Origin of the sequence: Streptomyces sp. OR43, from assembly GCF_008042275.1 — a bacterium.
Lineage (GTDB): Bacteria > Actinomycetota > Actinomycetes > Streptomycetales > Streptomycetaceae > Streptomyces.
The window spans coordinates 392,892-450,562 of record NZ_RDBK01000022.1 but is presented as its reverse complement, the minus strand read 5'-3'; the positions used below and the strand labels follow the sequence as shown (position 1 = coordinate 450,562).

Below are 57,671 nucleotides of genomic sequence, written 5' to 3'. Positions count from 1 at the left end.
CTCACGCCGCGCGCAGGCCACCGCGTCGGCGAAGCGCCCAAGGCCGTTGCAGAGAACTGCTTCGGAGAAGTTGGCAGCGCTCAGCGCGTATCCCTCACCGCGTGCCCGTCCGTCGGCGCGGATCCGCTCCGCCCAGCGCACCGCCTGGTCGGCCTGCCCCCGGTAGGAGGCGAGAAGGAGCCTTCCGTACCGGGGCAGCGGGTTCCCGGTGACCTCCTTGATGGCGTCGATCTCGTCGCAGGATGCCTCGGCCCCGTCCAGGTCGCCGTCGGTCAGCTGCACGAGCGTCAGCAGACTCAAGGCGATCGGCAGCACGGTCACGACCCCTTCGGCGCGGGCGAGCTCGACCTGCCGCTGGGCGAGCGTCCGCAGTCCGGCGGGATCCCAGAGGTCCTGGGCGGCACGGGAGGCGAACCACATCCAATGCAGTTCGAGGAAGTCCGGAGCCTGCTCGAGGAACGCCCGTTGCGCCCGTCGCAGGGTGGGCAGCGCGGCCTCCTGCCCCTCAGTGGCGAGTAGCGCCTGGCCACGCAGGATCAGGTCCCGCGCTTGCTCCGAATCCTCGGCGGCGGGCGTCGCCGCGAGGATCGCCTTCGCGACTGCGGTCACCTGCTCGGCGTCACCGAGCCTGCCGCCGTAGGTCGCCGCCGCCAGAGCTTCGATGTAGGTGTCCCGGGTCAGTACCGGGTCGAGGCCTTCGAGTCCGCGCGCCGCGTCGAGCAGGCTCTGTACCCCGCCGCGGTCGCGGCGTAGCGCGTATCCGGCGCGAGCACGCAGCCTTCCGGAGAGCGCCTCCTGCAATGCGGTGAGAGGGAGGGCTCGGGCCGATTCGAGCAGACGCAGGGCTTCGGCCGGCGCACCCACGTCGTGCTTGGCCTCGGCGGCCGCAATCAGCCGCCGGCCGCGGTGGATCGGCGAAGGTGTGAGCTCCGCCGCCCGTTCCAGAAAGGCGCTCGCGGCAGCCGCGCCGCCACGCGTGCGCGCCCGCACGGCAGACCGCTCCAGGTCGGCGGCCACGTTCTCGTCCGGCGCCGGCGTCGCGCCGGCGCGGTGCCAGGCCCGGCGGTCGGGGTCGTGCTCGACGCTGGTGACGTCCGCAAGAGCGGCGTGGACACGGCGTCGGTCCGCGGGTGACGCGGCGCGGTACACGGCCGACCGTACGAGCGGATGGCGGAATCCGACGCGGGTGCCGACGGCGAAGGCTTCGGCGTCCTTGGCCGCGTCGAAGACTTCGGGACCCAGCCCCAGCACCGCACTCGCGCGCCACAGCAGGCCGGGGTCACCGGTGGGCTCCGCGGCGGCCAACAGCAACAGGAGGCGCACCGGCGCGGGCAGGGGGGCGAGCTGCGCCACCAGGCTCTGCTCGATGCGGCTCTCCAGCGGCAGGGAGCCGGTCGGGGAGAAGCCGCCGGCGATCTGCGCGGGGTTGAGCGTTCGAGGCAGCTCCCGCAGGGCGAGCGGATTGCCGCGGCTCTCCGCGATCAACTGGTCGCGCACCTTGCGGTCAAGACCACCGGGTACCGCCAGCCGCAGCAGCTCGCACGCGTCCTCGTGCCCGAGCCCTTCGACGCGCATGTGCGTCAGCCCCGCGAACACCTCGTCGGCCTCTCTCATGGCCAGTACCAGGGCGATACCTTCCGCCTGCAGGCGCCGGGCGGCGAACGCGAGAGCACGCGCCGATGCCTGGTCCAGCCACTGTGCATCGTCCACAACGCACAGCAGTCCCCGCTCCTCCGCGGCCTCGGTGAGTATTCCCAGCAATGCCAGCCCCACGAGGAAGGGGCTCGGCGCCGGGGCGCTGCACAGCCCGAACGCCACCTCGATGGCCTCCTGTTGCGGGGCCGGCAGCCGGTCGGCGGACTGCACCATGTTCCCACAGAGCTGCTGAAGACCGCCGTAGGCGAGCTCCAGCTCGGACTGCGAGGCGACGATGTGCTCGATACGGACGTGGGGGGCGGCCTGTGCCGTGAGATGGTCCAGGAGCGCCGTCTTGCCGACACCGGCCTCACCGGAGACGAGCAGCGTCCCACTGCGGCCGTCGCGAGCCCGGTCCACCAGCGAACGCAGTTGTGCCAACTCGTCGCGTCGCCCCCGCAGCGGTGCGATATCAGGCATTTGTCCGCCTTCGCCGGAGCCTGACGCTCCGCAATATCTTCGTCCGCGCATTCTATCGGAGCATGGCCCTGCGTGGATCATCCCCGGGCTGTTCAACGAGCACGAGAGCAACATGTTCAGCACCGGCGAGTGCAGCTACAACAAGGTGGACGTTCGACGAGTCCTAAACACCGGTGACACATCGATGACGGCCCATCCAGAAGATGTCCGAGGCCGTGCGCTCCACGGAGTGCGGCTGATCATGAGCGATGAGGCAGGTGAGGTCGCCGGGCCACCTCCTTTCTCGCTGGGGAGTCGCTACACGGCCGTCGGCCGCAGGCGAACGGGAAGAGTCATATGTCCGTTGCTGATGAGGCTCGGCACAGGCTTCAGTTCCCCGATGGGTGAGGCGAGTCGGACATCGGGAAAGCGTGCGAACAGCTGACGCAGAGCGGCGGCGACTTCAAGTCGGGCAAGGGGGGCGCCAAGGCAGAAGTGGACGCCGTGACCGAAAGCCAGGTGGTCTTTCGAGATTCGGGTTGCATCGAAGAGGTCAGCGTCGCCACCATGCCAAGCCGGGTGGCGGTTGGCGGCTGCGTACGAGGCAAGAATTGCCTCACCTCTCCGAATGATTCGCCCACCGGGCACCGGGATGTCTTCGAGCGCGTACCGCAGTGGGAGGTGCTTGAGCGCCGGCTCGTGGCGCAGCGTCTCTTCCACGACGTCATTCCAGTCACACCGGCCGGCGCGGACGTGGGTCAGCTGTTCCGCGTCGGTCAGCAGGGATGTGATCGCCTGATCGATGACGTTGACAGTCGTCTCGTAGCCGGCACTCAGCATCAGCACGAGGCTCCCGCGCAATTCGGCGGCGCTGAGGGCGCTGCCGTCACCGTCCTCGTCACGGATGGTGATGAGGAGGGACGTCATGTCATCGCCCGGCGCGGCTCGCTTCAGGGCGATCAGTTCGTCAAGCAGTCGGTAGAGCGCGGCCGTATTCGCCGCGGCCTCGTCCGCAGTAAGGGTAGTGGCAAACACTCGGTCCACCACCGTGCGGAGCCCGTTCAGTTGATGGGAGGAGATACCAAGCAATCGCCCGATGACCGCAATCGGCAAGGGATAGGCCAAGCGTTCTCTCAGGTCGACAACTTCCCCGTCCGGGAGGCCTTCCAGGTCGTCGAGGAGGTCCGTGACGAGGTCTTCGACGACGGGCGCCATCGCAGCGATACGTCGGGCTGAGAACGCCGGGGCGATCAGGCGACGCAGACGGCGATGGTCACTCCCATAGGCAGTGAACATGTTGTCCACCGCCACCCACAGGGCTAGTGGCCAGGTGGAAACCGTATCGGCGAAGGCCGGCCAGTGGGCTCGAGCGTCCTTGGAGACGCAAGTGCGCGTGAGGAGCTGCTTGAGAAGACTGGGATCGGATACGGACCAGGCGGTTACTCCGAGGATGTCTACCAGCGTGATCGGCCCGCGGGCGCGCAGAGCTCGGTCCTCGGCGTGGTGGTCGGCGCCGGTGGGATCAAGGACGAGCGGCTGTTCTTCGGACATGCTCAGGGTTCCTTTCTGGGATGCGACGACGCATTGCTGACGGAGAACGCTCGGCGCGCATGCTGTGAATCGGCCTCCGGCCACTGCTCCGGGGCAAGGTGGTACGCAAGCGTCCGGATCCTGAGTCGCGCGTACCGGAGCGCCCATGCGCACTCGAGGTGCCTACGGAACAGTAACCAGTGGAGAATTCACGGCTGCCTCCCTCGCGTCCAATACATCGACCGGCACCCTCCCTGTTCTGTGACAGGCTCGTTGTGCCGCGTTGCTGTCGACGTTCAGTACTGCGACAGGTAACGACTCGAAGGCCCGGGCCGACGCCAGTTACCCTCCAAAGACATCAACCACGGCGCCCACCCCCGCATCGATGTGGAAGTCACCCGCCGCGACCTGGCCTGAAGAGCTCGAAGGTGATTCTGCGGCTCAGTCGTCGAGCGAGCCTTCGACTGGTTCATGCGCCACCGCCGCCAGGCCCGCGACTGCGGGACCCCCTGCTCCGAGTCCGTGATCAAGGTGGCGATGGTCGCCCTTGGGAAGCCGTAGGTTCACCCGGGAATCGGCCCCGAACTGGCGCGACGCGTGACTCTTCGCCGCGCCCCTGGCCGCTTGCCTCGGCGAGGTCGCCTCGCCGGGGTCGGAGGGGAACCGAATCTACGGGCTTGGGGCAACCAAGCGCCGTCGTTTCTGGTCAGTGCGGACGGGTAGCCCTTCGTCGGGGCGGCCGTCCCTCTACCCGGGGCCGTCGCAGCGTGCGGCGCACATACGAGTTGAGCCTGCTGGCCGTGCCGGCTCTTAGGAGGGCCGTCTGTGAGCGACGCACCTCACCTGCAGATCTCTGACGTCGCCCAGGTCCTGCTCCCGGCGAATGGCGCCGACCGGCGCGTCTTCCGCGAGGCGGAGGCGGCCCTCGCCCCTGAGCAGCTCACCGTCGTCGGGCATCTGGAAGCCGGCGAATCACTCGATCTCGCCGCGCGGCGCGAAACGGAAGAAGAGTCGGGGTGCGCCTCAGCTCCGAGCAGCCGGACTTCTGCTGGATCCTCCACCGCTGCGACCCCGACGGCGGGCTGGACCGGATCACCGCCGTGTTCGCAGCCCAGTCCTGGACGGGCGAGCCAGACAAGCATGAGGCGCTGCCCCGGGTATCGGTGGAGAAGCCGCCGTCAGCCTGTCCCCCACACGCCGTCGCCAGGCTCCACATGCTCGCCCACGGCCCCTCTCACCGGGCTTTGAACTGGCCCACACCAGGAGGCAGTGAATGAAGCGATTCTTCGGCAAGGTCCGCATGGCCGAGCCTCAGATTTCCGATGCGGAGCGAGAACTCTTCGGCGGGCCGCTGCGCTACGACATGGGTTGGTCACAACACGAGCATGCGGGACTCGACTTGACCATGCGTTCAGCGCTGCGTCAGATGCCCAGACTCGTCGGTGCCGCCCTGCGGATGGCCTGGAACGCGGACCGCCGTGCGCTCGTGGCGGTCGCGATCAGCGAACTCGGCCAAGGAATCGCCGCCGCGGTCGCCCTGCTCGCCGTCAATGCGGTCATGCACGCCCTGTTAGGAGCCGGGGACGCTGTCGAGCGACTGCACTCCATGCTGCCGGGCCTTCTCGCCGCCGCCGGCGTAGCGGTGGTGAACTCCGCCCTGGCCGGCTGGTCGACCTCTCGGGCAGGGCGCCTGGAGCCGAAGGTCGAGCGGATCGCCACCACGCAGTACCTGGCCGCGGCAACCGCCGTCGAACTCGAAGCCATCGACGACCCGGACTTCCGCCGCCTGATCGACATCGCCCAGTACGGGCCCGCCTCCGCCCGCCGCATGATCGGCGCCTGCGTCTCCGCACTGAACAGCAGCATCTCGCTGATCGCCACGGCCGGCGTGCTCACCGTCCTTCATCCGGCACTGCTGCCCATGCTGCTGGTCATCGCCGCGCCCCGCGGTTGGGGTGCGATGCGCGTGGCGCAGGAACGCTACGTGTCGATGATGAGCTGGATCGAGCACGTGCGGGCCAGCCGTCTCATCGGGAACCTTCTCACCGAACGAACCGCTGCCCAGGAAGTACGCATCCACGCCGTCGGCCCTTTCCTCCTCGACCGGTACCGGCACATGGCCGCGAGCGCGGAGTCGGAGCAGGAACGCCTGGCCGCGAGCAAGGCCGTCACCGAATGGGTCGCTTCCGCGCTGTCCGGAGTGGCCATGGCCGCCACCTACGGCACGATGATCTGGCTGATCATGGCCGGGCACATGAGCCTCGCCGTCGCCGGCACCGCCGTGATCGCGGTACGGACGGGGTCAGCGAGCCTGGGCGCCATGGTGATGAACATCAACCAGCTGCACGAAGAGTCCCTCTACGTGCGGGACCACGGCCAGTTCCTGGTCGAAGCCGGCCGACGCACCATCCCCGAGACCGGCCGCCCCGTCCCCGAACAGGTCAAACGGGTGTCTCTGGAACACGTCACCTACCGGTATCCCGACCGCGACGCACCGGCCCTGGACGATGTGACGCTCACGTTCGCCATGGGGTCGGTCACCGCCGTCGTGGGCGAGAACGGCTCCGGAAAAAGCACCTTGATGAAGATCCTCTCCGGTCTTCTGCTGCCTCACGACGGGTCGGTGAAGTGGGGTGAGGCCAACCTCTCCGGGCTGGAACGCGCCAAGGTCTTCGACCGCGTCTCCCTGCTCACCCAGGACTTCCAGCGCTGGCCCGTCACTGCCGCGATGAACATCCGCATCGGCCGCCCCGACCGTGACGCCTCGGTCCAGGACCTGCAGGCGTCCGTCGACTACGCCGGCGCCGGGTCCGTCACCGCCAAACTCCCCAACGGGCTAGAAAGCATGCTCGGCCGCATGTTCCGCGGAGCCATCGAACTCTCCGGCGGGGAATGGCAGAAAGTGGGTCTGGCCCGCACCCACTGGCGTAGCTCAACATCGCAATCGGACAGCATCCTCATCGTCGACGAACCCACCTCCGCCCTCGATCCGGAAGCGGAGATCGCCGCCTTCGACCGGATCCGGCGCCTGGCCGCCCCGAACCGGGCCGTCGTCCTGGTCACCCACCGCATGTCCGGCGTCCGCCACGCCGACCACATCTACGTCCTCAACCAGGGGCGCCTCGTCGAGGACGGCACCCACGACAGCCTCATGGCCGCAGCCGGGCGGTACGCCGCCATGTTCGACACGCAGGCCGCCCAGTACGCCCCGACCTCGACCATCCCGAAGCCCACCTCGCCCGACGTCCTCGACACGGCATGACCCGCCCAGCGAAAGGCAGAGCATGTCCGCTTCCCTCCCCTCTCCCGCATCAGCTGCCGCGCAGCCCATCCCGCCTGCAACGCAGTACGCCGCGACCCGGCACGCGGTGTGGCTCGGCGCCGCCGCGATCATCACCGACCAGATCGGCCGCGTCCTGCTGGTCCGCCCGACCTACCGCAAGGACGACCGGTGGCTGCTGCCCGGCGGAGTCGTCGAACCGGGCGAACATCCGCACGTCACCTGCCGGCGCGAGCTCACCGAAGAGCTGGGGCTGGCGGACCTGCCCCTGACAAGAGTGCTCGCCGTCCACTCCCTCTCCCAACACCACCACGACGTCCAGCTCGGCGCGCCCTGCCCCGGAGAGGTCCGGTTCGTTTTTGACGGGGGAAGCCTCACTCCCGACCAGATTGAGACGATCCGCCTGCCGCGCGAGGAGCTGTCCGAGTACGCCTTCCTGGAGACCCGGGACGCGGTACAGCGGCTGCGGCCCGTGGACGGGAAGATCATGCTCGCCGCCTACCGGGCTCGGCTCGGGGACACCGCCACCGCGCACCTCGCCGACGGTCGGCACATCATCGACATCCCGACGCTGGACCGCCTCGACGTCCACGTCCGCTACCGCCCTATGTGGGACAGCCCCCTCTACCGCGACCCCATCCCGGGGCATCTGCCCGTGCAGCAAGCCTGGGCTTGGTGCTTCATCCCCGATGGCCGGGTCGTTGTCGTGGCCGACCCCGGCCCGCGGGGAGCCCTGCCGATGCTGCCCGGCGGCACCGTGGAGAGCGCCGACACGACGCCCGAGGACACTCTGCACCGCGAAGCGGCCGAGGAGGGCCAGCTCACCCTGGCCGATCCGGTGCGACTGGGCTGGGTGCTGGACGAGACCGGCGAGGTCTACGGCGGAGTGGGCCCCAACGCCCGGCTCCGCCTGGCCGCCCGGGTCACCGGGATCGGGCCGGCGGCCGTCGACCCCGCCACCGGCCGCCCCTTCGCCCGGCTGCTAGCCACCCCCGCCCAGGCAGCTGCCCTGCTGGGCTGGGGGCCGCCCGGAGCGCGGCAAGCACAGCTCGCCGTGGAGACAGCACGGGAGCGGTGGGGCCTGCCCACCGCCCGCGCCGCCGCCATCGAGGAGATCCCTCCGGAGGGGGTGCGGCTGAGCTGACCGGAACGACCACCCCGTCTCGTCTCGTCCCTGCTCCACGCACCTCTGAGGTCGCTGCCCATGCCGTTGTCACACGACCAAATCCGCACCGCCGTCGAGACCTACCTCGCTCACCACCCTCACGAGCGCCCACAACTCGGAGGCTTCCTGGAAGCCCTCGACCGTGAGGCCGACATCGCCAGCCGCTCCACTTTCTCCGGACACGTCACCTGCGGCGCCATCGTGGTCGACCACCTCGGCCGCGTCCTGCACGTGCTGCACCTGGCGAGCGGGAAGGTCCTCGCTCCCGGCGGACACGCTGAGACCGGAGATGAGTCCCTGACAGGGGTAGCCCTGCGGGAGCTGCACGAGGAGACCGGGATTCCGCCCCACGCCGTGGCACCGTGGCCCGGCTACGAGGACATTCCGTTCGACGTCGACATCCACAACATCGACGCCCATCCAGGCAAAGGCGAACCAGGCCACCAGCACTTCGACGTCCGCTTCCTCTTCCGCCTACGCACCGCGGCAGAGGTGCCCGTGGTGCTCAAGGAGGATGAGGTCGGCGCCATCGAGTGGCGGCCCCTGGACCGGGTGACCTCCCCCTCCCTGCGCGAGAAGCTCCTGAAGCTGACGCCCCCTGTCGAGCCGGGGGCCTCCAGCGCCTCCGCCCTGATCTACAACGACCGCGGCGACTACCTGCTCCATCTGCGCGACTACTTCCCCGGCAAGATCTGGGAGCCGGGCATGTGGTCCCTGCTGGGCGGCGGCCGCGAGCCCCTGGACACCACCCTGGAACAGACCGTGCGGCGCGAACTGGCCGAGGAGGCCGGACTCGACATCCCCGACCTGACCCCGTTCGGCACCGAGTACGCCACCGACGCCGCCGGTACGACCGCGCTCATCGCCATCTACGCCGGACGCTGGAACGGCGACCCCCGCGAACTGCGACTGACGGAAGGAGTGATGCTGGCCTGGTTCGCCCCCGCCGATCTCCACCGCCTACGCATCGCACCCACCACCAGCGACCTCGTACGGCGTCACGCCGCCCGCGGTACGGCCGGCACCCCCAACCAGGGACCGACCGTGCCCGCCGAGGAGACCAACACCCAGACCTGGCAGATCTACGGCCGACGCCAACTGGCCCGCGCCTACACACCCCCCGTCCCCGACCAGCTCTCCTGGACGTCTTGGGAAGGGGTCGGACCGGGAGCAGAAGTCCTCGGTGACATCGCCGGCCGCCGGGTCCTGGACATCGGATCCGGCGCAGGCCACCACGCTGTCCATGTCGCCCGGGCTCACGGGGCCCGCGTCACTGGCATCGAGCTGTCCCCGACCCAGCACGAACGCGCCGTCTCCATCCACGCGGGCCTTGACGGCGTGGAGTTCGTCCAAGGGGACGTGGCCGAGTACCTGGCCGGAGCCGAGCCGTTCCACGCCGCGTACGCGATCGGGACGCTCGCCTTCATCGACCCACACCGCTCACTGCCGGCGCTGCGCGGCGGCCTGCGTCCGGGCGCCCCGCTGATCCTCTCGCTCCTACACACCGACCTCCACGGCCGCGGTCCGTCCACGGAAGTGGCGCCGCGCGAGCAGATGATCCTCCTGCGCGACGACCCACCCCTGCCGACACAGATGTGGGTTCTGGCGCCGCAGCTGTGGGAGGACCTGCTCACCGAGTACGGCTTCCGCGTCGAAGCCATCGACCTGCTAAAACACCCTGACGAGAACGCGTCAGTCGTCCAGCAGCTCATCCGGGCCCGCCGCGTGCCCGATCGACCAGAACGGGTTTCCAGCCGTCCCCGCAGCGCCCGGCCGCCGGTTGCGCACGCGGCAGTAGGCGTCGGAGCGATCCTCGTGAGCGAGCAGGGATTGCTGTTGGGCCGTCATCATCGCGGCACCATCGAGCTTCCCGGCGGAACTGTCGAGACCGGGGAGTCCTTCGAAACTGCGGTGGTCCGCGAACTCGGTGAGGAAACCGGTCTGATCGCGCGTTCCGAAGACGTGCAGCTCCTGGGCACGCTCGTAGACCATGTCGAAGGGGTCCTTCGGGTCACCGTCGGGGCGCTCGTGCACCACTGGCAGGGCCAACCGGCCACGCAGCCGAACGAAAGCGTCGGCGAATGGGCGTGGCACCCACTCGATCAACTCCCGGGCGGCCTGTTCGTGTGCAGCGCCCAGATCCTCACCGCCTGGCGCCCCGACCTGAACATCGACCACACACCCGCGCACTTCAGCTCCTTCGCTCACCGCTCACAGCCCTCGACGCTGGCAGACGGCCCGCTATGAAAACGAGTTGTCACAGTCATCAGGTGGCAGCGGTCCTCCGGTCGGCCCTCGTGGTCACCGAATCAGATCACGGCAGTGACCGTGCTCAGTTGGGCCTCGGCCGGGGACACACATTCGACCAGGCGCCGACTCGCCAGACCACCCAGTGCCTCGTCGACCGGAGACTTCTGTGAGGACGCATAGCCCTCTCAGGGAACGCATTCTGGTGGCCGTCGACGCCGGTCGAGACCCGATCTCCTACGCTGGCATCGTCGGGCAGCTGGCGCAGAGTACCTCGGTCAAGATCATCTCGTTCGACCGCGAACCGGGTGGGCCGTCCCTTCGAGTTGCCCTCGTCGTCGCAGAGACCGTCGACGAGGAGCGCTTGAGTGTCCTGCGCCGGATTCAGCGGACCACCAGCGCCCAGAGCATCCTCGTTATCGGTTCGATCACCGAGCAGGCTCTGCTGCCCTCCCTCGCAGCCGGAGCCGTCGGCGTCATCCTGCGTGAGCAGGCGACGCCGGACCACCTAGAGAGCGTGATCAATGTGGTCGCGAACCAGGGAGGGCACCTGCCCCCGACCCTTCTCGCCAACCTCCTGACCACAGTCGGCCGCGTACAGGACACCGTGCCAGCACAGCGAGGGCTCGCCTTCGCGGGACTCCAGGAGCGGGAGATAGATGTGCTGCGACTCGTTGCCGACGGGCTCGAAACTGCAGAAATCGCAACGAAGCTGGGTTGGTCCGAACGCACGATCAAGAACATCATCCAAGGAGTCACAACTCGCCTTCAGCTGCGCAACCGAGCCCACGCGGTGGCGTACGCCATGCGCAAAGGACATATCTGACCATCTTTGCTTGCAAGCCGGCCAGCCCAGACCGGCCACGCAGCCGGAGGAGAGCGTCGGCAACTGGGCATGGGATCCGCTCGATCCGCTCCCGGACGGCCTGTTCGGCTGCAGCACCCAGATCCGCGCGTCCTGGCGGCCCGGCCTGTCCATCGACCACTCACCGACGCACTTCACTGCCTTCGCCTCAGCCGAGTGGGCGGTGCATCAGCACAACCACGGACACCGATGATCTCCCGCTTCCTCCGACCGCCTCGTCGGCATCGATGCGCTCGACAGGCGCGACCACCTCGCCATTCAGCGACAGCTCGTCGCTCCGGAGCCGGAACGGGCTGGCCGGCTGGTTCAGCGGCACGATGAGCTGCCAGGCAACGTCGGGGCGGCGCACGAGGCGGAGGTTGACCCTGGCCCGGTGACGGTCATGGTCCGAAGTGATCCCGTACAGGTTGCAATAGCAGTCCCGCAGACGACCTCGCGCCGACGTTGTCCTACGAAGCGATCAAGTCGCGTATCCCAATTAGCGGTCGAGTCGTCGCGGAGCTCCGGGCGGCCAAGTTCTTTGAGCCATCCAACGGCGACAAGCTCACAGCCATACCCAGAACCCCCGGGCCCGTCGATCTTACGAATGACAGACTCAGACCCACGCTTGGAAGATAGGACAAGCTTAGAGGGTTGCACGCGGATCGCCCCGCAAAAGTCCCTCTGTCAGAGCTGAGAGTCCCTGAAAAGTCCCTGGCTCAGCACGCTTCCGACTGCCGCGAATCCTCGGGATCCGGAACCTCCCGCACAGCGGGCCCGCTCACCCTCTCGTATCTCCGGCGGTGGTCTCGATCCCGTGCCCCTGCGTCGATTACCTCAGCACGGACTGCTCGGCAACACCGAATAACTGGGTTCCGAACAGCCCGCGCAATCGGCGGGCACATGCGAGAGCGCGTGCCCGTCGACAGTGGAAAACGTGACGTCAGATGCCGACAGTGGTGAAGAACTGCCATCGGAACGGCTCGGTGTGTTCGGGGTCGAGCCGATTGCGGACCAGCTGGGCAACGCTGGGGTCGACGGCCCGGCCGAGGTGGCCGACGGAGTCCAGCCCGCACTTGTCCTGGAACACGATGCTGGCGGCATTGGGGCGTCAGCAGACCACTGACGTAAGGGGTCACCACGTTGTCGTAGCGCGTGACGATCGGAATCCAGCGGGTCGCCGGTTCCCGCCTGGCCCCAGCAGTGAACCCACCGTTCCTCGCGCCTGTCCGGCTTGGGACAACAGTGGGTTCGCGAGCGGAGGTCCTTCTGATCGGGTGGCCGCAGGAAGGGGGTGGCGGGCGTGAGGCAGCAGGTGGCTCTTCCATACCCGGAGTTCGCTGTCCAGACGGGCTGACGGAGCTGCTGGAGATACTCAGTTCACAGCCGTCGTGCAAGCACTGCCTCCCTCGGCTGCGATCGTAGAGAGTAGAGATGTCCGGTGCGCTGCGGCTGTTCGACATCGACCCGGTCGACCTCGCGCACCAGGTCCTGATCCAAGCCCCTGTACGGGCTGGATACCGCTGCGGGGATCGGCCCGTCCTGGTCGGTGGCAGCCATGGCGTCCACACATGCCGGAGCCAAGGGGCCGCTGCGGGTGAGGCCGTCGAGGGTCGACTCGTTCCTCGGTCCGCGGGGGGTGACGCTCTGTACGGAATTCGCCGTGCCCAGGTGATCCAGCTCCGGCAGCTGGGCGTCGACACCACCGGCCGGCTCGCCGCCCACCGCTAAGGTGCCGGAACCTGCTCACGCTCGCCGGTTCCAAGACGGCGTACAGGCCCTGACCAGTACGAGCGAACGCTGGCACGGAGGTCACTAGGCAGAACGGGTCCTCCCATGCCGTTGCAGGCCCGGTCTGGTCGGCGCTCGGCAGCGGTGTACCCCTGTACCTCATCGCCAGGTGGCATGTCCCACGTATGGGCTTTCTTGCTGCCATGCCCTGATCAGGAGGTAGTTTCAGGAGCAGCGCAGCATCAACTCCCCACGAGCCGACACGTCGAGGGGCAGCTGTTCGAGCCGTGAACAACGACCCGGCCACCTGCTACCTCACCGCTCACCGCGGCTGCCTCAGGGCGCGCTCGCATTACCCATGGGATAGCAGTACCTGAGCTTTACTGTCGGCGTAGACCTCAGTTCTGACCACACAAGTCGGTGGTCGAACTGAGTGGACGTCACCCATGTTCGGCCCTGGATCACGAGGGACTCGAACGGGTGGACTCCATCATTCTCTGGCTGCTGGCCGCCTCCGGCGTACTGAGCATCTTCCTATTCGTCGCCCGGGGACTGCTCAACCAGCTGCCAGAAATCATCATCGCCTGGCGCAAGGTCCAGCGGATGTACCAGAACGCTGACCGGAACGTCGACAATACGACGGACCCTGACGTATGAGGTGGTGCTGGTCGCGGGCGGCAGTCTGGGGTAGGCCGTTGCGCGGGGCGGGATTGTGGATTCCTGTCCGTCGCCGCAGGTGCCGCTCCGCACTCCGGCCCATGATGGAGCCCCCAGTGCTGCAGCGGATCGCCGCGCGGCGTACGAAGCTGGACGGGCTTGAAGATCAGTCGGCCCGGCCGCACCCACGGCATCACCGCCGCCCGCCGCGACCGCCTGCGGGCCCACCTGCGCGCTGTTGGCCTCGGCCGTCCTGGCGGACCTGTGCTTCCTCGGCCTGGACGACGATCCGGACCGCAACGCCGCCAATCGTCGACCGGCCCGCTCACCCGCGGGCGCCCCGGATCTCCGATCGCCCCAACCAGCAGCCGAACCGGTCTGACGCCTAGCCAGAAAGGTCAGCATCCGTCCTGGCACACAAGGTCAGACGCGGGCACAGATGGGAACGCCGGTCCGTCGAAAGGCCTTCCTCTGAGGCACTCTCAGCCGCTTCCAGACCTCTCCCGCCCACAGCAACGACGCAGGCATGATCGGGCTCACCTCGTAAGCCAGCAACCCGTAAGAACCCGCAGCTCACCGCACACGTCCACGCGGCTTCAGGGGCACAGCGGGCAAGGTCGGAGCCGGGAGCGGCGCTCCGTCATAGCCGCGTACGGTGCCGAACCGGTCCCCGTTCATCCAGTCCTCCCGGGCCTTCGTGATCTCCTCCTGGGTTCTGCCCACGAAGTTCCACCACATGACGATCTCCTCCTCGAACGGCTCTCCGCCCAGGAGCATCAGCCCCGCGTCGGACTTCGCACGCAGAGGAAGCTCGGAACGGCCGCAGCCGAGGTAGAGCATCGAGCCGGGCACGACGGGGACGCCGTCGACCTCCGCCTCGCCGGACATCGACAGCACGGCGTACTCGAAGTCGGGATCCAGCGGGAGGCGGGTCTCGGCTCCCCCGCTCAGGGCGAGGTCGGCGCCGACGATCGGGGTGTACGCGGTGCCGGGCGAGGTGGCGTCGTCGAGGGTGCCGAGGATCACCGTGGCCGTGAGGCCGGGGGCGGTGACGGTCGGCAGGTCCTTGTGGTGCTGGAAGTGCGGTTCGACCGTGCGGTGCGCATCGGGCAGGGCGACCCAGAGCTGGGCGCCGTGCAGCAGCGCGGCGTGCGGCCGGGGGCTCTCCTCGGAGTGGCTGATCGCGCGGCCCGACGTCATCAGGCCGAGCTCTCGCGGGCGGATCGTCTCCAGGCTGCCCAGGCTGTCGCGGTGCAGGACCTCGCCCTCGTGCAGCCAGCTGACCGTCTGCAGGCCCATGTGGGGGTGCGGCGGCACCTGCATCCCGGGCTCGTCCGCGATGTCATCGGGGCCGTAGTGGTCGACGAAGGCCCAGGCCCCGACCATGCGGCGGCCCAGGTTGGGCAGCAGTCTGCGGACCTCCGTGGACTCGCCGAGCCGGACATGGCGCGGGGTGAGGAGTTCACGTACGGGTTCGGCGACGACGAAACCCCGCCCTCCGCAGACGGAGAGTGCGGCCTGGCGATCGAGATTGCTCATGGCGGTCAACCTATTCCCGTGCGGCTCCGGGCGGGTGGCACCCACGCCGAATATTTAGTGGAATGTTAAACCATCAGTCGGTGTTGTGGCGGGTGGATACGTACGGGAGCGGCCCGGGCGGCGTCCTCGACCGAGGAGGTCACATGAGCGACACCTACTACGAGTTCGGTACCGCCGCCGAGCGCTGGGACCGCGCGCAGTTGTTCTTCGGGTCGAAGGAGTACGCGACGGCGGCCAGGATCCTGGGCGGACTCGTCGAGGAGGTGCCGGACCAGGTCGCGCCCCGGCTGCTGCTGGCGCGGGCCTACTACCACTCGGCTCGGCTCGTCCGGGCCGAGACGGAGCTGCGCGCCGTGCTGGAACGCGACCCGGTGGAGCAGTACGCACGGCTCATGCTCGGCCGCACGCTGGAGCGCCAGGGGCGGCAGTCCGAGGCGGACACTCAGCTGCGGATGGCCGCCGCCCTGGCCGGGGACTTCACCCCGGCCGGTGGCGCCTGACCGCCGCGCACCCCGGGCCGCACACGGATATCCGGGTGCGGCCCGGCAGCGCCGCGTGATACCTCACAGGGTATGACCCCACTCGGCACACCACGGCTGATCCTGTCCCCGATGACCCTCGCCGAGGCCGAGCAGGTGGCGGCGGACAAGCCGGCCGACGGTGCGCGCTGGGCTCCCGGCTTTCCCCTGCCGGGTGAGATGCGGGCGGCCCAGCGCTTCCTGGAGACCTGCGCCGGCACCGGCGACCCGACTCCCTACGGTTCGTACCACGTAACGCGCCGCGAGGACGGGCTGCTGATCGGCGGAGCCGGGTTCCACGGGGCGCCCGACGAGAACGGGCACGTCACGGTCGGCTACGGCCTCGTGCCGTCGGCACGCGGCAGGGGGTACGCCTCCGAGGCGCTCCGTGCGCTGCTTCAGTTCACCCGTGACCAGGGCATCGCAAGCGTGCACGGGGACACCGACGTCGACAACATCGCCTCCCAGCGCGTCATGGCCGCGGCGGGCATGCGCCTCGTGAAGGAGGACGCGCTGCTGAAGTACTACCGGATCGACTGGCACGGTTCCGGCGGGGAGGGGTGAGCCGGCTTCCCTGCAACGTCAGGGCCCGCCCGGGGAACTTGATTTCCCCGGGCGGGCCCTGACGCAACTTCAGCCCGCGGCTGTGGCCGGCTGATTCGTCCGGCCGTCCGCGGCCGCCTTCGGCCCCGGCACCAGCAGCCGTTCGGTGAGATAGCCGAAGACCAGCCCGAAGGTCGTCCAGAGAGTGACCTGCACCGCGAGGGTTGCCAGCCTGAACTCCCAGAGCAGCGACGCCGGGAAGTCCTTCCCGACCTCGTTGAAGGAGGGCAGGAAGGCATAGGCGAGGCCGATGACCAGCACATAGCCGGCAGCGGCGGCGATGGTGGCGTTCCAGTGGCCCAGGCGCGGAGCCAGCCGCCTGCCGAGGATCACGGCGGCCACCGCGAGCAGCACGCTGAGCGCGACCATCAGAAAGAACAGCGCGGTGCGTCTGCCGATGGTGTCGGGATCGCCGACGGCCGGCGGGTTCGCCGGGTACTTCAGGAACGGGACGATGTACACGGTCAGCAGAGCGGCTCCCGCGATCAGCGCGGCAGTCGCCCTGGGGCCGAACCGGCCCAGCCGGCCGAGTGCGTAGCAGAAGACGAGTGCGGCGATGCCGCCGACGGCGACGCCGAAGACGAGTACGCCGGTGGCGAGGCCGCCGGTCGCCTGCATGCCACGGCTGACGAGTTCCTCGCCGCCACCGTGGTCGTGACTGTGGCTGTGCGCCTCTTCGAGTGCGATGGCCGCGTCGACCCGTGACTCGCCGAGGAAGTACGCCACGGCGAGCGCGAGCGCGCCCGCGACGAGGCCGGCCAGCATGCCGCGGACCAGCAGAGCTCTGACAGATATGGAGTTCATGAGGGGTTCCCCTGGATCAGCCGGATGGATCAGTGGCAGGGGAAACCGAGGAGGTGACGGCCGTCGTGGACCCACTCGTGCACACCTTCGCCCGAGATGAGCGCCGTGGCACCCTGCTCGGCGCCGACGAAGTACAGCAGGATCAGCATGAGGACGCCGAAGAAGACCGCCCAAGGGGCAATGGCCTTCAGTGAGATGGGAGTGATGGCGGGTGTGACCGTGGTGGGGGCAGCAGTCTGTGCCATGGCAGAACCTCCTGAGGGAACACGCGTCCCGATCGTGGTGCCTGAGACGAAGGTGCTGGGTCTGACTTCCCGTACGGGTACGGGTTCACAGTGGCGCGACCGTGCCGGATTCTCACCGGACTTCCGTCACACCCTCGTCGTGTCGTCGCGACCATACCGCTTGGGCGTGACGGCCGCCATGGTGCCCGTGGGCGGGCCGGAGGGGGCCCGGACGCCGTGGTGTGCTTGACCACGGGGCCACAGTTCAGGAAGTTGAGGACGGGTATGACGGTACGGGTGATGTTGATCTCACCGGGGATGAACGCCGCGCTGCGCGAGGCCCGGTTCGCCGGTGACGCACCCCTGGACGACTCCGGACTCCGGCCGGCCCGGGCTGCCGCTGACGCCGGCTCGGTCCCGGTCGCCGACCAGTGGGTGCGGGGGCCGTCCCGCCGCTGCCATGGCACGGCGGAGGCGCTGGGGCTGCGGCCGGACACCGAACACGCGCTCCGGGACTGGGAGATGGGCCGCTGGTCCGGTGCGCGACTGTCCGAGGTGAGCGCGGACGACCCGGACGGGGTGGCGGCCTGGCTGACGGATCCGTCGGCCGCTCCGCACGGCGGCGAGTCGCTGCTGGAGCTCTGTACCCGGGTGGGCGCGTGGCTCGACTCACTCCACGGCGACGGCGCGGGCCGGGTCCTGGGCGTGGTCGAACCCGCCGTGGTCCGGGCCGCCGTCGTCCATGCTCTGGCCCTCCCGCCCCAGGCGTTCTGGCGGCTGGACGTGGCACCACTGACGGTGACGGAGCTCAGCGGCCGGCCGGAGCGGTGGAACCTGCGCTGCGGCCGGCCGCTCGTACCGGCGGATCGTGTACGGTGACCGCCGCCCGCGTGCGGCGGTCACCGTACGGACCGGGAGGTGCGACTCCGCGCGGGAGTCTCACGCCGCGCCCGCGCGTGCCGCGTTCAGCCTCGCGTCCAGCGTGATGGCTGCGTCGATCAGCGCCAGATGAGTGAACGCTTGGGGAAAGTTGCCCAGTTGACGCCCCGTCAGGGCGATCTCCTCCGAGTACAGGCCAAGATGGTTGGCATAGGTGAGCATCTTCTCCAGGACCAGCCGGGCCTGGTCGACGTGTCCGGCCCGCGCCAGGGCGTCGACGTACATGAACGTGCAGAGGGAGAAGGTCCCCTCCGAGCCGCTCAGCCCGTCGGGTGAGGCCTCGGGGTTGTAGCGGTAGACGAGGCTGTCGCTGACGAGCTCCCGCTCCATCGCGTCCAGCGTGGTCTTCCACATGGGATCGTCCGGCGTGATGAAGCCGACCGTCGGCATGCGCAGCAGGGACGAGTCGAGGACGTCGTCGCCGTAGTGCTGGACGAAGGCCTTCTTCGCCGGGTCCCAGCCCCGGTTGAGGACCTGCTGGTAGATCGTGTCCCGCGCGTCGACCCAGCGGCCGCGGGCCGCCGGACGGCCGTCGTCGGTGGCGATGCGGACGGCGCGGTCGAAGGCGACCCAGGACATCACGCGGCCGTAGGTGAAGTCCTTCCGGCCGCCTCGGGTCTCCCACAGCCCCTCACCGGGCTGGTCCCAGTGATCGACCAGCCAGTCGAGCAGGGTGTGCAGCGCGGCCCAGCCCCGTGTGTCCAGGTGCATGCCGTGCTGATGCGCGAAGTAGATGCTGTCGAGCGCCTCACCGTAGATGTCCAGTTGCAGCTGGCTCGCGGCTCCGTTGCCGATGCGGACCGGGGCGGAACCGCCGTAGCCCTCCCAGTGGTCCAGGGTCTCCTCGACGAGGTCCGAGGAGCCGTCGACGCGGTACATGATGTTCAGCGGCCCGGTGCCGCCTTCGTGACCGGCCTCTTCCTTCACGCGGTCGTGCAGCCAGCCGATGAACGCCCTGGCCTCCTCCCTGAACCCCAGGCCCAGCAGCGCGTACACCGAGAACGACGCGTCGCGGATCCAGGTGAACCGGTAGTCCCAGTTGCGCTCTCCGCCCAACTGCTCCGGCAGACCTGCCGTGGGCGCGGCCACCAGGGCGCCGGTGGGCGCGTACGTCATGAGCTTCAGCGTCACGGCAGACCGTTCCACCGCCTCCCGCCACCGGCCGGTATAGGTGGACTGCCCCAGCCAGGAGCGCCAGAACTGGACGGTCTCGTCGAAGAGTTGCTCGAACTCCGCCACCGAGACCTCGTGCGGCGGACCGTCGGGGGACGACTCCATGACCAGGCCGCGCTGCTGGCCCGCCCGCAGGGTCAGCGTGAACCGCACGTCGTTGTCGACCGAGAGGATGTTCAGCAGCCGCTGGTCCCCGGGCTCGCGGACGGCGTGGACGGCGAGGTTCATGTCCGGCGAGGTGAACAGCGCACCGCGCTCCGTGATGTGGAGCTCGTGCGGCTGGCGGCCGTAGTCGAAGCGGGGAGCGATCTCTCCTTCGAACGTCATGCTGCCCCGGACACAGCGCAGCATGCGGACCAGACGGTGCCGGTCCGTCGCCGCTGTCCCGGTCACCGGCATGAAGTCCACCACCTCGCCGGTGCCGGCCTCGGTCATGAAACGCGTCACGAGGACGGCCGTGTCGGGGTGGTACAGCTGCTTGCTGGTGTACGTGTCGGCGACCGGCCGGACGGTGAAGTGACCGCCCTTGCGGTGGTCGAGCAGGGCGCCGAAGACGCTGGGCGAGTCGAAGCGCGGACAGCAGAACCAGTCGATCGTCGCGTCCGTGGTGACGAGGGCCGCGGTCTGCAGGTCTCCGATCAGACCGTGGTTCTCGATCAGGGGATATTCGTCCACTTTGCGCCCCTTTCGGCACCGATGCCCCATCGTATGTCGACGACGACACCCCGTCCTGATGGGGAGTACAGCGAGGCGAGGGCTGCGAGCCGGCCGTACCGGCCGGGGCCGGTGGCTCTGCACATGATCGAGAGGCAGGCCGTCGGGGCCGTACCAGGGGACTGCGCGCCGCGGGCACCGCCGCGTACACGGGTGTCTTCGACCACGTCCGCCGGCCACCGAAGCAGTCATGCGTGGAGCGCGCCCCGGGAGCGATGCTCAGCGAGGACGAGCCGATCGCCCGGGCAAGCAGTGGATAGCCGGCTACACGTACCCCGACTGCCGGCCCATGCCCCCGGAAAGCTCCTCGAGCGCGAGCTCAGTGGCATCGACGGTGCCACGCCGGGTCCGGACGCCGAGCCGGCCATCCGGCAGGTTCGTGCCCTGACAGCGGCATGCCGCGACCAGCGGCCGCGCAACAGAGCCGTCGAGGGCGACTTGACCGCATTCCAGCCGTTCCCCGCCGACAAGTCACTGCCATGGCAAGGACTTGCCGCCACCGGCCCTTCACGTCGTGCGTTCGTCACGGATAGACCGATGCCATGTCCTCCCCCATTCAGTCCTCCGCCTTCCGGGGCAGACGTCGGCAGCTGATCTCGGCCGCCGCCGCCCTGCCTCTTCTGGCGTCGGGTCTCATAGCCCTGCAAGCGCCCGCACAGGCCGCTCCGAGCAGGCCCGCCGTTCCCGCCAGGCCCTCGGCGACCCACAAGGTCACCCTGGTCACCGGCGACGTCGTCACCGTCACCACGATGGCCGACGGCAAACAGTCCGCTGACGTCGACCGGCCGGACAGCGCCGTCGGTGGCGTGAAGATCCAGGAGGTCAAGGGCGACCTGTTCGTCGTCCCGGACGAGGCGGCACCCCTGCTGGGCGCCGGCAAGCTCGACCGCCGGCTGTTCAACGTCACCGACCTGATCGAGATGGGGTACGACGACGCGAAGTCGGCCGCCGTACCGCTGATCGCGACGTACACCCCGTCGAGGTCCCGTTCGGCCGTCGAGCCGACGGCCCCGCGCGGCAGCAAGCTGACCCGCAGTCTCAAGAGCATCCACGGTGCCGCGCTCAGCACCGGGAAGCGGCAGGCCCACACCTTCTGGGCCTCCGTCGCGCCGCAGGGCGGCGCAAGGCTCGGAGCCGGTGTGGACAAGCTGTGGCTCGACGGCCGGGTGAAGGCCGCCCTGAAGGACAGCGTGCCCCTGATCGGCGCGCCCGAGGCCTGGGCGGCCGGGTACACCGGCAAGGGGGCCAAGGTCGCGGTCCTCGACACCGGTATCGACGCCAACCACCCCGACTTCGCCGGCGTGATCGACGGCACGGTCAGCTTCGTCCCGGGTGAGACGGTCACCGACGTCAACGGCCACGGCACCCACGTGGCCGGCACGATCGTCGGCTCGGGTGCCGCCTCCGGTGGCGACAACAAAGGTGTCGCCCCCGGCGCCGACCTGTTCGTAGGCAAGGTGCTCGGTGGCACGGAGGGCTACGGCCAGGACTCCTGGGTCATGGCGGGCATGCAGTGGGCCGCCGAATCAGGTGCCGACATCGTCAACATGAGCCTCGGCGACTCGTATCCGACGGACGGCAGCGACCCGATGTCGCAGACGGTCGACGCGCTGTCCGCGCGGTACGGCACGCTGTTCGTCATCGCGGCGGGCAACGCCGGCCCGGAGACCGTCTCGGCGCCGGGCGCCGCCGCCTCCGCGCTGACCGTGGCCGCCACGGACAAGGAGGACCGGCTCGCTTCCTTCTCCAGCACCGGCCCACTGGCCTACTCCGGCGGAATGAAGCCGGACCTCGCGGCGCCCGGCGTGGACATCACCGCCCCCCGCTCGCAGGAGATGACCGACGGGGGCGTGGGCCTCTACCGCACGCTCAGCGGCACGTCGATGGCCACCCCGCATGTCGTCGGCGCGGCGGCGATCCTGTCCCAGCAGCACCCGGACTGGACCGGCGCGCAGCTCAAGGAGCACCTGATGAGCACGGCGAAGGGCCTGGACGAGGGGTACTCGCCCTACGAGGTGGGCACCGGCCGTGTCGACGTGGCCGCTGCCGTGCACACGGCGGTCCGTGGCACCGGATCGCTCTTCTTCGGCAACTACACCTGGCCGCACGAAACGGGCGATGTCGCCGTTACGAAGGACCTGACCTTCACCAACACCGGTTCCGCCGACGTCACGCTGGACCTGGCGCTGACCGACACGGGCGGCCCGTTCACGCTGGGAGCCGCCACGGTGACCGTCCCGGCGGGCGGAACCGCCGCGATCCCGGTGACCGGTGACCCGCGGACCGCCTCGGCGGGCCGCCATGTCGGCTATGTGACGGGAACCGACGCGGCCACCGGGAAGCAGGTGACCCGGACGTCAGTGGCGCTGCTGAAGGAGGAGGAGCGCTACGACCTGAACATCCACCTGGCCGGCCGGGACGGCAAGCCGGCCGCGGGCTGGGTCACGGTCAACCTGGCCGGCGACTCCTGGCCGTGGAACGTCTACGTCGAGGGCTCGACCACGATGCGCATGGCGCCCGGCCTCTACACCGTCGCGGCGTACGTCGACGTGGCCGGCGAGAAGGCGGACCGCTCGGGTCTGGCCGTGCTGGTCGACCCGGAGACGGTACTCAGGGACGGCGCCGCCGATGTGGTGCTCGACGCGAGCAAGGCACACCTGCTGGAGACCGAGGCACCTCAGCTCACCGAGGACCGCCAGCGCAAGGTCGACTTCAACGTCCACTACGCGGGCCTCGACCCGTACACGGACTTCCGCGGTGCCTACGTTCTGCCGTCGGCGTACGACGACGTCTACGTCGCTCCGACGGAGCCGATGAAGCAGGGAGAGTTCACACTGATCACCCGGTGGCGCAAGGGCGAGCCGCTGCTCACGCTGAGCACTCCGGGCGGCCGGTTCCGCTTCGGGACGACGGTGCAGGCGGGCAGCGCCCTGGGCACTGCCACGGACCGGCTGGACGCCGTCTACGCGGGCAACGGCTCCGCTGCCGCCTACGAGAAGGCGCGTGCCAAGGGCAAACTCGTCGTCGTCGGGCGAAGCGACGAGGTCTCGCCGCAGGAGCGGACCGATGCCGCGGTCGCGGCCGGCGCGAAGGCGCTGATCGTGGTCAACGACGGGGCCGGCGCCCTGATGGAGTACGTCGGCGAGTCGGCCATCCCGGTCGCCACCGTGCATCGCGACTCGGGCCGGGCCCTCGTCGCGATGGCCAGGGCCGGCATGCTGAAGCTGACCGTGAAGCAGACGGAGTTCACACCGTTCGTCTACGACCTGACCCGGGACTACCCCGGCCATGTGCCGGACCGGGCGCTGGTCTACAAGCCGTCCCAGCACGACCTCGCCCGCATCGACGCCCGCTACTACTCGGCTGCTGAGGGCGGACGAGCGGAGGGGTACCGGTCCGACTTCACCCTCGACCCGTCGTTCAACCTTCCCGAGCTCGAGTGGCACCCGGGCACCCGCACGGAGTGGGTGACGCCGGGCCAGGTGTGGAGGGAGTTCCACACGCAGGGCGTCGACACGGCGCTGCCGTGGTCAATGGTGTCGGGCGACAACACGTACGCCAGGGGCAGCACCAGCCGGCTGGACTGGTTCGCCCCGGCGACCCGCCCCGGCCAGGGCGAGTCGTTCGGTGTGTACAACTCCCGTTGGCAGAACTACATGACGTGGAACGTGCAGGCCTGGGCCTCCGCGAGCGACACCCTGCGGTTGGGCGGCTATCTGCCGTGGGGCGAGACACCGTCCCACCTCCAGGTGTTCCAGGGCGACACGCTGATCCACGACAACCCGGTCAGCGGCGACATGCAGTGGGTGGAGGTTCCTGCGGGCAGGCTGCCCTACCGCACCGTCCTGGATGTGGAGCGGCCCGGTGACGCGTTCCGGCTCTCGACGCGCACCCACACCGAATGGACCTTCATGTCCGACACCGAGTCCGAGTTCTTCGAACGGTTCTCGGTGCTGAACCTGGACTACGCGCTGGAGTCGGACCTGCACGGCGACATCAGGGCCGGCGCCACCCAGCGGATCACGCTCGAGCCGGTGTCGATGGACTCCGGCACCGTGCCGGGCACGGTCGGGCAGGTGAAGCTGGATGTCTCGTACGACGACGGCGCCACCTGGCAGAAGGTGGCCCTCTCCAAGCGCGCCGGCGGCTCCTGGACCGGGTCGTTCCGGACCGCGAAGAAGCCCGGCGGCTTCGTGTCGGTCCGCGCGAACGCGGCGACGGACAGCGGCTACAGCGTCAGGAACGAGATCATCCGGGCGTACGGTCTGCGATGACCCACACCACCGGGCCCCGGGGAGGCGACTTCCCGGGGCCCTTCCCGTCATACCTGCCCCCACCAGCGACTATTCAGGGCCTGCCGCCATGGCGCATACTCGCACCGCTGCGGCAAGCGGAAGAGAGTCGGTCGCCGATGCTGGATGTCCTGGGCCTGGGGCCCGATGACGAGCGTGTCTATCGTCAGTTGCTCGGCCGGCCGGACTCCACCGTGCCCCTGCTGTCGGATCAGCTCGGAGAGCCGCGCGCCCACGTCGGCACGGCCCTGGACCGTCTGGTCGAGTGGGGGCTGGTGATCGGGTCGGCGGACGGGCGGTTCACCGCCGCCCCGCCCGCCATGGCGCTCGGCGCTCTGATCAGCCAGCGCCGGGACGGGCTGCGCATGGCCGAACAGGCGTTGGTCACGTTCGCCGAGGAGCACCGGGCGGCGATGACCGGGAGCAGCATCAGCGATCTGATCGAGGTCATCACCGGCGTCGACGCGATCCGGCATCGCTTCCTGCAGGTGCAGCAGGCCGCCCGGACGCAGGTCCGCACCTTCATCACGGCGCCCTTCGTCGCCGTGCCGCCCGGCGAGAATTCCGCGGAGCCCATGGCCATCAGCCGCGGCGTGCACTTCCGGGCCGTACTGGACCGGGCCGTACTGGCCGAGCCGGGGATCATCGCCGATGCGATCGATTCCCTGCGCAACGGCGTGCAACTGCGGGTCGCCGACGCGTTGCCGATGAAGCTCGTGCTGGCCGATGCCGACCTCGGTCTGGTCCCGCTCGCGGTCACACCGGCAGGGGATCCGGGTGCCGTGCTGCTGCACCGCAGCGGCTTGCTGGACGCACTGGACGCCCTGTTCGAATCGGTATGGCGCGCCGCCCACCCACTCGAACTGTCGGGCCTCGGCGCGGACACCGAGCCCACCGTCGCCATCGGTGCGGAGGGCCCGACCGACCTGGACCGGAAGATCCTCGCCCTGCTGCTGGCCGGTCTGACCGACCCGACGGCCGCGACTCAGCTCGGTCTGTCGCCTCGCACGCTGCACCGGCGGCTGCGCCGCCTCATGGACCTCGCCGGAGTCCGGACCCGGATGCAACTCGGCGGTCATGCGGTCCGGCACGGCTGGGTCGAGGCGCACTGAACGGTTCTCCGGGAGCGGCGTACCCGGTCGTCGGCAGACGCCGGCTACCGGACCGGCGCGGATCCGCCTCCCACGCCCTGGCTGTCGGCCATCCGCGCCACGGAGCGGCGGGCCGGATCAAGAAAGGCTCGCTCCACCGAAGCGTCCAGGAGTTCCAGCTGTTCCCGGACCGCCGGATGGTGGGCGGGCGGAAGGCTGTCGAGCAGCCCGTCGAGCAGGGCGCGCAGCCGGCGGCAGACCTGCAGGGACGTCGCCCCGTAGTCGCGGATCTCCGAGACGGCGAGCTGAAGGTAGTCCTCCCACTGCCTCCCTCGTAGCACGAGCCTCGGTCTGCCGTCCTTGTCCGCCAGCACATACCGGCCGGGAAGCGGCGCCTGGCCGACCAGGGTGAGGAACGAATCGATGTGATTGAGGATCTGTACGCCGGTGGTGGGGTCGTTGACGGCGGGCGAGAGGGCGCGGATGGCGATGTCGACGAGCACCCGGAGGGCGAAGGCCGGGTCCTGCTCGATCGTCCGCTCGGGACCGAGAGCGATGAGACCGGTCACCTTTCGGTGGTCGGGGACGGACGTGCCGCCGCGGATCTCGACGAGGACGGCGCCCCGCGGAACGTAGTCGCCGATCACATGGGGCACGGTGAAGACGCAGTCGTGGCGCGCGGCGAGGGATGAGAGGCCGGTGGTGTGAAGGGCCTGGATGGCTCCGCCTGTCGCCGCCCGGACGACGGTCGTCCGGGTGCGCGGCTCGGAGGGCTGGCCGGGACGCGGCGCCGAGTCCCTGACCCTGCCGGCCGCGTGCTCGAACACCTCCTCACCCATGCGGCCGACGAGGTCGGCGATGGCGACGGGCCTGAGGTTGTGGGTGAAGCGGTTGAGATAGACGAGCAGCAGCAACAGGCTGACGGCCACGGCGCCTCCGGCGAGGGTGACGCCGAAGTCGGGGACCGAACGCGTCTCGATGCTGCGCAAGAGGGAGAAGGCGAAGGCGAACGTGCCGGTGAAGGTGGCCAGCACGGTCTTCTGGAGCCGGTCCCGGTACCAGAGCCGCATGTACCTCGGGGACAGTGTGCCGGTGGCCTGTTGAATGACGAGGACGCCGATGGTGACGACGAATCCCAGCAGCGCGATCATCGCCCCGACAATGGCACTCAGCACTCCGCTCGCCGTGGTCGCCGAATAACGCCAGCCGTTCGGTGGCCAGTGGGAACTGTCAGCGGAGACGGCCCATTCGGCCAGCACGACTCCCAGGACGAGGCCGAACAACGGCACGATCCACAGGCTTGCCTTCACGTACTGCCGCAGCCTGAACACGGCGGCCCATGATGTTCTGATCCGCACGGGGCATACCTCCCTCGCGACGCCGGCCGTCCGGCAGCGCGGTGTGTCGGATTCCGCTGGGACCCGGGAAGATCCGGCCGGGTGTCCGGAGCACGCTCAGGACATCGTCAGCAGAACCACGCTGTCGCCCTCTCCCGGTGTCACCCGGCGCCTTTCGGTGACGGGTTCCAGCCGCAGGTCCGCATGGACCACGAAGAGGATCTCACTCCCGGGCGGCAACGGTGTGGAGGCCGGCTGGACCAGGAACCGCGCGCCCGCCCCGTATCGCGCGGCGAGCGTGTGGCGTACGAGCGACCGGCCGAAGAGGATGTCCCCGCCCGTGTAGGGCGCCACGACTCCGTGACTGTCCTCGGGAGGGCCGACACGGTAGACGGGGCCGTCGACGCTGTCCTGCATCATGACCGAGGCGAGGGCGTTGAAGTCGTCGTCGTCCGTGGCCAGGAACACCGCAGTGACCCCTTCGAGGCGGGCACCGGGGTTGGTGGCCGTGGCCAGCAGGTCGCCCGTGGCGAGTGCGATGCCGGCGTCCGTGATCCGTTGGCGTTCCAGAGCGAGGCCCGCCCACATCAGGAGGTCGAGGCCGGCCGATCGCAGGTTTCTTCCCAGATCCACCACCCATGGCTCGCCGCCCACCAGCAGGATCCGGGTACCGGCCGGTTTGACGATGCCCAGCATCCTGGCGACCGGGGCCGCGCTCAGCGAGTACAGCAGGACCGTGCCGACGATCACGAGGAACGTGACGGGGAGGATCCTGGCGGCTCCGTCGACCCCTCGGTCGACGAGGTTCGCCGAGAACGCGGTGGCCGTGGCCGCCGCCACGATGCCGCGTGGTGCCATCCATCCGACGAAGGCCCGCTCGCCCGCGCTCAGTCCGGTACCCATCGTCGACAGGTACGCGACGAGTGGACGGACCACGAGCACGAGGATGGCGAGGAGGGCCAGGGAGGGGAGGAGGACCGGCACGAGGGAGGCGGGAGTGATCGTGGAGGAGATCGATACGAACAGCAGCCCGATGATCAGCTGCGCCATCGTCTCGAAGAACGGACGGCGTGCAGGCATGTCGAACCTGCTGATGTTGGTGACGGCGAGCCCGGTAACAATGGCGGCGATGAGACCGGTGTCCTCCCGGACGGTGTCGCAGACCGCGGACACGGCGATCACGGTGGCCAGCTGGGCGAGGGTGCCCAGCGTCTCACCGAGGCGCAGGGTACGCAGCGCCAGCCACAGGAGTGCCGTGCCGATGGCGCCACCGACCAGGCCCACGGCCATGCTGAGGGCGAACTGGCCGAGCTGGTAACCCCGGCCGATGTCGACCCGGTGTGTGGTCGCGATCGCGTGGAAGACCAGCGCGCCCAGGATGGCGCCGACCGGGTCGGTGAGGGTCCCTTCCCAGATCAGGATGCGGCGCACCTTGTCGGTGGGGCGCACGAAGTCGAGGATCGGGCCCACGACGGTGGGTCCGGAGACGACGAGGATCACCCCGAGCATGGACGCCACCCTGAGCGGCATGCCGAACATCGCGGGTGCCACGGCGGAGGTGACCAGAAAGGTGATGAGCACGCCGAGCAGGAGCAGGCGCCCCACGGTCCACCGTGTGCGGCCGGTGAGTTTGCGCAGGTTGAGTCCGAGGCCCGCGTCGTAGAGGATGACCGCGACGGACATCGACACCAGGGCGGAGAAGTTCTGTCCCATCAAGCGGTCGGGGTGGATGACATCCGTCAGGGCACCGGCGGTGAATCCCGCCGGCAGCAGGATGATCAGGGCCGGCACGCGCAGCCTGCTCGCCAGGATCTGTGAGCCGGTGGCGAGGACGACGGTGAGTGCGAGCCCAAGAAGGATCTCTTCGTCCGTCACAGCAACCGCCTTGGGTGGAGTCCGCAGGTAGGAGGGTCCGGCCGTACCGATCGTCAGTCGGTCTGCCCCTCCGCCGTCGTGCCGTGGGGCCGCCGTCGGGCTGTCGAGCCGGTACAGGAAAGCAGCGGGCGGGCCCGCCCCGCGGGTGGGTGAGCGGTGCAGGCAGGTGCGGTCCGGGACCTGCGAAGGTCAGCCGCCGGTGGCGAACCCGGGGAAGAGCGTCATGCCGCCGTCGACGTAGAGCGTCGTCCCCACGACGTAGTCCATGAGGTCGGACGCGAGCAGGACGACGGCGTGGGCGATGTCCTCGGGGTCCCCGATCCGGTCGTAGGGGATCAGCCGCAGGAGTTCCTCGCGGGCTTCGGGCGTCTCCCAGGCACTGCGGTTGATGGGGGTTCTGATCGCCCCGGGGGCGACCGCGTTCACCCGGATCTTCTCCGGTGCGAGCTCCTGGGCCAGGGTCTGCATCATCATGTCCACGCCTCCCTTGGAAGAGGCGTAGTTCACGTGCCCCGCCCAGGGAATGAGCTGGTGCACCGAGCTCATACAGATGATTTTCCCGGCCGCCCGGGACACTTCGGGGACCACTCCGCGCCGGCGGAACTCCTTGGTCGCCTCACGGGCGCACAGGAACTGGCCCGTGAGGTTGACGTCGAGCACCTTCTGCCACTGGGCGAGCGTCATGTCGGTGAACCGGGCATCACGCTGCATACCGGCATTGGCGACAAGGATGTCGAGGGTCCCGAATTCCTGGACCGTTCGATCCACCATCGCGGTCACCTGCGTCTCCTGCGACACGTCGGCCTCGTGGAGCACCGCCCGCACGCCGAACGAGGTGATCTCCCGGACCACTTCCTCGGCGGCCTCGCGGCCGCTCACGTAGTTGACCACCACGTCGGCCCCGGCCCGGCCGAGTCCGATGGCGGTGGCCCTGCCGATACCCGAGTTGGCGCCCGTCACCAGTGCGGTCTGGCCCTTCAGCAGGCCGCCAGGCAGTGCGCTCACCCGCGCTGCATCGCCGTGGGAATCCATGACGTCTCCGTCTCCTCGCCGGCCCGCTACGGTACGGCCGGCTTCCGGCCGGCAGGCGGGGTTCAGGCAATCACCACCTGAACGCGGCGGAGGACCCGCCGGGCCGCTGTTGGGCCATGTCGCGCAGCGGCCTCCCCCGGTCGGCTCAACCGCCGCGGCCGGCGCGGTTTACGTTTCGCGTGGGCTGCCATGACGTGATCCCCGCCGGAGGACATGGGTGTCTCCCTTCCCCTCCAGTGTCTGGGCACACCGAGGCCGCTACGAAAGGTGAAAGGGGTCCGGCGGGCATGGCGTGGGATCCACCCGGATGCCCCGGCCGCCGGTCCCGACGGGCACCCGGACGCGAACCGGCGTCCGGGGCGGCCGCACGGGGTTCACGATCCCCCGTCCCGGTACGTCTCCAGCAGCCGGAGCCAGATCTCGCTGATCGTCGGGTACGCGGGCACCGCGTGCCAGAGGCGGTCGAGGGGGACCTCTCCCGCGACCGCGATGGTCGCCGAGTGCAGCAGTTCACCGATGCCCGGGCCGACGAAGGTGACTCCCAGCAGGATCTCCCGGTCCAGGTCGACGACCATGCGCGCCCGGCCCCGGTATCCGTCCGCGTACAGGCCGGCGCCGGCCACCGAGGCGAGGTCGTAGTCGACGGCCCGGACGTGGTGCCCGGCCTGTTCCGCCTCGGCGAGCGTGAGGCCGACCGAGGCGGCCTCCGGGTCGGTGAAGACGACCTGCGGGACGGCCGCGTGATCGGCGGTCGCGGCGTGGGCGCCCCAGCGGTCCGTCTCCGGGGCCGGAACGCCCTGGGCGCGCGCCGCGATGGCCGCGCCGGCGATGCGGGCCTGGTACTTGCCCTGGTGGGTCAGGAGCGCCCGGTGGTTGACGTCGCCGACGGCGTAGAGCCAGGGGATGCCCTCGACCTGGCAGCTGTCGTCGACGGTGAGCCAGGAGCCCGGCTCCAGGCCGACGGTTTCCAGGCCGAGGTCGTCGGTGCGCGGGGCGCGGCCGGTGGCGAAGAGGATCTCGTCCGCCTCGATCCGTTCGCCGGTGTCGAGTGTGACGGTGACCGGCCCGTCCGGTGCGGTGCGCTGTACGGAGACGGCCGAGACGCCGGTACGGATGTCGGCTTCCGCGTCGGTCAGTGCTTCGGCGACGAGCTCACCGGCGAACGGTTCCATGCGCGGCAGCAGTCCCTTGCCGCGCACCAGCATGGTGATCTCGGCGCCCAGGGCGCCCCAGACGGTGGCCATCTCCACGCCGACCACTCCCCCGCCCACGACGACGAGACGGCGGGGCACCTCCTTGGCGCTCGTCGCCTCCCGGCTGGTCCAGGGGCGGGCGCCCTCGATGCCCGGCAGGTCGGGGACGACGGCCCGGCTGCCCGTGCACACGGCCACCGCGTGCCGGGCGGTGAGCCGGCGCTCCGTGCCGTCGGGCGCCGTGACGGTGACCGCCTTGGGGCCCGTCAGCCGGCCGTGACCCCGGTGGATGTCGACTCCGATCCCCTCCAGCCAGGCGGCCTGGCCGTCGTCCTTCCAGTGCGAGGCGTACGTGTCGCGGTGCGCGAGCACGGCGGCGGTGTCGAGCGGGCCCTGGACGGCTGCGGCGAGGCCCGGGACGCGGCGGGCGTCCGCACGGGCGACGACGGGGCGCAGCAGGGCCTTGCTCGGCATGCAGGCCCAGTACGAGCACTCGCCACCGATGAGTTCCGATTCCACGATCGCGGCGCTCAGCCCGGCGGCCCGGGCGCGGTCGGCCACGTTCTCTCCCACCGGACCGGCACCGATGACCACGACGTCGTACGCGACAGGATCCACAGCTTGTGTCATGGGCCCATTCTGGTCATGGGTGTGCGAGGTAGCCACATGGGCAGGCGGAATAGCGCAAGCACAGGCACCGTTGTCCCGGACACGTCGATACGGGCACAGGAAGAGGTAGCAGAGCATGAGCACCGTAGAGCTCACCAAGGAAAACTTCGATCAGGTCGTCAGTGAGAACGAGTTCGTCCTGATCGACTTCTGGGCTTCCTGGTGCGGCCCCTGCCGGCAGTTCGCGCCGGTCTACGACTCGGCGTCCGAGCGTCACGCGGACCTGGTCTTCGCCAAGGTGGACACGGAGGCGCAGCAGGAGCTGGCGGCCGCGTTCGAGATCCGGTCCATCCCGACGCTGATGATCGTCCGGGACAACGTGGCTGTCTTCTCGCAGCCGGGCGCACTGCCCGAGGCGGCGCTGGAGGACGTGATCGGCCAGGCCAGGAAGCTGGACATGGACGAGGTCCGCAAGTCCATCGAGGACCAGCAGAAGGAGCAGAAGTAGGCTGCGCCTCCCGCGCGCGCAGGCGTCGGGGCCCGGCCGGTGACGGCCGGGCCCTGAGCGCCGTTCTGCCGGGAGCCCGGCGGCCTCAGCCGTCCGTTTCGCGCTCCGAGACCCGGACCGAGAGCCCGTAGTCCAGCTCCGATCCGTCGATGAGCAGCGCCTGGACGGTGTGCGTCGCCGGGTCGATGTCCGCCACCATGCCCTCGCCGGCGTACCGCGGGTAGCCCGACTCGCCCGTCTCCCCCGTGGCGGTCACCACCGCCGAGCGGATGGCCGCGCCGGGGCGGGGGCTTCCGACGGCGTGGCTGCCGGAGTGCTCCGCCATCACGTCGTCGGTCTCCTGGTCCTCGGCGCCCTGGTCATCGGTGTCCTGGTCCTCGGCGGCCGTGTCATGCGCGTCCGCCGCTTCCTGCGCGCCCGCCGCTACCTGCGCTTCCTTTGCGCCCGCCGCTTCAGGCGTGTCCTTCGCTTCCTTCTTGTCCTTCGCGTCCCTGGTGTCCCCCGTGTCCTGATCCTCGGCGTCCGCGTCTCGGGGACCGGAACCGCCGGCGTCGGATGCCTTCGTCCCGGCTCCCTCGACCGCCGTGCCCTTGACGTCGGCGAACGCGGGGACCAGCAGGATCTCGTAACTCTGCGGATGACTCATGGTCATGACGCTAGGCAAGGGGCGTCCGCCGCGCATGTTGCCGCGCTGGAGGCCGGTTCAGCTGGACTCGCGGTGGACCGTCCGGGCCCGCAGCAGGTCGTGCCGTTCCGGTTCCGTCCCGGGGTGGCGCACCAGCCGGTCGACGAGGTCGGCCAGCGGCTGCACCGTGGCCAGTTCCATCCGTACGCTGCTGAGCCTGGGCCTCAGCAGCCTGCCGAGCATCGAGTCGTCCGCACCGACCACCGCGGTGTCCTCGGGCACCTGGATCCCGGCGTCCTGGAAGGCACGCATCAGCAGCATCGCGTAGGCGTCGTCGTACGCGAACACGGCGTCCAGACCGCGTGTGCGCCAGTGGCCGGCCAGGGCGGCCGCAGACTCCTCCGTGTAGTGCAGCGGCAGCTCCTCGATCCTGGCCCGGCCGGCCGCGCCGGCCCGCCGGGCACCGGCCAGTCTGGGGCCTGCGAGCAGGGCGGGACCGGTTTCCGCCGGCATCACCACGCCGATCCGGCGCCGGCCGCGCTCCAGCAGATGCCGGACGGCGCTGGCGCCGACCTCCCGCTGATCGGTGATCAGCGCGTGGGCGCCGGGAACCGGTTGCGGTCCGAGGGTGATCACCGCTTTCGCGCCGGAGCGCCGCAGGACGACGATGCCCCGCGGGGCGAGGGGGACCGAACCGGGCGCGATGACGGCCACGGGCCGCAGTTCCGCCCAGGCGCGGGCGGCGTCGTCCGGGTCGAGGCCGATGGAGCCGTACTGGACGACGGTGTAGTCGAGGCGTCGCAGGCCGGATTCCAGCCCGTGCAGGAAGCGGTGGTGCAGCGGCGTGGAGGGAAGGTGCGAGGTCGGCAGGAGCACCATGCGCGAGTGTCCGGCGCGCAGGCTCCGGGCGGCCGCATGCGGGACGTAGCCGAGCTCGGTGGCGGCCTCCCGCACGCGGCGGCGGGTCGGATCGCTGATCCTCACGGCCGTGTTGTTGTTCAGCACGTACGACACGGTGGCCCGCGAGACACCCGCCAGCCGCGCCACGTCGGCGCTGGTCGGGACGGGGCCTTCGGCGGGCTGCTCGGTTAACTGACTCATGGCGTCGGGCAGTCTTCCAGACCCGTTCGGCACGGAAACGCGCCGGGGCCCTGACCGGCTGTCAGCCTCGGGCCGGGGTCCGGACCGCGCCGGAAGGAACGGGGTACGGGTCGTGTTCCGCGGCCCGTACGGCGGACCCGCTCCACGCGAGGGACCGTGCGGGTCCTACGGTGTTGCGATGACCATCCAGCACCGCAGCGACAGCAATGACGGCACGGCCGCCTTCCCCGGCCAGGCCGGCCCCACCGCCACTTCCCAGGCCGACCCGCACGACGTGGGTCCGGTCCGTACCTCGTACGCCCCCGACCGCGACGGCGACCCCGATCCCGGCGAGATCGTCTGGACCTGGGTGCCGTTCGAGGAGAACGACGGGCGCGGCAAGGACCGTCCGGTTCTCGTCGTCGCCCGTGAGGCGGCGGGCACGCTGCTCGCCGTGCAGCTGTCCAGCAAGCAGCACGACCGGGACCGGGAGTGGGTGGCACTGGGAGCGGGGCCCTGGGACAGCTCGGGCCGTTCGTCGTGGGTCGACCTGGACCGGGTGCTGCGGGTACACGAGGACGGCATGCGGCGTGAGGCGTGCGCCCTGGACCGGGACAGGTTCGACCTGGTCGTCGAGCGGATGCGGGAGCGCTACGGCTGGCGCTGAGCGGCGGCCTCCGCGCCCGTGACGGCTGTGGCTCATCGGTGCGGCTGTGGCTCATCGGTGCGGCCGTGGCGGGCGCGCCCGACCCGAACGGTCCAGCCACGACGAGCCCGCTGACGTCGAACCCTATGGCTCAACGTCAGCCTGAGGGTTGACCTTCGGGGACGAACGCACGGTCGAACGCGGCCCGGGTGGGCGAATCGGCGTTGCGGTCGAGGATGCCGAAGACGATCTGCTCGAAGTGGCCCGCGAACCGGCCGTCGCCGGTGAGCAGCGTGCGGAAGGCCCCCGCCACCTCTGCCGGGTCGTTCCGGAACACGCCGCATCCCCAGGCGCCCAGCACGAGCCTGCGGTAGCCCCGTACCGCCGCGACCTCCAGCACCCTCTCGGCGCGCGAGGCGAGCGCGGCGGGGATGAGGTGGGCCTGTTCCGGGGTCCGGCTGCGGATCACTCCTGCGTTGGGGGCGGGCGAGGTGAGGAATCCCGCCGTGTACGGGGTGTCCAGCAGCCGGCCGCGGTCGTCCCGGAAGACGGGCACGCCCGGTGAGTGGATGACCCGGTCGGTGTAGAAGGCGCTGCGTTCGGCCCGGTGGTGGGCGTAGTACTCGGGGGCCCGCAGCAGCGTCGCGTACAGGGCGGAGCCACGGCACAGGGCCTCCTCCTGCGCCTGTGCCCCGTTGAGATAGCCGCCGCCGGGATTGCGGGCGGAGGCGTAGTTCAGGACGGCGATCCTGCCCGGTCCCTCGCCGGTCATCCGGGCGGCCGCCTGGAGGCTGCTCTCGCCGGTGACCTCGATGCGCGGGGTCCGGTTCACGTCCAGTGCCGCGACGTGCGGCGGCTCGGGGCCGTACAGCCCGGTACCCGAGAGGGCGGCGGTCAGCGCACGTTCGATGCTGACCTCGCGGCCCTGTGGTGTGCGGTAGTGACCCGCCTCGACGATGGTCTCGGTCTCTCGCGCGATGGCGCGCAGCCGGGCGCTCACCGGCCCTCCCCCTTATGGTGCATACGGGGCATCGTCAACGGCCCCACGGCATGGACGCAAGTGAATTTCCGTCGCACGGGGGCACCCTTGTGCGAACTCCCGGCAGGGGTTTGGGTAGGACGGTCGCACCGGAACAGGAGGCCCGGCATGTCAACCGACACACCTGGCGCACACGGTCCGCCCGGACAGGCCACGCCCATCGGCGAGGGCGAGGCGGAGGATTTACTGCGCTGTATCTGCTTCAAGACAGGACCGCCCCGCATCGTGGGGGTCGAGCTCGAGTGGCTCCTCCACGATCGTGACCGGCCTCACGTGCCTGTCGCGCACCACCGTCTCGACGCGGCCGCGAAGGCCGTCGGGGCGCTGCCCCTGAACGCGGCGCTCACGTTCGAACCCGGCGGCCAGCTGGAGCTCAGCTCGCGCCCCGCCGACTCGCTCATGGCCTGCGTCAACGACACGGCCGCCGATCTTGTCGCCGTGCGCGACACGCTGGGCCGGCTGGGCCTCGCTCCGGCCGGGTTCGGCGTCGACCCCTGGCATCCGCCGCGCCGGCTGCTGCACCAGCCGCGCTACGACGCCATGGAGATCGCACTCGACCGGTCGGGCCCCGCGGGCCGCGCCATGATGTGCACGACCGCTTCTGTCCAGGTCTGTCTGGACGCCGGAGAGGAGGAGCCGGGACCGCTCGGATACGGGCGGCGCTGGCAGCTGTCCCATCTGCTGGGCGCGGTCCTGGTAGCCGCGTTCGCCAACTCGCCGTTCCGGCTGGGGAAGCCCGCGCCGTGGCGCTCGGCGCGCCAGTCGCTGTGGGCCGACCTCGATCCGCTGCGCACCCTGGCCCCGGCCGGGCAGTTGCCGCCCCGGGACGCCTGGGCGGCCCATGTGCTCGACACGCCCGTGCTGTGCATCAGGAGCGACGCGGGGCCCTGGGCCGTACCCGAGGGGCTCACCTTCCGTGACTGGATCCGTCGCGGGGAACCGCGCCGTCCCGTCCGGGCCGATCTCGACTACCACATCACCACGCTCTTCCCGCCGGTACGGCCGCGCGGACATCTGGAGCTGCGCATGATCGACGCGCAGCCCGGCGACGACGGCTGGCTCGTCCCGCTCGCCGTCACCACGGCCCTGTTCGACGACCCGGAGGCCGCCGAGACCGTGTACCGCACCGTCAAACCCCTGTCCGAGACGGCGGGCCCGCTGGCCGCGCCGCGCAATCCGCTCTGGGCCGGAGCCGCCCGCGACGGGCTGAGCGATCCGGAGCTGCGGGCGGCGGCGGTCACCTGCTTCGACCTCGCGCTGGAGGCGCTGCCGCGCAGGGGAGCGACGGAGCCGGTACTGGAGGCGGTGGCCGCCTTCCGGGACCGCTATGTCGCCCGGGGCCGATGTCCCGCCGACGACCTGCGGGACCTGCTCACCACGGACCGGCACCTCGGTCCGGTCCACCCGAAGGGGACCCTCTCATGACCGATTCCCCCGCACCCTCGCCGTACGGCCCGCAGGGCCCGGCCGGTCAGGATCCCGAGGCGCTCCGGGAGCGCGCGCTGGCCGCGCTGCTCGCCGCCCGCGAGCGGACCGGGATCCTGACCGACAGCGTGGACGACCACGAACTCACCGCGCAGCACTCCCCGTTGATGTCTCCCCTGGTCTGGGACCTGGCGCACATCGGCAACCAGGAAGAACTGTGGCTACTGCGCGGCGTCGCGGGCCGCGAGGCCATGCGCCCCGAGATCGACGGTCTCTACGACGCGTTCGAGCACCCCCGGGCCACCCGGCCCTCCCTGCCGCTGCTGGCGCCCGCCGAGGCCCGCTCCTACGCCTCGGAGGTACGCGGCCGGGCCCTGGACGTCCTGGAGTCGACGCCCTTGGGCGACCGGCCGCTGGTGCGGTCCGGTTTCGTCTTCGGGATGATCGCCCAGCACGAACAGCAGCACGACGAGACCATGCTGATCACGCATCAGCTTCGCTCGGGCCCCGCCGTACTGACCGCCCCGGAACCGCCGCGGGCGGCCGGCGCGGCCGCCTTGGCTCCGGAAGTCCTGGTCCCCGGCGGCCCGTTCACCATGGGCACGTCCACCGAGCCATGGGCACTCGACAACGAACGGCCCGCGCACCGGCGTGAGGTGCCCGGATTCTTCATCGACACCGCACCGGTGACCTGCGGCGCCTACCGGGCGTTCATCGAGGACGGCGGTTACACACAGCGGCGGTGGTGGCAGCCCGAGGGCTGGGCGATGGTGCGTGAGCACGAGCTGACGGCCCCGCTGTTCTGGCACCGGGACGCCGGGCAGTGGCTGCGCCGCCGCTTCGGCGTGACCGAGCCGGTCCCGGCGGACGAGCCGGTGCTGCACGTCAGCTGGTACGAGGCGGACGCGTACGCCCGCTGGGCCGGCCGCAGACTGCCCACCGAGGCGGAGTGGGAGAAGGCGGCCCGCCACGACCCCGCTTCCGGGCGCTCCCGCCGCTATCCATGGGGCGACGATGACCCGGCACCGGAGCGCGCCAACCTCGGGCAGCGCCATCTGCGTCCCGCACCGGCGGGGGCGTACCCGGCCGGGCGAGCGCCTTCGGGCGCGGGACAGCTGATCGGCGATGTGTGGGAGTGGACGTCGAGCGACTTCCTCCCGTATCCGGGCTTCGCGCCGTTCCCGTACCGCGAGTACTCGGAGGTGTTCTTCGGCCCGGAGCACAAGGTGCTGCGCGGTGGCTCGTTCGCGGTGGACGCGGTGGCGTGCCGGGGGACCTTCCGCAACTGGGACCTTCCGGTGCGGCGCCAGATCTTCTCCGGATTCCGTACCGCCAGGGATCTCTGATGTGCCGTCATATTGCCTACGTGGGCCCGCCGATAGCCCTGGGTGCCGTGCTGACCCAGCCGGCGCACTCGCTGGTACGGCAGTCCTGGGAGCCGCGCCGGCAGCGGTACGGAACCGTCAACGCGGACGGTTTCGGTGTCGGCTGGTACGCGGACGGGGACCCGGAGCCGGGACGTTACCGCCGCCAGGGACCCGTCTGGGGCGACCAGACGTTCGCCGATCTGGCCCGGGTGGTGCGCAGCGGAGCCCTGCTCGCCGCGGTCCGGGACGCCACCGCGGCGGACCCGGACGGCGAGGCGGCGGCCGCGCCGTTCCGCGGCGGCGGGGTGCTGTTCAGCCACAACGGCGCGCTGAAGGGCTGGCCCGGATCCGTGGCACCGCTGGCGGCGGCGCTGCCCCCGGCCGAGTTGCTCCGCCTCACCGCCCGCTGTGACTCCGCGCTGGTCTGGGCCCTGATACAGCACCGCCTGACGGCCGGCGACACGCTCCCGGAGGCGGTCGCCGCCACCGTGGTGGAGGTCGCCGGGGCGGCCCCCGGATCCCGGCTCAACCTGCTGCTCACCGACGGCCGCACCATCGTGGCGACCGCGTGGGGCGACACCCTCTGGTACCTGGCCGAGCCCGGCGGGCACGCGGTCGTCGCCTCGGAGCCGTACGACGACGATCCGCGCTGGCAGGAGGCCCCCGACCGCACACTGCTGACCGCGACCCGCGCCGAAGTCCTGCTGACCACGCTCAAGGAGCCCACCCAGTGAGTCCCTTTCTGCTGACCCGTACCCTGCCGGTGGACGCGACGGACGCGGCGCTGCGCGCCGATGTGCTGCACGGTCTGACCCGGCAACCGAAGACGCTGCCGCCGAAGTGGTTCTACGACGCCCGCGGCAGTGAGCTGTTCGAGGAGATCACCCGGCTGCCCGAGTACTACCCGACGCGCGCGGAGCGGGAGATCCTGATCGACCGGGCGGCCGAGATCGCGGCCGCCTCCGGTGCCCGGACGCTCGTGGAGCTGGGATCGGGTTCCTCCGAGAAGACGAGGCACCTGCTGGACGCGCTCGCGGGCCTGCACAGTTACGTTCCGGTCGACGTGAGCGAGAGCGCGCTGCGCGGTGCGGCGGACGTTCTCCTCAAGGAGCGTCCGGAACTGTCGGTGCACGCGCTGATCGCCGACTTCACCGCGGAACTGTCCCTGCCGGACACTCCGGGCCCCCGGCTGGTGGCCTTCCTCGGCGGCACCATCGGCAATCTGCTGCCCGCCGAGCGGGCCGCGTTCCTGTCGTCGGTGCGGTCGATGCTGTCCCCCGGTGACACGTTGCTGCTGGGGACGGATCTGGTGAAGGAGGAGAAGGTGCTGGTCGCGGCGTACGACGACGCGGCCGGGGTGACGGCCGCCTTCAACCGGAACGTCCTGTCGGTCGTCGACCGGGAGCTGGGTGCGGACTTCGCGCCGGACGACTTCGAGCACGTCGCCCGGTGGAACCCGCGGGAGGAGTGGATCGAGATGCGGTTGCGGGCCCGCCGGGCGCTCACGGTGAAGATCCCGGAACTGGATCTGCTGGTGCCGTTCGAGGACGGTGAGGAGATGCGGACGGAGGTGTCGGCGAAGTTCCGCAAGGACGGGGTGCGCGAGGAACTCGCCGCTGCGGACCTTCGGCTGAGTCAGTGGTGGACCGATGCGGCAGGCAGGTTCGCGCTGTCGCTGGCCACCGTGGACTGAGCCAGCCCGGCCAGTGCGCGGCGGCCGTGGACGCGGCCCGCCGGGATCGGCGGCAGGACGTGGATCTCGGCGGTCAGCCCGGCCGCCCGCACCACCCGCCACAGGGAGGCGGCCAGCGGATCGTCCCCCACGAAAGCGGCGGCTCCCGCCGGGGCCCGGCGCCCCTCGGGCGTGCCGAGGTAGCGGATGCGCACCGGTTGGACGGCGGCTCCGGCGTCGATCGCCGCCTGGAAGGCCGCGGGCCGGAACCGGCCGCCCGGCCCGCGGCCGCACCAGGTGCTGCCTTCCGGGAAGACCACGACGCGCGCCCCGCTCCGCAGCGCCGATGCCAGGGCGTGGACGGTCGCGGGCAGGGCGCGCAGCCGTTCGCGCTCGACGAAGAGGGTGCCGCCGAGCGCGGCCAGCGGCCCGAGCAGCGGCCAGTTCCTGATGTCGCTCTTGGCCAGCATCCGGCCGGGGCACACCGTCGCGACCAGGGGGATGTCCAGCCACGAGACGTGGTTGGCGACGACCAGGACCCCCGGCCCGCCCCGGTGGCCGTCCGGCCGGCCGACGACGCGCACCCGGATCCCGAAGGCGCGGACCACCCCGTGCGCCCATCCCCGGGTCAGCCGCTCGCGGGCTGCCCGGCCCAGCAGCAGGGCGAGCGGGGTGCACAGCGCGCCGGTGAGGGTGAGCGCGCAGCCGGCGAGCAGCAGGGCCGTCGCCGTGACCGGGTGCCGGCCGGGGCCGTCGTGGGTGGCGCAGCCGGGCGGGGTGCAGGGCGAGACGGGCAGCCAGGCGCTCACTGCTGGGGGGCGRGCGAGAGGAAGTGGCGCAGGTAGCGGGGGTCCGTGGCGCGGAGGGAGAGCAGGACGTACAGGTCGGCGGCGTTGAACTCGGGGTCGTGGGCGGGTGCCCCGCAGACGCGGGCGCCGAGACGCAGATAGCCGCGCAGCAGGGGCGGGAGCGAGGCGAGTCCTCCGGGGCCGTCCGGGAGCCCGGCCGGGGCCTGCCACAGTCGGTGCGGCGCGACCCAGTAGTCCTCGGGCGCCAGGTGCTTCGTCCGTACGGTCTCCCAGGCCCGGGCGGCCGCCACCCCGCCGTCGGAGAGCGGGATCGAGCAGCAGCCCGCCAGCCAGTTGTGGCCGCCGCGCTCCATGTAGCGGGCGAGGCCTGCCCAGATCAGGGCGATGACGGCGCCGTCGCGGTGGGCGGGGTGGACGCAGGAGCGGCCGACCTCGACCAGGTCGTCCCGGACCGGTTCGAGGCGGGTGAGGTCGAACTCGCTCTCGGCGTAGAGGCGTCCGGCGATGCGCGCGCGTTCGGGCGGCAGCAGCCGGTAAGTGGCGACGATCTCGCCGGTCGACGTCTCCCGGACCAGGAGGTGGTCGCAGTACGCGTCGAACGCATCGCTGTCCAGGCCCGGTTCGGGTCCGTCCAGCCGGGCGCCGAACTCGGCGGAGAAGACCTGGTGGCGCAGGCGCTGGGCGGCGCGTATCTCCGCCTGGTCCATGGCGAGGGAGACCCGGTAGCGCGGCGGGGCGGCGGGGCCGGGCTGCTGTACCGGGACGGACGGGGTGAGAGGGGAGGCGGTGGGCAGCACATGCATGACGGACTCCGGGGACGGGTCGGCAGGGGCGGCTGCCGGGCCTTCGCGCGGCCGCGAGGACCCGGACCCTCCTACTTCTTCCGTGACCGGCTGGATTCGACGTGTCCGCCATGGGGAGCGGGGATGTGCGACGGCTGAATCCCGCGCTGCGCGACGGCCCCGGCCTCCCCCGCGAAGCCGTGCGCCGGCCGAAACCGTGCCGCGCGAGGGGCCGCGCCCCTCCCGCGCCGAGGCCGTGCGACGGCCGAATCTCCGTGCGCCCCGCGAAAGCCCGCCCTCCCCCGGCGAAGCCGTGCGACGGCCCAATCTCCCTGCGCCGCGCGAAGGCCCCGCCCTCCCCCGCCGAGGCCGTGCGACGGCTTCCCTGTCAGCTGCCGGCGAGCAGCGCGGTGATCTTCTCGGACGCGGTCTTCGCCGCGGTCGCCGGGTCCCCGCCCTGGAGGACCGCCGTCATGTACGGCTTGATCGGGTTGGCGGCCTCGACGGCGGCCCACTGCGACGAGTTGGGGGTCGCGTGGCCCCGTGCCGCGCCGGCGGCCATCGCGGCGGTGCTCTCCTCACCCTCGATGACGTGGGCCAGGGACGTCTTGTTGGGCACGTAGCTCATGGCCTTGGCGAGTTCCTCCTGCCATTTCGCCCCGGCCAGTGCCTTGATGACCTCGAATCCCGCGCTGCGCTGGTCCGCCTTCTGCGGAATGATCAGGTCGGAGCCGCCGGTGAACACGGAACCGGGCGCCTTCGCGGTCTTTCCGGGTATCGGGAAGTAGCCCAGCTTTCCCTTGAGTTCCGGGTTGGCCTTCTCGATCAGGGTGGCGCTGCTGGGGGTGGAGATGATCTGCGCGACATCACCCTTGGCGAACACATCGCTCTGCGGGGGCTTTTCCTCGTCCGCGTCCTTGGGACCGTTACCCAGTGCCTGGAGTTCGGAATAGAAGTCCATGCCCTTCAGCGCAGCCGGAGTGCCGAGCCGGCCCTGCCAGTCCCCGCCGTTGTCGTCGGCGAGTTCACCGCCCTCGTCCCAGATGAATCCGGCGAGCACGTACCAGTTCTGGCCCGGCAGATACATGCCCTGGTTGCCGTTCCGGTTCAGCTTCTCGCTGTCCTCGATCCACTGCTCGCGCGTCTTCGGCGGACTCTTGATCCCCGCGTCCTCGAACAGGTCCTTGTTGTAGATCACCACCCGGTTGGCCGCGTACCAGGGAATTCCGTACTGGACGCCGCCGATGCTGCCCGGCTCGGCGAGGCCGGGGAGCCAGTCCTCGCTGCCCAGGTCACGCATGGACTCCAGGGTGAGGTCGCGCAGGTTGCCGCTCTCCGCGTACTGGGCGACCTGGGTGTTGCCGACCTCGATGACGTCCGGCGTGTCCTTGCCGCCCAGCGCTTCGAGAACCTTCGGCCCGATTCCGCTCCAGCTCTGAATCTTGAACTCCAGTTCGATCGAGGAGTGCTCGTCCTCGTACGACTCCTTGAAGCGGTCCAGGAAGTCGCTGGTGACGCTGTCCTTCATCAGCCAGATGGTGACCTTCTTGCCGCCCGAACCACCCGAGCCCGGGATCATTCCGCACCCGCCCAGCGCGACAGTGGATATCAGGGCAATGGCTCCGACGAGCATGCGGTTCTTCACGGGGGTCACCTTCTGCGAAACGGCAGGACAGTCTTGCGGACCCGGTGTGGGGGACTGCGGGCTGCGCTCGCACGGGCGTGGCTGGATTTTGGTATGGACCAATACTTTGGTCAAGGGCGGTTCCGGACAGACCGAAGCCACGCGATCTCTCGCGAACCTCACCGAGGTGGGGCACCTTGGTAAGGGCGAGAGGAGACACACCATGTCAAACCACACGTATCGCGTCACGGAGATCGTAGGAACCTCCCATGACGGCGTGGACGCGGCAATCCGCAACGGCGTCGCAAGAGCTTCCGAAACGTTGCACAATCTCGACTGGTTCGAGATCACCCAGGTGCGCGGACAGATCAAAGACGGCCAGATCGAGCACTACCAGGTCGGCCTGAAAGTGGGCTTCCGGCTCGACGACCCGGAGTGACGACTCCGGCCCCGGTCAGGTGCGCCCCTCGCGCTCCTGCGCGTCCCTCAGGGCGGGCGAGGCGATCGCCCAGCGGGCGCGCACCACCGTGAATCCGGCCAGTTCGGCGGCGTCGCAGACGAGTTCGTCGTCGTCCACCAGCATCCGCACCGCGCGGTCCCGGCCAAGGCGCCGCAGGGTCTCCACTTTGGTCCTGCGGGCCGGCCGCCGGTCGTCGTTGCGCCGCATGTGGAGCGGTCCCCCGGGAAGCCCCTGCCGGGCCAGCCAGGCCACGGTGTCCTTCCGGCAGCGCTCCGGCCGCCCCGTGAGGTAGACGACCTCGCACTCCTCGGCGCTGCTCACGGCGAGCCGCACGCCTTCGGGCAGCGGCGGGTCGGCGGGGGCGGCGGCGAAGAAGCCGGCCCAGTCGCGCCGGGGGCCCTCCAGGAAGTGCTGGCGGTGGGCGGTGTCCGCGAGGGTGCCGTCCAGGTCGAACACGGCCAGCGGTCGGGCGTCGTCGTCTCTCATGCGCCCAGCCAACCAAGGGATGGCGGCCCTCGGCCACACGGCACGGGCCCGACGCCTAGAATCGAACCGTTTGTCCCGGTCAGCCTGTTCGAACCGTACGGAGCCCCACCCCATGCCCACCCCCCACGATCCGTACGTCAGGGTTCGCGGCGCTCGCGAGCACAATCTGCAAGACGTACGGGTCGACATCCCGCGCGACACCCTCACCGTGTTCACGGGCGTGTCCGGGTCCGGGAAGTCCTCGCTGGCCTTCGGGACGATCTACGCGGAGGCCCAGCGCCGCTACTTCGAGTCCGTCGCGCCCTACGCCCGGCGGCTCATCCACCAGGTGGGCGCACCGAAGGTCGGCGAGATCACCGGGCTCCCGCCGGCGGTCTCGCTGGAACAGCGCCGGTCGGCGCCGGGTGCGCGGTCGTCCGTCGGCACGGTGACGACCCTGTCCAACTCCCTGCGGATGCTGTTCTCACGGGCCGGGGAGTATCCGCCGGGGGCGGAGCGACTGGACTCGGACGCCTTCTCGCCGAACACCGCCGCCGGGGCCTGCCCCGCATGCCACGGTCTCGGCCGGATCCACCGCACCACCGAGGAGCTCCTGGTCCCCGACCCCGGGTTGTCGGTCAGGGCCGGGGCGATCGCGGCCTGGCCGGGGGCGTGGCAGGGCAAGAACCTGCGCGATGTGCTGGACGCGCTGGGCTACGACATCGACCGGCCGTGGCGCGAACTCGATCCGGCCGACCGTGAGTGGATCCTGTTCACGGACGAGCAGCCGGTGGTCACGGTGCATCCCGTGCGCGACGCGGACCGGATCCAACGCCCTTACCAGGGCACGTACATGAGCGCACGGCGCTATGTGATGCACACGTTCGCCGACTCCCGGAGCCGCACGCTGCGGGCCAAGGCCGAACGCTTCCTGACGAGTGCGCCCTGCCCGGTCTGCGGCGGCAGCAGGCTGCGGCCGGAGGCCCTGGCGGTGACCTTCGCGGGCCGCACGATCGCGGAGCTGGCGGGCCTCGCGCTCACGGAGCTCGCCGAGGTGCTGTCGGCGGCGGGCGGGGACGACACCGCCCGGGTACTGACGGAGGACCTGCTGGCCCGGATCGGGACGGTCACCGAACTGGGGCTGGGCTATCTCAGCCTCGACCGCACGGCTCCGACGCTCTCGTCCGGGGAGCTCCAGCGGCTGCGGCTGGCCACCCAGCTCCGGTCGGGACTCTTCGGCGTCGTCTACGTCCTGGACGAGCCGTCGGCGGGGCTGCATCCGGCGGACACGGAGTCGCTGCTCGCGGTGCTCGGCCGGCTCAAGGAGGCCGGGAACACGGTGTTCGTCGTGGAGCACCAGATGGACGTGGTGCGGCAGGCGGACTGGCTCGTGGACGTGGGACCGCTGGCCGGTGAGCACGGCGGCCGGGTCCTGCACAGCGGGCCGCCGGCCGCTCTCGCCGACGTGGCGGAGTCGGCGACGCGGCGCTTCCTCTTCGACGACGCCCCCGCTCCCGTACGCGAGGCGCGCACGCCCTCGGGGTGGCTGCGGCTGCACGGGGTGAACCGGCACAACGTGCGCGAGGTGGACGCCGCGTTCCCGCTCGGGGTGTTCACCGCCGTCACCGGGGTCTCGGGCTCGGGGAAGTCGACGCTGGTGGGACAGGTGCTGGCGGGCGTGCTGGCGGACCGACAGGCCCCGGACGCCTCCGAGGACCGGATGGAGCGGCCGGCACCGGGCTGCGCCGCGGCGGAGGGGCTCGGGGCGGTGGACCGCCTGGTCCAGGTCGACCAGCGGCCCATCGGACGTACCCCGCGGTCCAACCTGGCCACGTACACCGGGCTGTTCGACGTCGTGCGCAAGCTGTTCGCCGCGACCGACATGGCGCGCGAGCGGGGCTACCGGGCCGGCCGGTTCTCCTTCAACGTGACGGGCGGGCGGTGCGAGACCTGCCAGGGCGAGGGGTTCGTCTCGGTGGAGCTGCTGTTCCTGCCCAGTACGTACGCGCCCTGCCCGGACTGCAACGGAGCGCGGTACAACCCGGAGACGCTCGACGTCACCCTGCGGGGGCTGAACATCGCTCAGGTGCTGGACCTCACCGTGGAGTCGGCGGCGGGTTTCTTCGCGGACACGCCCGCCGCCGGGCGCAGTCTGCGGACGCTGCTCGATGTGGGGCTCGGCTATCTGCGCCTCGGGCAGCCGGCGACGGAGCTGTCCGGCGGGGAGGCGCAGCGGATCAAGCTGGCCGCGGAACTGCAGCGGGCCCGGCGGGGCCACACCCTGTACCTGCTCGACGAGCCGACGACGGGGCTGCATCCCGCCGATGTCGAGGTGCTGATGCGGCAGTTGCACGGGCTGGTCGACGCGGGCAGCACCGTCGTGGTCGTGGAGCACGACATGGCCGTGGTGGCGGGCGCCGACTGGGTGATCGACCTCGGCCCGGGCGGCGGCGACCGGGGCGGCCGGATCGTGGCGGCCGGGCCGCCGGCGGAGGTGGCGCGGGCCGAGGACAGCCGCACGGCCGCGTACCTCCGGGCCGCTCTCCCCCGGGACTGACACCGACGCACACCAACTCGCCTGCACAAAAGGCGAGTTAAGCGTCAGGGCAGCGGCTGGACATGAAACAGTAAAGAACGTTGACAGTTACCTGGTCCAGACCAATCATGGGCATGCCTCACGGCAATCCGCCCGTTGTCCCACCCCGCTGGGAGCTCCCCCATGAGACGTCCAAGAACAGTCGGCGCCGTCCTCGGCGCCTTGGCCACCGTGGTCGCGTCCGCAGGCCTGGTCCTCGGATCAGGCGCCGGCGCGCAGGCCGCCGCGACCGCCGCCACTCCCCTGCCCGCGCACGTCTTCGCCCCGTACTTCGAGGCCTGGAACGGCGACAGCCCGGCCGCGCTCTCCCAGGCGTCCGGCGCCAAGTACCTGACCATGGCCTTCATCCAGACGCAGGCCCGCGGGTCCTGCACCCCCTACTGGAACGGCGATGCGGGCACACCCATCGCCTCGTCCGAGTTCGGCGCCGACTTCACCACCATCCGGTCGCGCGGCGGCGACGTGATCCCGTCGTTCGGCGGCTACGCGGCCGACAACGGCGGAACCGAGATCGCCGACAGCTGTACGAGCGTCGACTCCATCGCGGCGGCGTACGAGAAGGTCATCACGACCTATGACGTGTCCCGCCTCGACATGGACATCGAGGACAACTCGCTGGAGAACAGCGCCGGCATCGACCGCCGCAACAAGGCGATCAAGAAGGTCCAGGACTGGGCGGCCGCCAACGGCCGCTCGGTGCAGATCTCCTACACCCTGCCCACCACCACGAGCGGGCTGGCCGAGAGCGGCCTCGCGGTGCTGGAGAACGCCGTGTCCAACGGCGCGAAGGTCGACCTCGTGAACCTCATGACGTTCGACTACTACGACGGGGCCTCGCACAACATGGCGCAGGACACCCAGACGGCGATCACCGGCCTCAAGGGCCAGCTCGCCGGTCTGTATCCGTCGAAGACCGACGCCCAGCTCTGGGGCATGACCGGCATCATCGAGATGCCGGGCATCGACGACTACGGTCCGGCCGAGACGTTCACCACGGCCGATGCCACCCAGGTCTACAACTGGGCCGTCTCCAAGGGCGTCAGCACGCTGTCGTTCTGGGCGCTCCAGCGCGACAACGGCGGCTGCCCCGGCACCGGAGGCAGCGACACCTGCTCCGGCATCGCACAGGACACCTGGTACTTCAGCCACACGTTCGCCCCGTTCACGAGCGGCGGCAGCGGCCCGGTGACGGACGACTACTCGGTGGCCGTCACCCCGGCATCGGCGACGGTCGCACCGGGCGGTTCGGCCACGGCCACCGTGAAGACCGCGGTCACCTCGGGCAGCGCGAAGACCGTCGCGCTGACGACGAGCGGGGCACCGGCCGGAGTCACGGCGTCCCTCAGCCCGGCGTCGGTCACCGCGGGGGGCACGTCGACGCTGACGGTCAGCACCTCGGCGTCGGCCGCACCCGGCACGTACACCATCAACGTGACCGGCGCCTCGGGCACGCTGAGCCACTCGGCCCCGTACACCCTGACCGTCTCCGGCCCGGGCGGCGGCACCGGATCGCTGGTCAACGGCGGCTTCGAGACCGGCTCGCTCGGTCCCTGGACCTGTGAGTCCGGCGGCGCGGTCGTCTCCACGCCGGTGCACGGCGGTACGCACGCCCTCGCCGCCGCGGCCACCTCCTCGCAGACCGGCGAGTGCACCCAGACGCTCACCCTGGCCCCCAACACCAAGTACACACTTCAGGGTTGGGTGCAGGGGAACTACGGCTACCTCGGTGTCCGGGGCGGCGCGTCGGCCAGCACCTGGGGTTCGTCGAGCGGTTACGCCAAGCAGTCGGTGGCCTTCACCACCGGCACGAGCGGCACGGTGACCGTCTATCTGCACGGCTGGTACGGACAGGGCACGGTCTACGGGGACGATCTCTCCGTGACCTCCTGACCCTGCCGGAGGCGTAGCGGACTTCCCGGTCCCGGGGGCGGGCGGCCTCCGGGACCGGGAACCGGTACGAGCGCTCAGCGGTGGACCTTGCGGGTCGCCCGCAGCCACTCCTTGTTCATCGCGGAGATCGACGGCAGCGGAATGCCCTTCGGGCAGGCGGTGGCGCACTCACCGGTGAGGGTGCAGCCGCCGAAGCCCTCGCTGTCCATCTGGCCCACCATGTCCAGGACCCTGGTCTCGCGCTCCGGGGCGCCCTGCGGCAGGACGTTCAGGTGGTTGACCTTCGCCGAGGTGAACAGCATCGCCGAGCCGTTGGGGCAGGCCGCGACACAGGCGCCGCAGCCGATGCACTCGGCGTGCTCGAAGGCGAAGTCCGCGTCCGGCTTGGGCACGGGCGTCGCGTGCGCGTCGGGAGCCGTACCGGTCGGGGCGGAGATGTAGCCGCCGGCCTGGATGATCCGGTCGAACGCCGAGCGGTCCACGACGAGGTCCTTGACGACCGGGAAGGCCGAGGCGCGCCAGGGCTCGATGTCGATCGTGTCGCCGTCCTCGAAGGACCGCATGTGGAGCTGGCAGGTCGTGGTGCGTTCCGGGCCGTGGGCGTCGCCGTTGATGACGAGGCTGCACGCGCCGCAGATGCCCTCGCGGCAGTCGTGGTCGAAGGCGACGGGGTCGTCGCCGGCGAGGATGAGCTCCTCGTTGAGGGTGTCGAGCATCTCCAGGAACGACATGTCCTGCGAGATTCCGTCCACCTCGTAGGTGGACATGGCGCCGGGGGCACCGGCGTTCTTCTGGCGCCAGACGCGCAGGGTGAGCTTCATGCGTAGCTCCGCTGAGTGGGGTGGACGTACTCGAAGACGAGGTCTTCCTTGTGCAGGACGGGGGCCTCGCCCGTGGCGGCGAACTCCCAGGCCGCCGCGTACGAGAACTCCTCGTCACGGCGGGCGGCTTCGCCGTCCGCGGTCTGCGACTCCTCGCGGAAGTGGCCTCCGCAGGACTCCGCGCGGTGCAGGGCGTCGAGGCACATGAGCTCGGCGAGCTCCAGGTAGTCGACGACGCGGTTGGCCTTCTCCAGCGACTGGTTGAACTCGTCGCCCGTTCCCGGGACCTTGATGCGGCGCCAGAACTCCTCGCGGATCTGCGGGATCCGGCCGAGAGCCTTGCGCAGGCCCTCCTCGGTGCGGGCCATTCCGCAGTACTCCCACATGAGTTCACCGATCTCCCGGTGGAACGAGTCGGGAGTGCGGTCGCCGTCGACGGCCAGCAGCAGGTTGAGCCGGTCCTCGGTCTCGGCGACGACCTCCTCCACGGCGGGGTGGGAGGCGTCGACCTCGTCGTGGTGCGGGTTGCGGGCCAGGTAGTCGTTGATGGTCGACGGCAGGACGAAGTAGCCGTCGGCCAGACCCTGCATCAGCGCGGAGGCGCCGAGCCGGTTGGCCCCGTGGTCGGAGAAGTTGGCCTCGCCGATGGCGAACAGGCCCGGGATCGTGGTCTGGAGGTCGTAGTCGACCCAGAGCCCGCCCATCGTGTAGTGCACGGCCGGGTAGATCCGCATCGGGGTCTCGTACGGGTTCTCCGCGGTGATCTGCGCGTACATGTCGAAGAGGTTGCCGTACTTCTCCTCGACCTTGGCGCGGCCCATCCGCTCGATGGCCTCGGCGAAGTCCAGGTAGACGCCCTGGCCGCCCGGGCCGACGCCGCGACCCTCGTCGCAGACGTTCTTCGCGGCGCGGGAGGCGATGTCGCGGGGCACGAGGTTGCCGAAGGCGGGGTAGACGCGCTCCAGGTAGTAGTCGCGCTCGTCCTCGGGGATCTCGTTCGCCGGGCGGGTGTCGCCCTTGGCCTTCGGCACCCAGATGCGTCCGTCGTTGCGGAGCGACTCGCTCATCAGCGTCAGCTTGGACTGGTGCTCGCCGGTGCGCGGGATGCAGGTGGGGTGGATCTGGGTGAAACAGGGGTTGGCGAAGTACGCGCCGCGCCGGTGGGCGCGCCAGATGGCGGTGGCGTTGGAGTTCATGGCGTTCGTCGACAGGTAGAAGACGTTGCCGTAGCCGCCGCTGGCCAGCACGACCGCGTCGGCGAAGTACGTGTCGGTCTTCCCCGTGACCAGGTCGCGGGCGACGATGCCGCGGGCCTTGCCGTCGACGACGACCAGGTCGAGCATCTCGGTGCGGGGGTGCAGTTCGACGTTGCCCGCGGCGATCTGCCGGGAGAGCGCCTGGTAGGCGCCGAGGAGCAGTTGCTGTCCGGTCTGGCCGCGTGCGTAGAAGGTGCGGGAGACCTGGACACCGCCGAAGGAGCGGTTGTCGAGGAGGCCGCCGTACTCGCGGGCGAAGGGGACGCCCTGCGCGACGCACTGGTCGATGATCTCGACGGAGATCTGGGCCAGGCGGTGGACGTTGGACTCGCGGGCGCGGAAGTCGCCGCCCTTGACGGTGTCGTAGAAGAGCCGGTGGACCGAGTCGCCGTCGTTGCGGTAGTTCTTCGCCGCGTTGATGCCGCCCTGGGCCGCGACCGAGTGGGCCCGGCGAGGCGAGTCCTGGAAGCAGAACTGGACGACGTGGTAGCCCTGTTCGGCGAGCGTGGCGCCGGCCGAGCCGCCGGCCAGGCCGGTGCCGACGACGATGACGGTGTGCTTGCGGCGGTTGGCGGGGTTGACCAGCTTCGCCTCGAAGCGGCGGGTGTCCCAGCGCTCGGCGACGGGGCCGGCGGGCGCCTTGGTGTCGGTGACCGGTGCGCCGGTCGCGTAGTCCGTGTAGTCGTTCATGTCAGCTCACCACTCCGGTCATGACGGCGACGGGTACCGAGACGAAGCCGACGGTCAGCGCCAGTGCGAGGACGTTGGCGGTGGTCTTCAGAACGCGGTCGCGGGTCGCGCGGCCGGCGCCGAGGGTCTGCGCCGCGCTCCAGAACCCGTGCTGGACGTGCAGCCCCATGGCGAGCATGGCCACGATGTAGATGACGTTGCCGTACCAGGTGGAGAAGGTGTCGATGACGTTCTGGTACGGGTGCCCGGACTGGAATCCGCCCGAGTGCACGGTCCCGGTCGTCAGGTCCAGGATGTGCCAGACGATGAACAGCGCCATGATGATGCCGCCGTAGCGCATCGTGTTCGTGGCATAGCTCGCGCGCGGCTTCCTGTGCACGTACTTGCTGGGGCGCGCCCGCAGGTCGCGCCGGCTGAGCTGGTACGCGGAGACCGCGTGCAGGACCACCGCGGCGACCAGGACCACACGGACGATCCACAGCGCCCACTCGTGGTGCAGGAACGGCTCGCCCATCACGCGCAGCCAGTGCGCGTAGCCGTTGAACTCGTCGGACCCGAAGAAGATCTTCAGGTTGCCGACCATGTGGACGACCAGGTAGAGGAGCATGATCAGACCGCTCACGGCCATGATCGTCTTCTTGCCGACGGATGAGTCCCAGAGCGTGCGCGTCATGGACGGCCGTCGGTCCGTGCGGGTTGCCAATGCCATGAACACGACGCTAGGGCCGAATGCCCCGATCAGTCCAAGACATGGAGTACCTGATGTCCATAGGCACGCCCTATCGAGGGCGGTAGGCTGGGCGTATGCAGTTCCAGCAGCTCCTGTACTTCGTGGCGGTCGCCGAGGCCCGGCACTTCACCCGCGCCGCGGAGGAGGTGCACGTCTCGCAGCCCTCGCTCTCCCAGCAGATCAGGGCCCTGGAGACGGAGCTGGGCGCCGAACTCTTCAGCCGGGCCCGGGGAAACATCACGCTGACGGACGCGGGCGAGGCCCTGCTGCCGCTCGCCCGGCGCATCCTGGCCGACGCCGACACCGCACGTCACGAGGTCCAGGAGCTGGCCCAGCTGCGCCGCGGCCGGGTCAGACTGGGGGCGACGCCCAGCGTCTGCACGGGGCTGCTGCCCGATGTGCTGCGCGACTTCCACGACCTGCACCCGGGGATCCAGCTGCTGCTGGAGGAGGGCGGTTCGCACGACCTGGTACGGGAACTGGCGCGCGGTGCACTCGACCTGGCCCTCGTGGTGCTGCCGCTGCCCGCGGCCTCACCGGCGCTGACCACCGTCGAACTGCTCCAGGAGGATCTGGTGGTGGTCTCCTCGGCGGACGGCCCGCGGCCCGGCCGGGGCGGCACGGTCCGGATCGCGGATCTCCAGGGCGAGCCGCTGGTGATGTTCCGGCACGGATACGACCTGCGGGAGCTGACGGTCGCCGCCTGCCGCGCCGAGGGCTTCGAGCCGTCGTTCACGGTGGAGGGCGGCGAGATGGACGCTGTGCTCGGCTTCGTCCGGGCCGGCCTGGGGGTTGCGGTGGTGCCGAGCATGGTCGCCACCCGGGCCGGCCACGACCTGCGGACGACACCCCTCGCACGGCCGGGGCTGCGCCGCACGATCGCGCTGGCGCACCGCAGCGACGTGGCTCCGCCTCGGGCGGCGCGGGAACTGCAGCGGGTGCTGCTCGCCAGCCGGGCGGACGCCGTGCCGTCAGGGCCGTCCGGCGCTTGAGGACGGACCTGGGCGGCGCGGCGTCCGCCGGACTCACACCGCGTCGGCCAGCAGCAGGGAGTGGATCCGGTCCGGTGCGCCGGGGCGCGCGTAGTACCAGCCCTGGGCGGTGTCGCAGCCCAGCTGCCGCAGCTGCTCCGCCTGCGCCCTCGTCTCCACGCCCTCCACCGTCACGGCCAGGTCCAGGCTGTGCGCGAGCGACACGATCCCCTCGACGATCTTCAGGTCGACGGGGTCGGCCGGGTGGTGCTGCATCCCCTGGGTGAAGGACCGGTCCAGCTTCAGCACGCTCACCGGCAGCCGCCGCAGGTTCGCCAGGTTGGAGTACCCGGTGCCGAAGTCGTCGAGCGCTATGTCGACGCCCATCTCCGCGAGTTGCCGCAGCGGCTTCAGCAGGTCCTCGTCCGCCCCGATGAGGGCCGACTCGGTGACCTCCAGGCACAGCGCTCCCGCTTCGAGCCCGGAACGCTCCAGGACGTCGACGGTCTCCGCGACCAGCCGCGGGTGGTGCAGCTGGGCCGGTGAGAGGTTGACGTTGATCCGCAGCGGGCCGCCGTCGGTGTGCCGCTCCTGCCAGAAGTTGGCCTGGCGCACCGACTCCTCCAGCACCCAGCGGCCGAGCGGCACGATCAGCCCCGTGTGCTCGGCGAGTGCGATGAACCGGTCGGGCCCCAGCACCCCGTGCTGCGGGTGGCACCAGCGCACCAGGGCCTCCGCCCCGTGCACCGAACCGTCGTCCAGGTGGACCAGCGGCTGGTACTCGATGAAGAACTCACCGCGCTCCAGTGCCGCCGGCAGCGCCGTGGTCAGGCCGTGCCGGGTGATCGCGCGGGCGTCCGCCTCCGCGTCGGCGAGCTCGAAGCGGTTGCCGCCCGCGGACTTGGCCCGGTACATCGTGATGTCGGCGCTGCGCAGCACCTCCGCGGCACTGCGCTCACCGGCGGGCCCTTCGACGACCCCGATGGAGCCGCGGACGGTCAGCTCCCGCCCGTCGAGGCGGACCGGCGCGGCGAGTACGCTCAGCAGCCGGCAGGCCAGCTCGTCGACCTCCGACGCGGTGTCCGGTCCCGTGGTCAGCGCCACGAACTCGTCGCCGCCCAGGCGCGCCACCATCTCGCCGGGTGCGGTCGCGCAGCTCTGCAGCCGGTCCGCGACCTCGACGAGCAGCCGGTCGCCCGACGCGTGGCCCAGACTGTCGTTGATCGCCTTGAAGCCGTCCAGGTCCAGGTAGCAGAGGCCGAACCGGCTCCCGTCGCCCGCCGAGAGCGCCTTCTCCAGCCGCTCCAGGAAGAGCGTCCGGTTCGGCAGGCCGGTGAGCGCGTCGTGCGTGGCCTCGTACCGCAGCCGCAGGTTGAGGAGCCGGCGCTCGGTGGTGTCCTCCATCAGGGCCAGCTGGTACTCGGGCCGGCCCTCGGAGTCACGGAGCAGCGACACCGTCAGATTGGTCCACAGGACGGTGCCGTCGTTGCGGTAGTACGGCTTCTCGACCCGGTAGTGCTCGCGTTCGCCGCGGACCAGCTCGTTGTAGTACTTCCAGACCTGCGGGGTGTCCTCCGGATGGACCCACTCGTTGAGGCGGTGGCTCAGGACATGGTTTTCGAGACCGCCGAACATCCGGGTGAGGGTGTCGTTGATCTCCAGCAGGTTGCCGTCCAGGTCGGCGATACCGATGCCGATGGCCGCGTCCTTGAAGACGGCCCTGAAGCGCGCTTCCGTCGCGTGCAGCGCCTGTTCGGCATGGGAGCGTGCGGAGAGCGCCGAGCGGGCGATGGCCTCCTGCTCGGCGAGTGTCCGCTCGCGCAGTGCCTGGGAGAAGCCACCGGCGACCGCGTGCTGGATCCGCGCGCTGCGGGACCGGCTGTCCTCGGTCGAGAGCGTGACCGGTCCGTTGCTGCCGCAGTAGAGCACCAGATACGAGTCGACGACGCCGAGCGTGGAGCTGAGCGCGTCCGGGTCCGTGCAGTGCGCCGCGACGAGGGCCGTGCCCACCGCGCCCGCGGCTGCCGGGTCGAACGGGCGGGCGTGCAGGGTGTCACTGAGCGCGCGGGCCAGCGGCAGCAGATGCTGCTCGAACTCCGGCCGGGTCATGGAGGTGGCCGTCGACGGGAAGATCGCCCGGCTCCAGATCGTGGCGAATCTCCGGAGCCGGTCCTCGGGGCCGTCGGGCTCCGCGTCCGGGGCTCCGGACGCCTGGGCGGGAATGCTCACGCCTTGCGTCCCACTCCGGCGAAGCCCGCGAACGCGTACGGGTCCTCGTTGTCCTGCGCGCCGGAGGCCTCGGGACGCCAGAGCGGCATCGGAACCAGTCCGGGCTCGACCATCTCGTAGCCGTCGAAGAACCGGCCGACCTCATCGCGGGAGCGCATGACGAGCGGGTTACGGATGTTCTTGTACACCCCCACCGCGCCGCCGGCCTCCTCCTTCGTCACGGGAACCCCCTCGTACGAGGCGTGGGTGACGACCAGCAGGCTTCCCGGGGCCAGGATGTCGCGCAGCGCGGCGACGGCGGCCTGCGGGTCGTCGGCGTCCTCGATGAAGTGGAGGACGGCGACGAGCAGCAGCGCCACGGGGCGGTCCAGGTCGAGGAGCTTGGAGACCTCGGGGTGGTCGCGGATCTCCTCCGGCCGGCGCAGGTCGGCCGCGGCGATCACCGCGCGGTCGTTGCCTTCGAGAACGGCCTGACTGTGTGCGACAGCGACGGGATCATGATCGACGTAGGCCACTTTCGCCCGCGGGTCGAGCGCCTGCGCGACCTCGTGCACGTTTCCGAAGGTCGGTATCCCGGAGCCGATGTCCAGGAACTGCGTGACGCCCTCGTCGAGCGCGAAGCGTACGGCGCGCCGCATAAAGGCACGGTTCGCCTGCATGATCTTGGGAAGTCCCGGCATGAACTCCATGGCCTTGCGGGCCGCTTCCCGGTCCACCTCGAAATTGTGCGAGCCGCCCAGATAGAAGTCGTACATTCGGGACACGCTCGGCACCGAAATGTCAATGCCTTGCGGTGCCCAGGCGGGACGCTCCATCGATGTCTCCAACAGTCGCCTCGGGGATCCGGCCATGTTCATGGTCAGTATTGACCAGAGGCTACTGACCCACCGCCAGGAGAGCGAGCGGAAACGGAAATTAGCGGTCCGTTATTGGTCACACACCCGTGGCATGTGCAACCGTCCCGTCGCTGCCTGTGACATTCGGCGACGGGACGGCATGGGAGGGCACCGGAAGAGCGCGTGGGAACTACTTCGGCGCACCCGCCAACTTGGCCTGGGGAGAGACCGCGTACCAGGTGCCTCCGACCCCCTGGCCGTTGGTGTCACCGGGTTTGACGTCCCCGGAGAAGGTATAGAGGGGCCAGCAGTCGATGGCCTGCTGCTTGAGTCCGTCGGGCCGGTCGAAGGTGACGAAACCCTTCGTGGTGACGCCCTTCACCTCATTCTTCCCGACCGGCGCGACAACCGGCCACTTCGAGAGACAGGCGCCGGTGCAGGCGGACTTCATCGGCCACGCGACGTCCTTCTTGAACCGGTAGACCGTCATGCCGCGCCTGTCCACGACGATATCGCCGAGTTTCGGATCCTTGCGCACCGAGAGTCCCGCGAGGCCCGCCGGCTCCGCACCCGAGGGACCGTCCGCGTTCACCGCCGCCTTCTTGCCGTCCGGCGCCGCGGCGAACCAGGTTCCGCCCACTCCCTGCCCCAGCGCGTCGCCCGGACGGGTGTCCTCGGCATACCGGTACATCGGCCAGCCGGCCAGTGTGAGTTGCTGCGTTCCGTCGGCGCGGGTGACCTTCCCGACCGTGGCGGCGTCCGTTCCGGCGGCGGCCGTGACATTGCCCGCGGGCACCGGCGGCCAGGCTTTCGCACAGTCGCCTTCGCAATTCGACTTGGGCGGGCTCGCGGTGTCCTTGTCGAATCGGTAGAGCGTGAATCCCTCGCTGTCCGTCACGACTTTGCCGAGCTTCTTGCTGTCCCACACCGCGAGCTGACCCGCCTGCTTCGCCGACGCGGTCTCGGTCGTCGCGCCGGAGCCGTAGCCGCTGTCCGATCCATAGCTGTCGGCGGCCTGCCCGGCCGGACTCGCGTTGCCCACGTTCTGCCCGTCGGTGGACGCGCCGCCCTTGTCCTGACCGCACGCCGTCGTCAGCGCCAACAGGGCCGCCGCGGCGACCGCGAGCGAGGCGTTTCGCCAGGTGTTCATGTCAACTCCCGTGGAACTTCCGCCAGTTGCGACGCGGGTTCGCGCCGTTCATGGCAGTGGATACGGGCGCCGGGCCGCTTTTTGTTCAATGCGTACGCAGATTCTTCCGGAGCCTCAAACACCGAGTGCCTCAGGTCCCCTCCATCAGGCGAATCCCACGGCTGTCCGGCGTGCCCCGCCACGGCCCGGAACATGCTCCCCGTCGTGTACGGATCACTCATCGGCCGGCTCACCGCGGCCGTCGCACTCACCTGGCTGCTGACCGCCCCGACGCCCGCGCTGGCCGACAGCTGCGCGTACGCCTCGATCGGCGACGGTGACGGGGGTGCGGCGGTGGCCGAAAGCGGCAACGGCAGCTGTTTCGCGGGGCCGGTTCCGGAGCCCACGCCCCGGCCGGCTCCGAAACCCAAGCCCCCGCCTCCACCGCCGCACCCCCGTCACCGTCGCCGATCGAGGCGTACGCGCAGCTGTCGGCCAGCGCGGGCGTCGGGGCGGTCAGCAGCCAGGTG

Annotated in this window: 46 protein-coding genes, 1 pseudogene and 1 riboswitch (1 of these 48 only partly in view); of the genes and pseudogenes, 22 read left to right on the top strand and 25 right to left on the bottom strand. The window is 70.4% G+C overall.

What is annotated here, in order from left to right:
* Together EAO72_RS11845 and EAO72_RS11840 are read right to left on the bottom strand one after the other, a co-directional pair.
* Positions 1-2,229 carry the 5' portion of a LuxR family transcriptional regulator gene (locus tag EAO72_RS11845; protein ID WP_261991433.1) on the bottom strand. 648 nt of this gene lie to the left of the window's left edge, so the window shows 2,229 of its 2,877 coding nt (coding positions 1-2,229); the start codon lies at positions 2,227-2,229; its stop codon lies beyond the left edge, outside the window.
* A 183-nt stretch (positions 2,230-2,412) separates the two neighbouring features.
* Entirely contained in the window at positions 2,413-3,645 is a 1,233-nt protein-coding gene (locus tag EAO72_RS11840; protein ID WP_148017212.1) for a cytochrome P450 family protein, read from the bottom strand.
* Between the two features lie 804 nt (positions 3,646-4,449).
* Between EAO72_RS11840 and EAO72_RS11835 the strand changes: the two genes are divergently transcribed.
* From EAO72_RS11835 to EAO72_RS11810, 6 genes and pseudogenes are all read left to right on the top strand, one after another.
* Entirely contained in the window at positions 4,450-4,872 is a 423-nt protein-coding gene (locus EAO72_RS11835) for an NUDIX domain-containing protein (RefSeq protein ID WP_261991425.1), read from the top strand.
* 25 nt (positions 4,873-4,897) lie between these two features.
* Complete coding sequence (locus tag EAO72_RS11830) at positions 4,898-6,886, top strand: ABC transporter ATP-binding protein (RefSeq protein WP_148017211.1); 1,989 nt, start codon at positions 4,898-4,900, stop codon at positions 6,884-6,886.
* 22 nt (positions 6,887-6,908) lie between these two features.
* Entirely contained in the window at positions 6,909-8,048 is a 1,140-nt protein-coding gene (locus EAO72_RS11825; RefSeq protein ID WP_148017210.1) for an NUDIX hydrolase, read from the top strand.
* Between the two features lie 60 nt (positions 8,049-8,108).
* A pseudogene (locus tag EAO72_RS44030) lies at positions 8,109-9,050 on the top strand (NUDIX hydrolase); the annotation flags it as partial.
* 63 nt (positions 9,051-9,113) lie between these two features.
* Positions 9,114-10,316, top strand: coding sequence for a bifunctional class I SAM-dependent methyltransferase/NUDIX hydrolase (locus tag EAO72_RS44025; protein WP_148017244.1), 1,203 nt, complete (start codon positions 9,114-9,116; stop codon positions 10,314-10,316).
* 205 nt (positions 10,317-10,521) lie between these two features.
* Positions 10,522-11,142, top strand: coding sequence for a helix-turn-helix transcriptional regulator (locus EAO72_RS11810; RefSeq protein ID WP_261991424.1), 621 nt, complete (start codon positions 10,522-10,524; stop codon positions 11,140-11,142).
* Positions 11,143-11,329: 187 nt separating this feature from the next.
* Here the strand turns inward: EAO72_RS11810 and EAO72_RS11800 are convergent, their stop codons facing one another.
* The gene (locus tag EAO72_RS11800; protein WP_261991423.1) at positions 11,330-11,530 is read right to left on the bottom strand and encodes a hypothetical protein; all 201 of its coding nucleotides are present in this window, start codon (positions 11,528-11,530) and stop codon (positions 11,330-11,332) included.
* A gap of 573 nt (positions 11,531-12,103) precedes the next feature.
* Positions 12,104-12,250: a hypothetical protein gene (locus EAO72_RS11795; RefSeq protein WP_187285012.1), complete on the bottom strand. Its 147-nt coding sequence runs from the start codon at positions 12,248-12,250 to the stop codon at positions 12,104-12,106.
* A gap of 1,121 nt (positions 12,251-13,371) precedes the next feature.
* On the opposite strand from EAO72_RS11795, the gene EAO72_RS41930 reads away from it, so the two are divergent.
* On the top strand, positions 13,372-13,548 hold the full coding sequence (locus EAO72_RS41930; protein ID WP_187285011.1) for a hypothetical protein: 177 nt from the start codon (positions 13,372-13,374) through the stop codon (positions 13,546-13,548).
* Between the two features lie 573 nt (positions 13,549-14,121).
* Here EAO72_RS41930 and EAO72_RS11780 read toward each other — a convergent pair.
* On the bottom strand, positions 14,122-15,087 hold the full coding sequence (locus EAO72_RS11780; protein ID WP_148017208.1) for a pirin family protein: 966 nt from the start codon (positions 15,085-15,087) through the stop codon (positions 14,122-14,124).
* Between the two features lie 143 nt (positions 15,088-15,230).
* On the opposite strand from EAO72_RS11780, the gene EAO72_RS11775 reads away from it, so the two are divergent.
* Both EAO72_RS11775 and EAO72_RS11770 read left to right on the top strand, forming a co-directional pair.
* A complete protein-coding gene (locus tag EAO72_RS11775; protein ID WP_148017207.1) occupies positions 15,231-15,587 on the top strand; it encodes a tetratricopeptide repeat protein in 357 nt (118 codons plus the stop codon).
* Positions 15,588-15,659: 72 nt separating this feature from the next.
* Positions 15,660-16,169, top strand: coding sequence for a GNAT family N-acetyltransferase (locus tag EAO72_RS11770; protein WP_148017206.1), 510 nt, complete (start codon positions 15,660-15,662; stop codon positions 16,167-16,169).
* 69 nt (positions 16,170-16,238) lie between these two features.
* On the opposite strand, the gene EAO72_RS11765 is transcribed toward EAO72_RS11770, so the two are convergent.
* Together EAO72_RS11765 and EAO72_RS11760 are read right to left on the bottom strand one after the other, a co-directional pair.
* Entirely contained in the window at positions 16,239-17,012 is a 774-nt protein-coding gene (locus EAO72_RS11765) for a CbtA family protein (protein WP_148017205.1), read from the bottom strand.
* Positions 17,013-17,041: 29 nt separating this feature from the next.
* Positions 17,042-17,257, bottom strand: coding sequence for a CbtB domain-containing protein (locus EAO72_RS11760; protein ID WP_148017204.1), 216 nt, complete (start codon positions 17,255-17,257; stop codon positions 17,042-17,044).
* Positions 17,258-17,302: 45 nt separating this feature from the next.
* Positions 17,303-17,396: riboswitch (adenosylcobalamin (AdoCbl) riboswitch) on the bottom strand.
* Positions 17,397-17,521: 125 nt separating this feature from the next.
* Here EAO72_RS11760 and EAO72_RS11755 point away from each other — a divergent pair.
* Positions 17,522-18,115 carry a histidine phosphatase family protein gene (locus EAO72_RS11755; RefSeq protein ID WP_148017203.1) on the top strand — a complete coding sequence of 198 codons (594 nt, stop codon included), beginning with the start codon at positions 17,522-17,524 and terminating at the stop codon, positions 18,113-18,115.
* A gap of 60 nt (positions 18,116-18,175) precedes the next feature.
* On the opposite strand, the gene EAO72_RS11750 is transcribed toward EAO72_RS11755, so the two are convergent.
* Positions 18,176-20,023 (bottom strand): glycoside hydrolase family 15 protein, encoded by a 1,848-nt coding sequence (locus tag EAO72_RS11750; protein ID WP_148017202.1) that lies wholly within the window; start codon positions 20,021-20,023, stop codon positions 18,176-18,178.
* A gap of 581 nt (positions 20,024-20,604) precedes the next feature.
* Between EAO72_RS11750 and EAO72_RS11745 the strand changes: the two genes are divergently transcribed.
* Both EAO72_RS11745 and EAO72_RS11740 read left to right on the top strand, forming a co-directional pair.
* Positions 20,605-24,336 (top strand): S8 family peptidase, encoded by a 3,732-nt coding sequence (locus tag EAO72_RS11745; RefSeq protein WP_148017201.1) that lies wholly within the window; start codon positions 20,605-20,607, stop codon positions 24,334-24,336.
* 137 nt (positions 24,337-24,473) lie between these two features.
* The gene (locus EAO72_RS11740; protein WP_148017200.1) at positions 24,474-25,466 is read left to right on the top strand and encodes a winged helix-turn-helix transcriptional regulator; all 993 of its coding nucleotides are present in this window, start codon (positions 24,474-24,476) and stop codon (positions 25,464-25,466) included.
* Positions 25,467-25,510: 44 nt separating this feature from the next.
* On the opposite strand, the gene EAO72_RS11735 is transcribed toward EAO72_RS11740, so the two are convergent.
* From EAO72_RS11735 to EAO72_RS11720, 4 genes are all read right to left on the bottom strand, one after another.
* Positions 25,511-26,803 (bottom strand): DUF2254 domain-containing protein, encoded by a 1,293-nt coding sequence (locus EAO72_RS11735; RefSeq protein ID WP_148017199.1) that lies wholly within the window; start codon positions 26,801-26,803, stop codon positions 25,511-25,513.
* A gap of 96 nt (positions 26,804-26,899) precedes the next feature.
* Positions 26,900-28,657 (bottom strand): cation:proton antiporter, encoded by a 1,758-nt coding sequence (locus tag EAO72_RS11730; RefSeq protein WP_148017198.1) that lies wholly within the window; start codon positions 28,655-28,657, stop codon positions 26,900-26,902.
* Positions 28,658-28,846: 189 nt separating this feature from the next.
* Positions 28,847-29,653, bottom strand: coding sequence for an SDR family oxidoreductase (locus tag EAO72_RS11725; protein ID WP_261991431.1), 807 nt, complete (start codon positions 29,651-29,653; stop codon positions 28,847-28,849).
* A 410-nt stretch (positions 29,654-30,063) separates the two neighbouring features.
* Positions 30,064-31,512 (bottom strand): dihydrolipoyl dehydrogenase family protein, encoded by a 1,449-nt coding sequence (locus EAO72_RS11720; protein ID WP_187285010.1) that lies wholly within the window; start codon positions 31,510-31,512, stop codon positions 30,064-30,066.
* A gap of 115 nt (positions 31,513-31,627) precedes the next feature.
* Here EAO72_RS11720 and trxA point away from each other — a divergent pair, with 115 nt between their 5' ends.
* Positions 31,628-31,999 carry a thioredoxin gene (gene trxA / locus EAO72_RS11715; RefSeq protein WP_148017196.1) on the top strand — a complete coding sequence of 124 codons (372 nt, stop codon included), beginning with the start codon at positions 31,628-31,630 and terminating at the stop codon, positions 31,997-31,999.
* Between the two features lie 85 nt (positions 32,000-32,084).
* Here the strand turns inward: trxA and EAO72_RS11710 are convergent, their stop codons facing one another.
* Both EAO72_RS11710 and EAO72_RS11705 read right to left on the bottom strand, forming a co-directional pair.
* Positions 32,085-32,324, bottom strand: coding sequence for a hypothetical protein (locus EAO72_RS11710; protein ID WP_148017241.1), 240 nt, complete (start codon positions 32,322-32,324; stop codon positions 32,085-32,087).
* A gap of 378 nt (positions 32,325-32,702) precedes the next feature.
* Positions 32,703-33,725, bottom strand: coding sequence for a LacI family DNA-binding transcriptional regulator (locus tag EAO72_RS11705; RefSeq protein ID WP_148017195.1), 1,023 nt, complete (start codon positions 33,723-33,725; stop codon positions 32,703-32,705).
* A 178-nt stretch (positions 33,726-33,903) separates the two neighbouring features.
* Between EAO72_RS11705 and EAO72_RS11700 the strand changes: the two genes are divergently transcribed.
* Positions 33,904-34,371 carry a type II toxin-antitoxin system PemK/MazF family toxin gene (locus EAO72_RS11700; protein WP_148017194.1) on the top strand — a complete coding sequence of 156 codons (468 nt, stop codon included), beginning with the start codon at positions 33,904-33,906 and terminating at the stop codon, positions 34,369-34,371.
* 136 nt (positions 34,372-34,507) lie between these two features.
* Here EAO72_RS11700 and EAO72_RS11695 read toward each other — a convergent pair whose 3' ends face one another.
* Positions 34,508-35,350, bottom strand: coding sequence for a TIGR02452 family protein (locus EAO72_RS11695; RefSeq protein ID WP_148017193.1), 843 nt, complete (start codon positions 35,348-35,350; stop codon positions 34,508-34,510).
* 147 nt (positions 35,351-35,497) lie between these two features.
* On the opposite strand from EAO72_RS11695, the gene egtA reads away from it, so the two are divergent.
* From egtA to egtD, 4 genes are read left to right on the top strand one after another with little or no spacing between them, the layout of a single operon-like run.
* On the top strand, positions 35,498-36,814 hold the full coding sequence (egtA, locus tag EAO72_RS11690; protein ID WP_148017192.1) for an ergothioneine biosynthesis glutamate--cysteine ligase EgtA: 1,317 nt from the start codon (positions 35,498-35,500) through the stop codon (positions 36,812-36,814).
* On the top strand, positions 36,811-38,160 hold the full coding sequence (gene egtB, locus EAO72_RS11685) for an ergothioneine biosynthesis protein EgtB (protein WP_148017191.1): 1,350 nt from the start codon (positions 36,811-36,813) through the stop codon (positions 38,158-38,160). Before egtA ends, egtB begins: the two co-directional genes overlap by 4 nt.
* Positions 38,160-38,915 carry an ergothioneine biosynthesis protein EgtC gene (egtC, locus tag EAO72_RS11680; RefSeq protein ID WP_148017190.1) on the top strand — a complete coding sequence of 252 codons (756 nt, stop codon included), beginning with the start codon at positions 38,160-38,162 and terminating at the stop codon, positions 38,913-38,915. The genes egtB and egtC overlap by 1 nt, the downstream gene beginning before the upstream one ends.
* Entirely contained in the window at positions 38,912-39,874 is a 963-nt protein-coding gene (gene egtD, locus EAO72_RS11675) for an L-histidine N(alpha)-methyltransferase (protein ID WP_148017189.1), read from the top strand. Before egtC ends, egtD begins: the two co-directional genes overlap by 4 nt.
* Here egtD and EAO72_RS11670 read toward each other — a convergent pair.
* The 3 genes from EAO72_RS11670 to EAO72_RS11660 form a co-directional block, all read right to left on the bottom strand.
* A complete protein-coding gene (locus tag EAO72_RS11670) occupies positions 39,817-40,662 on the bottom strand; it encodes a lysophospholipid acyltransferase family protein (protein ID WP_148017188.1) in 846 nt (281 codons plus the stop codon). The two genes, egtD and EAO72_RS11670, sit on opposite strands and share 58 nt — an antisense overlap.
* The gene (locus tag EAO72_RS11665; RefSeq protein ID WP_148017187.1) at positions 40,659-41,465 is read right to left on the bottom strand and encodes a GNAT family N-acetyltransferase; all 807 of its coding nucleotides are present in this window, start codon (positions 41,463-41,465) and stop codon (positions 40,659-40,661) included. The genes EAO72_RS11670 and EAO72_RS11665 overlap by 4 nt, the downstream gene beginning before the upstream one ends.
* A 367-nt stretch (positions 41,466-41,832) precedes the next feature.
* Positions 41,833-43,089: an extracellular solute-binding protein gene (locus tag EAO72_RS11660; protein ID WP_148017186.1), complete on the bottom strand. Its 1,257-nt coding sequence runs from the start codon at positions 43,087-43,089 to the stop codon at positions 41,833-41,835.
* Positions 43,090-43,291: 202 nt separating this feature from the next.
* Here EAO72_RS11660 and EAO72_RS11655 point away from each other — a divergent pair, with 202 nt between their 5' ends.
* Positions 43,292-43,507, top strand: a complete 216-nt coding sequence (locus tag EAO72_RS11655) for a dodecin (RefSeq protein ID WP_148017185.1) — start codon at positions 43,292-43,294, stop codon at positions 43,505-43,507.
* 15 nt (positions 43,508-43,522) lie between these two features.
* Here EAO72_RS11655 and EAO72_RS11650 read toward each other — a convergent pair whose 3' ends face one another.
* Complete coding sequence (locus tag EAO72_RS11650) at positions 43,523-44,014, bottom strand: phosphatase domain-containing protein (RefSeq protein ID WP_148017184.1); 492 nt, start codon at positions 44,012-44,014, stop codon at positions 43,523-43,525.
* A gap of 112 nt (positions 44,015-44,126) precedes the next feature.
* Here EAO72_RS11650 and EAO72_RS11645 point away from each other — a divergent pair, with 112 nt between their 5' ends.
* Both EAO72_RS11645 and EAO72_RS11640 read left to right on the top strand, forming a co-directional pair.
* Positions 44,127-46,550, top strand: coding sequence for an excinuclease ABC subunit UvrA (locus tag EAO72_RS11645; protein WP_148017183.1), 2,424 nt, complete (start codon positions 44,127-44,129; stop codon positions 46,548-46,550).
* Between the two features lie 162 nt (positions 46,551-46,712).
* A complete protein-coding gene (locus EAO72_RS11640; RefSeq protein WP_187285009.1) occupies positions 46,713-48,479 on the top strand; it encodes a glycosyl hydrolase family 18 protein in 1,767 nt (588 codons plus the stop codon).
* A 74-nt stretch (positions 48,480-48,553) separates the two neighbouring features.
* On the opposite strand, the gene EAO72_RS11635 is transcribed toward EAO72_RS11640, so the two are convergent.
* The 3 genes from EAO72_RS11635 to EAO72_RS11625 are packed head-to-tail and all read right to left on the bottom strand — an operon-like array spanning position 48,554 to position 51,955.
* Complete coding sequence (locus EAO72_RS11635) at positions 48,554-49,300, bottom strand: succinate dehydrogenase/fumarate reductase iron-sulfur subunit (RefSeq protein ID WP_148017182.1); 747 nt, start codon at positions 49,298-49,300, stop codon at positions 48,554-48,556.
* Positions 49,297-51,246, bottom strand: coding sequence for a fumarate reductase/succinate dehydrogenase flavoprotein subunit (locus EAO72_RS11630; protein WP_148017181.1), 1,950 nt, complete (start codon positions 51,244-51,246; stop codon positions 49,297-49,299). Before EAO72_RS11630 ends, EAO72_RS11635 begins: the two co-directional genes overlap by 4 nt.
* A 1-nt stretch (position 51,247) precedes the next feature.
* On the bottom strand, positions 51,248-51,955 hold the full coding sequence (locus EAO72_RS11625) for a succinate dehydrogenase (protein ID WP_148017180.1): 708 nt from the start codon (positions 51,953-51,955) through the stop codon (positions 51,248-51,250).
* A gap of 95 nt (positions 51,956-52,050) precedes the next feature.
* Here EAO72_RS11625 and EAO72_RS11620 point away from each other — a divergent pair, with 95 nt between their 5' ends.
* Positions 52,051-52,968 (top strand): LysR family transcriptional regulator, encoded by a 918-nt coding sequence (locus EAO72_RS11620; RefSeq protein ID WP_148017179.1) that lies wholly within the window; start codon positions 52,051-52,053, stop codon positions 52,966-52,968.
* Positions 52,969-53,001: 33 nt separating this feature from the next.
* Here EAO72_RS11620 and EAO72_RS11615 read toward each other — a convergent pair whose 3' ends face one another.
* From EAO72_RS11615 to EAO72_RS11605, 3 genes are all read right to left on the bottom strand, one after another.
* Entirely contained in the window at positions 53,002-55,176 is a 2,175-nt protein-coding gene (locus EAO72_RS11615) for a putative bifunctional diguanylate cyclase/phosphodiesterase (RefSeq protein ID WP_148017178.1), read from the bottom strand.
* Positions 55,173-55,991: an SAM-dependent methyltransferase gene (locus EAO72_RS11610; RefSeq protein ID WP_148017177.1), complete on the bottom strand. Its 819-nt coding sequence runs from the start codon at positions 55,989-55,991 to the stop codon at positions 55,173-55,175. The genes EAO72_RS11615 and EAO72_RS11610 overlap by 4 nt, the downstream gene beginning before the upstream one ends.
* A gap of 211 nt (positions 55,992-56,202) precedes the next feature.
* Positions 56,203-57,162 carry an SCO0930 family lipoprotein gene (locus tag EAO72_RS11605; RefSeq protein ID WP_148017176.1) on the bottom strand — a complete coding sequence of 320 codons (960 nt, stop codon included), beginning with the start codon at positions 57,160-57,162 and terminating at the stop codon, positions 56,203-56,205.
* Positions 57,163-57,671: the final 509 nt, after the last annotated feature.

What these genes read in the sequence shown, in the direction of transcription:
- EAO72_RS11765 (WP_148017205.1), bottom strand. Translation starts at nt 17,012, where the DNA reads ATGAACTCCATATCTGTCAGAGCTCTGCTGGTCCGCGGCATGCTGGCC.
- EAO72_RS11625 (WP_148017180.1), bottom strand. Translation starts at nt 51,955, where the DNA reads ATGGCATTGGCAACCCGCACGGACCGACGGCCGTCCATGACGCGCACG.
- EAO72_RS11640 (WP_187285009.1), top strand. Translation starts at nt 46,713, where the DNA reads ATGAGACGTCCAAGAACAGTCGGCGCCGTCCTCGGCGCCTTGGCCACC.
- EAO72_RS11760 (WP_148017204.1), bottom strand. Translation starts at nt 17,257, where the DNA reads ATGGCACAGACTGCTGCCCCCACCACGGTCACACCCGCCATCACTCCC.
- EAO72_RS11650 (WP_148017184.1), bottom strand. Translation starts at nt 44,014, where the DNA reads ATGAGAGACGACGACGCCCGACCGCTGGCCGTGTTCGACCTGGACGGC.
- EAO72_RS11755 (WP_148017203.1), top strand. Translation starts at nt 17,522, where the DNA reads ATGACGGTACGGGTGATGTTGATCTCACCGGGGATGAACGCCGCGCTG.
- trxA (WP_148017196.1), top strand. Translation starts at nt 31,628, where the DNA reads ATGAGCACCGTAGAGCTCACCAAGGAAAACTTCGATCAGGTCGTCAGT.
- EAO72_RS11740 (WP_148017200.1), top strand. Translation starts at nt 24,474, where the DNA reads ATGCTGGATGTCCTGGGCCTGGGGCCCGATGACGAGCGTGTCTATCGT.
- EAO72_RS11770 (WP_148017206.1), top strand. Translation starts at nt 15,660, where the DNA reads ATGACCCCACTCGGCACACCACGGCTGATCCTGTCCCCGATGACCCTC.
- EAO72_RS11825 (WP_148017210.1), top strand. Translation starts at nt 6,909, where the DNA reads ATGTCCGCTTCCCTCCCCTCTCCCGCATCAGCTGCCGCGCAGCCCATC.
- EAO72_RS11620 (WP_148017179.1), top strand. Translation starts at nt 52,051, where the DNA reads ATGCAGTTCCAGCAGCTCCTGTACTTCGTGGCGGTCGCCGAGGCCCGG.
- EAO72_RS11645 (WP_148017183.1), top strand. Translation starts at nt 44,127, where the DNA reads ATGCCCACCCCCCACGATCCGTACGTCAGGGTTCGCGGCGCTCGCGAG.
- EAO72_RS11610 (WP_148017177.1), bottom strand. Translation starts at nt 55,991, where the DNA reads ATGGAGCGTCCCGCCTGGGCACCGCAAGGCATTGACATTTCGGTGCCG.
- EAO72_RS11720 (WP_187285010.1), bottom strand. Translation starts at nt 31,512, where the DNA reads ATGACACAAGCTGTGGATCCTGTCGCGTACGACGTCGTGGTCATCGGT.
- EAO72_RS11780 (WP_148017208.1), bottom strand. Translation starts at nt 15,087, where the DNA reads ATGAGCAATCTCGATCGCCAGGCCGCACTCTCCGTCTGCGGAGGGCGG.
- EAO72_RS11605 (WP_148017176.1), bottom strand. Translation starts at nt 57,162, where the DNA reads ATGAACACCTGGCGAAACGCCTCGCTCGCGGTCGCCGCGGCGGCCCTG.
- EAO72_RS11705 (WP_148017195.1), bottom strand. Translation starts at nt 33,725, where the DNA reads ATGAGTCAGTTAACCGAGCAGCCCGCCGAAGGCCCCGTCCCGACCAGC.
- EAO72_RS11630 (WP_148017181.1), bottom strand. Translation starts at nt 51,246, where the DNA reads ATGAACGACTACACGGACTACGCGACCGGCGCACCGGTCACCGACACC.
- EAO72_RS11700 (WP_148017194.1), top strand. Translation starts at nt 33,904, where the DNA reads ATGACCATCCAGCACCGCAGCGACAGCAATGACGGCACGGCCGCCTTC.
- EAO72_RS11655 (WP_148017185.1), top strand. Translation starts at nt 43,292, where the DNA reads ATGTCAAACCACACGTATCGCGTCACGGAGATCGTAGGAACCTCCCAT.
- EAO72_RS11775 (WP_148017207.1), top strand. Translation starts at nt 15,231, where the DNA reads ATGAGCGACACCTACTACGAGTTCGGTACCGCCGCCGAGCGCTGGGAC.
- egtB (WP_148017191.1), top strand. Translation starts at nt 36,811, where the DNA reads ATGACCGATTCCCCCGCACCCTCGCCGTACGGCCCGCAGGGCCCGGCC.
- egtC (WP_148017190.1), top strand. Translation starts at nt 38,160, where the DNA reads ATGTGCCGTCATATTGCCTACGTGGGCCCGCCGATAGCCCTGGGTGCC.
- EAO72_RS11710 (WP_148017241.1), bottom strand. Translation starts at nt 32,324, where the DNA reads ATGGCGGAGCACTCCGGCAGCCACGCCGTCGGAAGCCCCCGCCCCGGC.
- EAO72_RS11635 (WP_148017182.1), bottom strand. Translation starts at nt 49,300, where the DNA reads ATGAAGCTCACCCTGCGCGTCTGGCGCCAGAAGAACGCCGGTGCCCCC.
- EAO72_RS11830 (WP_148017211.1), top strand. Translation starts at nt 4,898, where the DNA reads ATGAAGCGATTCTTCGGCAAGGTCCGCATGGCCGAGCCTCAGATTTCC.
- EAO72_RS11745 (WP_148017201.1), top strand. Translation starts at nt 20,605, where the DNA reads ATGTCCTCCCCCATTCAGTCCTCCGCCTTCCGGGGCAGACGTCGGCAG.
- egtA (WP_148017192.1), top strand. Translation starts at nt 35,498, where the DNA reads ATGTCAACCGACACACCTGGCGCACACGGTCCGCCCGGACAGGCCACG.
- EAO72_RS11840 (WP_148017212.1), bottom strand. Translation starts at nt 3,645, where the DNA reads ATGTCCGAAGAACAGCCGCTCGTCCTTGATCCCACCGGCGCCGACCAC.